The 54,997-nt window shown below is 73.2% G+C and carries 62 protein-coding genes; 37 read left to right on the forward strand and 25 right to left on the reverse strand.

The window, feature by feature from the left end; all coding sequences use genetic code 11:
- The coding region (locus AB1673_09315; GenBank protein ID MEW6154169.1) for a transketolase C-terminal domain-containing protein at positions 1-257 on the forward strand (257 nt) is incomplete at its 5' end.
- Between the two features lie 63 nt (positions 258-320).
- Here the strand turns inward: AB1673_09315 and AB1673_09320 are convergent.
- Positions 321-2,054 carry a hypothetical protein gene (locus AB1673_09320; protein ID MEW6154170.1) on the reverse strand — a complete coding sequence of 578 codons (1,734 nt, stop codon included), beginning with the start codon at positions 2,052-2,054 and terminating at the stop codon, positions 321-323.
- An 86-nt stretch (positions 2,055-2,140) separates the two neighbouring features.
- Positions 2,141-2,593, reverse strand: coding sequence for a hypothetical protein (locus AB1673_09325; protein MEW6154171.1), 453 nt, complete (start codon positions 2,591-2,593; stop codon positions 2,141-2,143).
- Positions 2,594-2,992: 399 nt separating this feature from the next.
- Between AB1673_09325 and AB1673_09330 the strand changes: the two genes are divergently transcribed.
- Entirely contained in the window at positions 2,993-3,508 is a 516-nt protein-coding gene (locus AB1673_09330; GenBank protein MEW6154172.1) for a pyridoxamine 5'-phosphate oxidase family protein, read from the forward strand.
- A 22-nt stretch (positions 3,509-3,530) separates the two neighbouring features.
- Here AB1673_09330 and AB1673_09335 read toward each other — a convergent pair whose 3' ends face one another.
- Together AB1673_09335 and AB1673_09340 are read right to left on the reverse strand one after the other, a co-directional pair.
- Positions 3,531-4,394, reverse strand: a complete 864-nt coding sequence (locus AB1673_09335) for an ABC transporter permease (GenBank protein MEW6154173.1) — start codon at positions 4,392-4,394, stop codon at positions 3,531-3,533.
- A complete protein-coding gene (locus AB1673_09340) occupies positions 4,391-5,371 on the reverse strand; it encodes an ATP-binding cassette domain-containing protein (protein MEW6154174.1) in 981 nt (326 codons plus the stop codon). Before AB1673_09340 ends, AB1673_09335 begins: the two co-directional genes overlap by 4 nt.
- Positions 5,372-5,454: 83 nt before the next feature.
- Between AB1673_09340 and AB1673_09345 the strand changes: the two genes are divergently transcribed.
- Positions 5,455-7,173: a DEAD/DEAH box helicase gene (locus tag AB1673_09345; GenBank protein MEW6154175.1), complete on the forward strand. Its 1,719-nt coding sequence runs from the start codon at positions 5,455-5,457 to the stop codon at positions 7,171-7,173.
- Between the two features lie 3 nt (positions 7,174-7,176).
- Positions 7,177-8,046: a DUF3097 family protein gene (locus AB1673_09350; GenBank protein MEW6154176.1), complete on the forward strand. Its 870-nt coding sequence runs from the start codon at positions 7,177-7,179 to the stop codon at positions 8,044-8,046.
- 20 nt (positions 8,047-8,066) lie between these two features.
- Here the strand turns inward: AB1673_09350 and AB1673_09355 are convergent, their stop codons facing one another.
- The 3 genes from AB1673_09355 to AB1673_09365 are packed head-to-tail and all read right to left on the reverse strand — an operon-like array spanning position 8,067 to position 11,037.
- Positions 8,067-9,083: an NAD-dependent epimerase/dehydratase family protein gene (locus AB1673_09355; GenBank protein MEW6154177.1), complete on the reverse strand. Its 1,017-nt coding sequence runs from the start codon at positions 9,081-9,083 to the stop codon at positions 8,067-8,069.
- A complete protein-coding gene (locus AB1673_09360) occupies positions 9,080-10,354 on the reverse strand; it encodes a HAMP domain-containing sensor histidine kinase (GenBank protein ID MEW6154178.1) in 1,275 nt (424 codons plus the stop codon). The genes AB1673_09355 and AB1673_09360 overlap by 4 nt, the downstream gene beginning before the upstream one ends.
- Positions 10,351-11,037 carry a response regulator transcription factor gene (locus tag AB1673_09365; GenBank protein MEW6154179.1) on the reverse strand — a complete coding sequence of 229 codons (687 nt, stop codon included), beginning with the start codon at positions 11,035-11,037 and terminating at the stop codon, positions 10,351-10,353. Before AB1673_09365 ends, AB1673_09360 begins: the two co-directional genes overlap by 4 nt.
- Positions 11,038-11,308: 271 nt before the next feature.
- Here AB1673_09365 and AB1673_09370 point away from each other — a divergent pair, with 271 nt between their 5' ends.
- Positions 11,309-11,671, forward strand: a complete 363-nt coding sequence (locus tag AB1673_09370; protein ID MEW6154180.1) for a DUF3467 domain-containing protein — start codon at positions 11,309-11,311, stop codon at positions 11,669-11,671.
- 13 nt (positions 11,672-11,684) lie between these two features.
- Here AB1673_09370 and AB1673_09375 read toward each other — a convergent pair whose 3' ends face one another.
- Both AB1673_09375 and AB1673_09380 read right to left on the reverse strand, forming a co-directional pair.
- Complete coding sequence (locus tag AB1673_09375) at positions 11,685-12,620, reverse strand: transglycosylase family protein (protein ID MEW6154181.1); 936 nt, start codon at positions 12,618-12,620, stop codon at positions 11,685-11,687.
- 152 nt (positions 12,621-12,772) lie between these two features.
- On the reverse strand, positions 12,773-12,976 hold the full coding sequence (locus AB1673_09380) for a cold-shock protein (GenBank protein MEW6154182.1): 204 nt from the start codon (positions 12,974-12,976) through the stop codon (positions 12,773-12,775).
- 142 nt (positions 12,977-13,118) lie between these two features.
- On the opposite strand from AB1673_09380, the gene pyrE reads away from it, so the two are divergent.
- The 4 genes from pyrE to AB1673_09400 all read left to right on the forward strand — a co-directional run bounded on the left by pyrE (position 13,119) and on the right by AB1673_09400 (position 18,041).
- Entirely contained in the window at positions 13,119-13,670 is a 552-nt protein-coding gene (gene pyrE / locus AB1673_09385; GenBank protein MEW6154183.1) for an orotate phosphoribosyltransferase, read from the forward strand.
- A 30-nt stretch (positions 13,671-13,700) separates the two neighbouring features.
- The gene (locus AB1673_09390; protein MEW6154184.1) at positions 13,701-14,057 is read left to right on the forward strand and encodes a metalloregulator ArsR/SmtB family transcription factor; all 357 of its coding nucleotides are present in this window, start codon (positions 13,701-13,703) and stop codon (positions 14,055-14,057) included.
- A gap of 180 nt (positions 14,058-14,237) precedes the next feature.
- A complete protein-coding gene (locus AB1673_09395; protein MEW6154185.1) occupies positions 14,238-15,668 on the forward strand; it encodes a tetratricopeptide repeat protein in 1,431 nt (476 codons plus the stop codon).
- 63 nt (positions 15,669-15,731) lie between these two features.
- Positions 15,732-18,041 carry an EAL domain-containing protein gene (locus AB1673_09400; protein MEW6154186.1) on the forward strand — a complete coding sequence of 770 codons (2,310 nt, stop codon included), beginning with the start codon at positions 15,732-15,734 and terminating at the stop codon, positions 18,039-18,041.
- Positions 18,042-18,060: 19 nt separating this feature from the next.
- Here the strand turns inward: AB1673_09400 and AB1673_09405 are convergent, their stop codons facing one another.
- Entirely contained in the window at positions 18,061-18,324 is a 264-nt protein-coding gene (locus AB1673_09405) for a NifU N-terminal domain-containing protein (protein ID MEW6154187.1), read from the reverse strand.
- Between the two features lie 51 nt (positions 18,325-18,375).
- On the opposite strand from AB1673_09405, the gene AB1673_09410 reads away from it, so the two are divergent.
- Positions 18,376-19,167, forward strand: a complete 792-nt coding sequence (locus tag AB1673_09410; GenBank protein ID MEW6154188.1) for a transglutaminase-like domain-containing protein — start codon at positions 18,376-18,378, stop codon at positions 19,165-19,167.
- 155 nt (positions 19,168-19,322) lie between these two features.
- On the opposite strand, the gene AB1673_09415 is transcribed toward AB1673_09410, so the two are convergent.
- Positions 19,323-19,634: a hypothetical protein gene (locus AB1673_09415; protein ID MEW6154189.1), complete on the reverse strand. Its 312-nt coding sequence runs from the start codon at positions 19,632-19,634 to the stop codon at positions 19,323-19,325.
- Positions 19,635-19,755: 121 nt separating this feature from the next.
- On the opposite strand from AB1673_09415, the gene AB1673_09420 reads away from it, so the two are divergent.
- Positions 19,756-20,430: a hypothetical protein gene (locus AB1673_09420; GenBank protein ID MEW6154190.1), complete on the forward strand. Its 675-nt coding sequence runs from the start codon at positions 19,756-19,758 to the stop codon at positions 20,428-20,430.
- Entirely contained in the window at positions 20,427-21,485 is a 1,059-nt protein-coding gene (locus tag AB1673_09425; GenBank protein MEW6154191.1) for an LCP family protein, read from the forward strand. The genes AB1673_09420 and AB1673_09425 overlap by 4 nt, the downstream gene beginning before the upstream one ends.
- A 23-nt stretch (positions 21,486-21,508) precedes the next feature.
- On the opposite strand, the gene AB1673_09430 is transcribed toward AB1673_09425, so the two are convergent.
- The gene (locus AB1673_09430) at positions 21,509-22,477 is read right to left on the reverse strand and encodes a glycoside hydrolase family 43 protein (GenBank protein MEW6154192.1); all 969 of its coding nucleotides are present in this window, start codon (positions 22,475-22,477) and stop codon (positions 21,509-21,511) included.
- Between the two features lie 183 nt (positions 22,478-22,660).
- The gene (locus AB1673_09435; protein MEW6154193.1) at positions 22,661-23,641 is read right to left on the reverse strand and encodes a hypothetical protein; all 981 of its coding nucleotides are present in this window, start codon (positions 23,639-23,641) and stop codon (positions 22,661-22,663) included.
- A gap of 319 nt (positions 23,642-23,960) precedes the next feature.
- On the opposite strand from AB1673_09435, the gene AB1673_09440 reads away from it, so the two are divergent.
- From AB1673_09440 to AB1673_09455, 4 genes are read left to right on the forward strand one after another with little or no spacing between them, the layout of a single operon-like run.
- On the forward strand, positions 23,961-24,332 hold the full coding sequence (locus tag AB1673_09440) for a cupin (protein MEW6154194.1): 372 nt from the start codon (positions 23,961-23,963) through the stop codon (positions 24,330-24,332).
- A 53-nt stretch (positions 24,333-24,385) separates the two neighbouring features.
- Complete coding sequence (gene menB / locus AB1673_09445; protein MEW6154195.1) at positions 24,386-25,231, forward strand: 1,4-dihydroxy-2-naphthoyl-CoA synthase; 846 nt, start codon at positions 24,386-24,388, stop codon at positions 25,229-25,231.
- 1 nt (position 25,232) lies between these two features.
- Positions 25,233-26,105: a 1,4-dihydroxy-2-naphthoate polyprenyltransferase gene (locus AB1673_09450; protein ID MEW6154196.1), complete on the forward strand. Its 873-nt coding sequence runs from the start codon at positions 25,233-25,235 to the stop codon at positions 26,103-26,105.
- On the forward strand, positions 26,093-26,953 hold the full coding sequence (locus tag AB1673_09455) for an enolase C-terminal domain-like protein (GenBank protein MEW6154197.1): 861 nt from the start codon (positions 26,093-26,095) through the stop codon (positions 26,951-26,953). The genes AB1673_09450 and AB1673_09455 overlap by 13 nt, the downstream gene beginning before the upstream one ends.
- Positions 26,954-27,075: 122 nt before the next feature.
- Here AB1673_09455 and AB1673_09460 read toward each other — a convergent pair whose 3' ends face one another.
- A complete protein-coding gene (locus tag AB1673_09460) occupies positions 27,076-27,861 on the reverse strand; it encodes an alpha/beta fold hydrolase (GenBank protein MEW6154198.1) in 786 nt (261 codons plus the stop codon).
- Positions 27,862-27,896: 35 nt separating this feature from the next.
- On the opposite strand from AB1673_09460, the gene menD reads away from it, so the two are divergent.
- Entirely contained in the window at positions 27,897-29,609 is a 1,713-nt protein-coding gene (gene menD / locus AB1673_09465) for a 2-succinyl-5-enolpyruvyl-6-hydroxy-3-cyclohexene-1-carboxylic-acid synthase (protein ID MEW6154199.1), read from the forward strand.
- A gap of 37 nt (positions 29,610-29,646) precedes the next feature.
- On the opposite strand, the gene AB1673_09470 is transcribed toward menD, so the two are convergent.
- The 3 genes from AB1673_09470 to AB1673_09480 are packed head-to-tail and all read right to left on the reverse strand — an operon-like array spanning position 29,647 to position 32,361.
- Positions 29,647-30,921, reverse strand: coding sequence for an isochorismate synthase (locus tag AB1673_09470; protein ID MEW6154200.1), 1,275 nt, complete (start codon positions 30,919-30,921; stop codon positions 29,647-29,649).
- A 4-nt stretch (positions 30,922-30,925) separates the two neighbouring features.
- Complete coding sequence (locus AB1673_09475) at positions 30,926-31,615, reverse strand: ubiquinone/menaquinone biosynthesis methyltransferase (GenBank protein MEW6154201.1); 690 nt, start codon at positions 31,613-31,615, stop codon at positions 30,926-30,928.
- Positions 31,612-32,361 carry a MerR family transcriptional regulator gene (locus tag AB1673_09480; protein MEW6154202.1) on the reverse strand — a complete coding sequence of 250 codons (750 nt, stop codon included), beginning with the start codon at positions 32,359-32,361 and terminating at the stop codon, positions 31,612-31,614. The genes AB1673_09475 and AB1673_09480 overlap by 4 nt, the downstream gene beginning before the upstream one ends.
- 60 nt (positions 32,362-32,421) lie before the next feature.
- Between AB1673_09480 and AB1673_09485 the strand changes: the two genes are divergently transcribed.
- From AB1673_09485 to AB1673_09495, 3 genes are all read left to right on the forward strand, one after another.
- Complete coding sequence (locus AB1673_09485; protein ID MEW6154203.1) at positions 32,422-33,039, forward strand: TetR/AcrR family transcriptional regulator; 618 nt, start codon at positions 32,422-32,424, stop codon at positions 33,037-33,039.
- Positions 33,040-33,046: 7 nt separating this feature from the next.
- Positions 33,047-33,622, forward strand: a complete 576-nt coding sequence (locus AB1673_09490; protein ID MEW6154204.1) for a YdeI/OmpD-associated family protein — start codon at positions 33,047-33,049, stop codon at positions 33,620-33,622.
- 64 nt (positions 33,623-33,686) lie between these two features.
- On the forward strand, positions 33,687-34,007 hold the full coding sequence (locus tag AB1673_09495; GenBank protein ID MEW6154205.1) for a DUF3817 domain-containing protein: 321 nt from the start codon (positions 33,687-33,689) through the stop codon (positions 34,005-34,007).
- A 12-nt stretch (positions 34,008-34,019) separates the two neighbouring features.
- Here AB1673_09495 and AB1673_09500 read toward each other — a convergent pair whose 3' ends face one another.
- On the reverse strand, positions 34,020-34,484 hold the full coding sequence (locus AB1673_09500) for a SufE family protein (protein ID MEW6154206.1): 465 nt from the start codon (positions 34,482-34,484) through the stop codon (positions 34,020-34,022).
- Between the two features lie 112 nt (positions 34,485-34,596).
- On the opposite strand from AB1673_09500, the gene AB1673_09505 reads away from it, so the two are divergent.
- Positions 34,597-35,481 carry a sulfurtransferase gene (locus tag AB1673_09505; protein ID MEW6154207.1) on the forward strand — a complete coding sequence of 295 codons (885 nt, stop codon included), beginning with the start codon at positions 34,597-34,599 and terminating at the stop codon, positions 35,479-35,481.
- 74 nt (positions 35,482-35,555) lie between these two features.
- A complete protein-coding gene (locus AB1673_09510; protein MEW6154208.1) occupies positions 35,556-35,948 on the forward strand; it encodes a hypothetical protein in 393 nt (130 codons plus the stop codon).
- Here AB1673_09510 and AB1673_09515 read toward each other — a convergent pair.
- On the reverse strand, positions 35,935-36,399 hold the full coding sequence (locus AB1673_09515; protein MEW6154209.1) for a DUF3291 domain-containing protein: 465 nt from the start codon (positions 36,397-36,399) through the stop codon (positions 35,935-35,937). The genes AB1673_09510 and AB1673_09515 overlap by 14 nt on opposite strands.
- A gap of 40 nt (positions 36,400-36,439) precedes the next feature.
- Positions 36,440-37,606 (reverse strand): hypothetical protein, encoded by a 1,167-nt coding sequence (locus tag AB1673_09520; GenBank protein MEW6154210.1) that lies wholly within the window; start codon positions 37,604-37,606, stop codon positions 36,440-36,442.
- Between the two features lie 1,060 nt (positions 37,607-38,666).
- Here AB1673_09520 and AB1673_09525 point away from each other — a divergent pair.
- The gene (locus tag AB1673_09525; GenBank protein ID MEW6154211.1) at positions 38,667-39,041 is read left to right on the forward strand and encodes a TnpV protein; all 375 of its coding nucleotides are present in this window, start codon (positions 38,667-38,669) and stop codon (positions 39,039-39,041) included.
- A gap of 1,077 nt (positions 39,042-40,118) precedes the next feature.
- On the opposite strand, the gene AB1673_09530 is transcribed toward AB1673_09525, so the two are convergent.
- From AB1673_09530 to AB1673_09550, 5 genes are all read right to left on the reverse strand, one after another.
- Positions 40,119-40,397 carry a hypothetical protein gene (locus AB1673_09530; protein MEW6154212.1) on the reverse strand — a complete coding sequence of 93 codons (279 nt, stop codon included), beginning with the start codon at positions 40,395-40,397 and terminating at the stop codon, positions 40,119-40,121.
- Positions 40,398-40,406: 9 nt separating this feature from the next.
- Positions 40,407-40,826 (reverse strand): hypothetical protein, encoded by a 420-nt coding sequence (locus AB1673_09535; protein ID MEW6154213.1) that lies wholly within the window; start codon positions 40,824-40,826, stop codon positions 40,407-40,409.
- Between the two features lie 442 nt (positions 40,827-41,268).
- Positions 41,269-41,571, reverse strand: a complete 303-nt coding sequence (locus AB1673_09540; GenBank protein MEW6154214.1) for a helix-turn-helix domain-containing protein — start codon at positions 41,569-41,571, stop codon at positions 41,269-41,271.
- 17 nt (positions 41,572-41,588) lie between these two features.
- Complete coding sequence (locus AB1673_09545; protein ID MEW6154215.1) at positions 41,589-42,566, reverse strand: lytic transglycosylase domain-containing protein; 978 nt, start codon at positions 42,564-42,566, stop codon at positions 41,589-41,591.
- The gene (locus AB1673_09550; GenBank protein MEW6154216.1) at positions 42,563-43,123 is read right to left on the reverse strand and encodes a hypothetical protein; all 561 of its coding nucleotides are present in this window, start codon (positions 43,121-43,123) and stop codon (positions 42,563-42,565) included. Before AB1673_09550 ends, AB1673_09545 begins: the two co-directional genes overlap by 4 nt.
- A gap of 235 nt (positions 43,124-43,358) precedes the next feature.
- On the opposite strand from AB1673_09550, the gene AB1673_09555 reads away from it, so the two are divergent.
- From AB1673_09555 to AB1673_09620, 14 genes are all read left to right on the forward strand, one after another.
- Positions 43,359-43,589, forward strand: coding sequence for a hypothetical protein (locus AB1673_09555; GenBank protein MEW6154217.1), 231 nt, complete (start codon positions 43,359-43,361; stop codon positions 43,587-43,589).
- Positions 43,590-43,726: 137 nt separating this feature from the next.
- On the forward strand, positions 43,727-44,365 hold the full coding sequence (locus tag AB1673_09560) for a hypothetical protein (GenBank protein ID MEW6154218.1): 639 nt from the start codon (positions 43,727-43,729) through the stop codon (positions 44,363-44,365).
- A 632-nt stretch (positions 44,366-44,997) separates the two neighbouring features.
- Complete coding sequence (locus AB1673_09565) at positions 44,998-45,297, forward strand: hypothetical protein (GenBank protein MEW6154219.1); 300 nt, start codon at positions 44,998-45,000, stop codon at positions 45,295-45,297.
- Positions 45,298-45,397: 100 nt separating this feature from the next.
- A complete protein-coding gene (locus AB1673_09570) occupies positions 45,398-46,033 on the forward strand; it encodes an SAF domain-containing protein (protein MEW6154220.1) in 636 nt (211 codons plus the stop codon).
- Complete coding sequence (locus AB1673_09575) at positions 46,030-46,839, forward strand: hypothetical protein (protein ID MEW6154221.1); 810 nt, start codon at positions 46,030-46,032, stop codon at positions 46,837-46,839. Before AB1673_09570 ends, AB1673_09575 begins: the two co-directional genes overlap by 4 nt.
- A complete protein-coding gene (locus AB1673_09580) occupies positions 46,830-48,197 on the forward strand; it encodes an ATPase, T2SS/T4P/T4SS family (protein MEW6154222.1) in 1,368 nt (455 codons plus the stop codon). Before AB1673_09575 ends, AB1673_09580 begins: the two co-directional genes overlap by 10 nt.
- On the forward strand, positions 48,194-49,093 hold the full coding sequence (locus tag AB1673_09585) for a type II secretion system F family protein (protein ID MEW6154223.1): 900 nt from the start codon (positions 48,194-48,196) through the stop codon (positions 49,091-49,093). Before AB1673_09580 ends, AB1673_09585 begins: the two co-directional genes overlap by 4 nt.
- On the forward strand, positions 49,090-49,998 hold the full coding sequence (locus tag AB1673_09590; GenBank protein MEW6154224.1) for a type II secretion system F family protein: 909 nt from the start codon (positions 49,090-49,092) through the stop codon (positions 49,996-49,998). The genes AB1673_09585 and AB1673_09590 overlap by 4 nt, the downstream gene beginning before the upstream one ends.
- A 79-nt stretch (positions 49,999-50,077) precedes the next feature.
- Entirely contained in the window at positions 50,078-50,281 is a 204-nt protein-coding gene (locus AB1673_09595; protein MEW6154225.1) for a hypothetical protein, read from the forward strand.
- Between the two features lie 15 nt (positions 50,282-50,296).
- A complete protein-coding gene (locus tag AB1673_09600) occupies positions 50,297-50,686 on the forward strand; it encodes a TadE/TadG family type IV pilus assembly protein (protein MEW6154226.1) in 390 nt (129 codons plus the stop codon).
- Positions 50,686-51,093 (forward strand): TadE/TadG family type IV pilus assembly protein, encoded by a 408-nt coding sequence (locus tag AB1673_09605; protein ID MEW6154227.1) that lies wholly within the window; start codon positions 50,686-50,688, stop codon positions 51,091-51,093. The genes AB1673_09600 and AB1673_09605 overlap by 1 nt, the downstream gene beginning before the upstream one ends.
- A complete protein-coding gene (locus AB1673_09610) occupies positions 51,090-51,506 on the forward strand; it encodes a pilus assembly protein TadG-related protein (GenBank protein ID MEW6154228.1) in 417 nt (138 codons plus the stop codon). The genes AB1673_09605 and AB1673_09610 overlap by 4 nt, the downstream gene beginning before the upstream one ends.
- Entirely contained in the window at positions 51,503-54,394 is a 2,892-nt protein-coding gene (locus AB1673_09615) for a hypothetical protein (GenBank protein MEW6154229.1), read from the forward strand. The genes AB1673_09610 and AB1673_09615 overlap by 4 nt, the downstream gene beginning before the upstream one ends.
- A gap of 59 nt (positions 54,395-54,453) precedes the next feature.
- Entirely contained in the window at positions 54,454-54,789 is a 336-nt protein-coding gene (locus AB1673_09620) for a hypothetical protein (GenBank protein ID MEW6154230.1), read from the forward strand.
- Positions 54,790-54,997: the final 208 nt, after the last annotated feature.

Raw genomic sequence — 54,997 nt, forward strand, 5'->3', positions numbered from 1 at the left:
CCGTCGACGCCGCCACCTTGGCCGAGGCCGCCCGGGACTGCGGGGGCCGGGTGGTGGTGGCCGAGGACCACTGGGCCGAGGGCGGCCTGGGCGACGCCGTGGCCCAGGCCCTGGCCGCAGCCACCGATGGCCCCCTGCACCTGCGGGCGCTGGCCGTGTCGGCCATGCCCACCTCGGGCAAGCCCGACGAGCTGGTGGCGGCCGCCGGCATCGACGCCACCGCCATCGCCGACGCCGCCCGCAAGCTGGTCGGATAGAGCCTCCTGGCGTCCTCGCGGGCTGGAGCACCATCAGGTGCTCCAGCCAGCCGAGGGCTCATCTCAGGGGTTGCAGCCGCCGAGGTTGGTGTCACCAGGATCGGACACACAGATGTCGCCCGTGGTGTGCGCCCCGCCGTGGAAGAAGTCGCCACCCACGCCGTTGACCGTGTCAAGGATGTCGTCACCGGCATCGCCGCTCAGGCGGTCGATCCCCGCCCCGCCCACCAGCAGGTCGTTCCCGGCACCCCCGGACAGGCGGTCGTTGCCGGGACCGCCGTAGAGCTGGTCGTCGCCCGCCCCACCCGATAGCTGGTCGTCGCCCTCGCCACCGCAGAGGATGTCGTTGCCGCCCATACCCGCGATCCGGTCGTTGCCCCCGAGCCCGAAGATGATGTCGTCACCGGCGGTGCCGATGAGGTCGTCGTCCCCGGCGGTGCCGATGATGGTGGGGACCAGCCCGGCCGGGCAGTCGAGAGCCGTGGGGCCGGCCAGTACGTCGAAGAAGACGTCGGGGTCGGGCCGGCCCGCCGGCCAGTTGGCGTTGGTGACCGTGTTGCGGTTGTCACCCCACATGTAGAAGAACAGCGAGCCCCACCCGTCGATGGCGATGTACTCGCCCATGTAGCACTGGGCTGCCCCGGGGTTGAAGTTGGGGTTTAGCTGGGGCACCCCGAAGGAGACGTCGGTCACCCTGACGATGGGCGCGAAGGTGGCGCCCCCGTCGGCCGAGAAGGCCGTGTACACGTCGATGAGCATGTTGTTGGCCGCGTCGTTGCGCCGGTCGTACCAGACCACGGCCACGTCGCCCGTGTCGTTGACCGCCACGTTGGGCTCGAACTGGTCAGTGGCGCCTCCGCCTCCTCCGATCTGGGTCATGGCGCTCCAGGTGGCGCCGTTGTCGGTCGACCGGCTGAAGAACACGTCGGAGTTGTCGGGGGTGCCCGCCGGGTCGCTGGCCCAGACGATGTAGAGGTTGCCGTCGTTGGGACCGCCGGTGGTGTCGGTCGCCATCCACGCCTGGTGGAGCATGCGGATGTTGCCCGTCAGGGTGGGACGGTTCCCGCCGCCGCAGGCCACGATCGTGTCGGTCCCGGGCTCGCGGGTGGCGGCCGAGTTGACCGTGACGGCCGCCGAGTAGGTAAGGCCCGCATCCACCGAGCGGGAGAACACGATGTCGTCGGTGTCGCGCCGGGCCCAGGTGACGTTTACCGCCCCGTCCGAGCCCACCTGGACGTTGCAGCCGAAGGGGGCCGTGCCGTCGGCGCCGATGACCATCTCGTTCTGGTAGGTGTTGCCGCCGTCGATCGAGCGCATGACCCGCAGCTCGCTCCCGCTGAAGAACCGGGTGAAGCACAGGTAGACGTTGCCGTCGTTGGGGCCACCGGTGTTGTCGACGGCGATCCAGGGCTTGTCGGCCAGGGACGTGTCCCCCAAGGCGACCGAGGCGTTCACCGCCGCCCCGAACGTCTGGCAGCCGTCGGTCGACCGGGCGACACGGATCTGGGTGGTGCCGAGGCTGGCGTAGAAGTAGGTGTCGCTGGCCTCGTGGTAGGCGAGGACGGGGTCACCCCGCTCGCTGATCCCCCCGAGGTCGGTCCAGGTGGCCCCGAGGTCGGTCGACCGGGCCAGGCCCGACAGGCCCTGGGGCCCGAAGTCGTTGAAGCCGGCACAGATCACGCCGTTGGCCCCCACCACCAGCGAGGTCTCGCTCTGGGTCGTGACGTCGTTGGCCACGTCGTCGGTCGTCGGGTCGTTGACCTGCACGTCGACCCCCGCGAAAGCAGACGCCGTCATCGCCAGGCTCACCAGGCCCGCTGCTGCGGCGGCCCCCGTCCGGCGCCTTCCCCCCCGTAGCTTCACTATCCGCTCCTTGTGCGTTGTCAGTCCGGAAGCGCCAGAGAAGCCAGGACCTGTGCGACCTCGGCCCGGCGCTGGGCTTCCAGCTCGGGAGAGGCAGTGACCGCGGTCCTGACCTGGTAGCGCCGTGATGAGGTGTCGACAAAGTAGGTCGATGACCCGCCGCTAGCGGCCACGAAGGCGGGCCGGCCCGCCAGCGTCGCCGCCTGGAACCCGCCGGTGCCACCGTAGGTGGCCGCCATGTAACCGTCGAGGCTGAGGCCTTCGGTGCCCTTCCAGCACAGCTGTACGAACGACTGCAGCACCTGGGCGCCGGGGCCGGAGGCGTCGGGCAGGGCGCGGTCGACCACCAGCGCCGAGGCACAATCGGCGCCCGCCGCGAACGCCGAGGAGATCACCGGCCCGGCCGGGCCCCAGCCGCTCGGGTAGGTAAGCGAGAAGTCACCCTCGACCGAAGACCGGGCCGCGGTGGTCACCGGCGGAGCGGTCGAAGGAGGGGGGTCGCCGCCGGACGGGGGCGCCAGCGTGGGGGTGGTCCCTGGTCCCGTCGGGCCCGTGGTCTCCACCGTCGGTGAGGGGCCCGAGGTCGGTCCCGGTCCGGGGGCGTCGGCTGGGAGGTCCAGGGCGTTCAAGGTAGGTGCCGGCTGCGTGGCTGTGGGCCCAGGCGCGGACGACGGGCTCCCTTCCCCGCCGCAGCTGGCCAGCCCGAACGCGACCACTGCGACGGACAATCTGACCCTCCAGCGTGGAACCGATGCCATGGCTGCACCTCAGCGCTCGGGAGCAGGGTAACCCACCCCCATCGTGTTACGCCGGAGAACGGTTCGGTGTCAAGAGCGCGACAGAACGGGCGCGTTGTGCTAACCCGGAAGGCCATGGGAACCAGCTCGGTGCCGGACCGTGACCGGCCTGTCATGCCCGAGGGTTACGGCGTCCCCGCCTCCAGCGACGGCCTTCTCGAGTGGCCGGCGGTCGAGGACCGGTTGGTGGCCTCGTCCCAGTACTGGATGGCGACCACCCGCCCCGACGGGCGCCCCCACGTGGTCCCCCGGTGGGGGGTGTGGGTCGACGGGCGGTTCTGGTACGACGGCGCGCCCACCACCGTCCACGCCCGCAACCTCACCCACAACCGCGCCTGCACCCTCCACCTGGAAGACGGGTGGAAGGCGGTGATCGTGGAAGGCACGTCCGGGCCGGCCTCACCTCCCGGGCCCGAGCTCGGTGCCCGGCTGTCCCAGGCCTTCGCCGCGAAGTACGCCGGCCGAGGCTACGAACCGGGGCCCGACGCCTGGGAGGGGGAAGGCGCGGGCGGCCTGTGCGTGCTCATGCCCTCCAAGGCCATGGCCTGGTTCGACTTCCCCAACGACGTCACCCGGTTCCGGTTCGGCTGACCGTGCCAGCTGGGGACCGAGGTCACCCGGTGTTCTCGGCCCGGCGGTAGAGGCGGGTGGTGAGGGGGGCGAAGACCGCGGTCAGGGCCAAGGCGACCAACAGGACCACGGTTATCTCGCCCGTCAGCACCTCGCCGTTCATAAGGCCCCGCACGGCCGTGGTGAGGATGGATATGGGGTTGACGTCGACGAACGCCTCCAGCCACCCGGGCAGGGTGGTGGGGTCCACGAACACGTTGGAGAGGAACGTGAAGGGGAAGATGCCCATGAACCCGGCGTTCATCACCGCGTTGGGGGCCCGCATGACCAGGCCGATGGTGGTGAACACCCACGAGAGGGCAAAGGCGAACAGCACGACCAGGCCCAGGGCGCTGACCACCCCGACCACGCCCGCATCCGGCCGGTAGCCGAGCAGCACGCCCACCAGCACGATCACGGTGCCGGCCAGCAGGTAGCGGGCGCTGTCGCCCAGCAACGAGCCCACCAGCGGAGCCGGCCTCCAGATGGGCAACGAGCGGAACCGGTCGACTACACCCTTGGTGAGGTCGGTGTTGAGGGCCACGCCCGAGTAGACGGTCGTGAACAGCACGGACATGACCAAGATGCCGGGCAGCAGGTAGTCGAGGTACTCCCGGGTCGACCCTGCGATGGCACCACCAAAGATGTACGTGAACATGAGCACGAACATGATCGGGGTGATGGTCACGTCGAGGAGTTGCTCGGGGACGTGCTTGACCTTCAGCATCCCCCGCCACCCAAAGGCCACGGCCGCCGCCGCGGGGCCGGGGCGAGGCGGCCGTGGCGCGGTAGAGATGGCCCGCCTGACAGCCTCGGCGTCCGCGGCCGCGGGAGGTGAGGCCTTGGGGGTCGCGGTCCCGTCGCTCATCGTGTCTCCTCTCCGGTCATCTCGGCGGCCCCGTCACCGTCGGCCTTATGGCCGGTGAGGGCCAGGAAGACCTCGTCCAGGCTGGGCTGGCCCAGCGCGAAGTCAGCCACTTCAACCCCGGCGGCCACCAGCGCGGCGATGACCTCGGCCGCCTCGCCAGGCCCCGGACAAGGGACCGACATACCCGCAGGGTCGCTGGCCAGGGTCACGGCGCCCAGAGCCCGTTCGAGTACGGCGGCCGCCTCCGGGCGTTGCGCGGGGTCGAGCAGCCGCACCCGCAGCGAGCCCGGCCCCACCGACTTCTTGAGCTGGGCGGGGGTGCCCTCGGCGATGACCCGCCCGTGGTCGATCACGGCGATGCCGTCGGCCAACTGGTCGGCCTCCTCGAGGTACTGGGTGCACAGCAGCACGGTGGTGCCCTCCGAGACCAGCACCCGCACGATGTCCCACACCTGGTTGCGGGACCGGGGGTCGAGACCGGTGGTGGGTTCGTCGAGGAACATGAGCTCGGGGGTGACCACCAAGCTGGCGGCGATGTCGAGCCGGCGCCGCATCCCCCCCGAGTAGGTGCCGACCAGCCGGCCGCCGTCGGCCGCCAGCCCGAAGGCCTCCAGCAGGTCGCCGGCCCGGGCCTTGGCCCCGGCCCAGGTCAGACCGAGCAGCCGGCCGAGCAGGACCAGGTTCTCCCGACCGGTGAGGTGCTCGTCGACCGAGGCCAACTGGCCCGTGAGGCTGATGGCCCCCCTGACCTGCTCGGCCTGCTCGACAACGTCGAAGCCCATGACCCGGGCCGTCCCGCCGTCTGGGCGCAGCAGGGTGGCCAGTATCCGGATGGTCGTGGTCTTGCCCGCACCGTTGGGCCCGAGCACGCCGTACACCGCGCCGCGCGGCACGGCCAGCTCGACGCCGTCGACGGCGCGCACCTTTCCGAACGTCTTCACCAGGCCGCTCGCCTCGATGGCCAGCGATCCGTTCATTGCGACCTCCCCGCGCCGGGTGGGCCCAGCCGCTCCGACCGTACCGCCGGGCGACCGGGAATGAGGGATAATTTCCGCTCCTCGTGACCTCTGGACCCGAAAACGCCGCGCCCTTTGCCGACCTGGGCCTGCGGGTCGAGCTGGTGGAGGCCCTCGCCGCTCTCGGCTACGAGGAGCCCACGCCCATCCAGCGCCAGGCCATCCCGCCCCTGGTGGAGGGCCGCGACCTACTGGGCCAGGCGGCCACGGGGACAGGCAAGACAGCCGCTTTCGCCCTGCCGCTGCTCGAACGCCTGGCCCCGGCCACCGAGCGCGACAGCCAGCCCGGGGCGCTGGTGCTCGTACCCACCCGGGAGCTGGCCGTCCAGGTCTCAGGGGCGGTCCACCGCTACGGGCGGGGCCTGGGGGTGAGGGTCGTGCCCATCTACGGCGGCCAGCCCATCGTCCGCCAACTCGGTGCCCTGGCCCGGGGCGTCGACATCGTGGTGGCCACGCCCGGCCGGGCCCTCGACCACATCGGCCGGGGGACGCTGGCCCTCGGGTCGCTGTCGGCCGTGGTGCTCGACGAGGCCGATGAGATGCTCGACATGGGCTTCGCCGAGGACATCGAGGCCATCCTCGGGGCCACCCCCGAGGGCCGCCAGACGGTCCTGTTCTCGGCCACCCTGCCGCCCCGGATCGACGGCATGGTGCGGCGCCACCTCCGAGACCCGGTGCGCATCCTGGTCGGCCAGGCGGCCGCCCCCGAGGGGGCCGCTCCCCTCGTGCGCCAGGTGGCCTACGTCGTGGCCCGCGCCCACAAGCCGGCCGCCCTGGGGCGGCTGCTCGACATCGAGTCGCCGGCCGCGGCCATCGTCTTCTGCCGTACCCGGGACGAGGTCGACGAGATCACCGAGCTGCTCAACGGCCGGGGCTACAGGGCCGAGGCCCTCCACGGGGGCATGGCCCAGGAACAGCGAGACCGGGTCATGGGCCGGTTGCGAGCGGGGACGGCCGACCTGGTGGTGGCCACCGACGTGGCCGCCCGGGGCCTCGACATCAGCCAGCTCAGCCACGTCGTCAACTACGAGGTGCCGCCTTCGCCCGACGCCTACGTCCACCGCATCGGCCGGGTGGGCCGGGCGGGGCGCGAAGGGGTGGCCATCACCCTGGCCGAACCACGCGAGCACCGGATGCTCAAGACCATCGAGCGGGCCACCCGCCAGCACATCTCGGTCGAGAAGGTGCCCAGCAGCGCCGACCTCCAGGCCCGCCGGCTCGAGCTCACGCGGGCCGCCTTGGAGGAGTCGATCCGCCAGGACGACCTCGACCGCTTCAGGGTGGTGGTGGAGACCCTGGCCGACCAGTTCGACGTCATGGAGGTGGCCATGGCGGCCGTGAAGCTGGCCCACGAGGCCTCGGGGCTGGTCGTCGACGACGAGGACATCCCCGAGGCGGTCGTGCGGCCCCCCAAGCCCCACGACCGGGCCGGGGCCGGCGGCCCGGGTGGCTCCGGCTGGGCCGGGGCGGGCGGGGCCGGGGCGGGCGGCCGCAAGGGCCGGCCGATGCGGGGCGGGGGGCGCAGCGCCCGGCTCTTCGTGGGCGCAGGCCGCACCTCCGGGCTGAGGCCCGGTGACCTGGTCGGGGCCATCGCGGGCGAGACCCGGCTGGCCGGGCGCGACATCGGGGCCATCGAGATCGCCGACCGGTTCTCGCTCGTCGAGGTGCCGGCCGACGCGGCCGACGAGGTGGTGGCCGCCCTGAAGGCCACGACCATCAAGGGGCGCAAGGTGACGGTGCGGCGGGCCCACGAGGACCGCTGAGCGGTGGGCGACGCGAGCCTGCCCCCAGGCGCGGCTCCTCCTCCCCGGCGCCGTGACCCGTGGGCCGGGATCCTGTCCGGGCCGGTCGACGGCCCCGCCCGGCTGGCGGCCACCTACCCCGACGTCGACGGCCGCCCTGGCCTGGCCGTGGTCCACCGGGGCAGTGCCTTCCGGGGCGTGATCGCCCGCTTCGAACGCGACGGCGTGGTCCTCAAGGGGGCCAGCGGGCTGGAGCGGGTCTTCCGGCTGACGCCCGGCGGGTTCTCCCTCGACGGCCGTTCGGTGACGCTCAAGCCACCCCGGCCCGCCCCCGCCGGGCCCGCCGGCCCGGCCCGCACCGCCTCCGGCTCTCTGGCCGTCGCCCCCCGACGCGCCCGAGTGGCCCGGGCCGGGCGCATCCTCGTCGAAGGGGTGCACGACGCCGAGCTGGTCGAGCAGGTCTGGGGTGACGACCTGCGGGCCGAAGCCGTCGTCGTGGAGCGCCTCGACGGCCTCGACAACCTGGCGGCTGTGGTGGCCGCCTTTCAGCCCGGGCCGGGTCGGCGCCTCGGGGCTCTGGTCGACCACCTCGTGCCGGGTACCAAGGAGGCCCGCCTGGCGGCGGCCGCCGTGCACCCCCACGTCCTGGTGACCGGCACTCCGTTCGTCGACATCTGGGAGGCGGTGAAGCCTTCGGTGGTGGGCATCGAGGCGTGGCCCGCCGTCCCCTACGGCGAGGACTGGAAGCAGGGCGTGTGCCGGCGCCTGGGGGTGGACAGCCCCTCCACCATGTGGCGGCGGGTGCTGGCCTCGGTCCGCTCCTACGCCGACCTCGACCCCGCCCTGGTGGGCGCCGTCGAACAGCTCATCGACTTCGTGACCGCCCCCGACTGACCGAACCGGGGCCAGTCCGTTCAGCCCCGTAGGCCCGCGACCAGGTCGGTGGCGGCGCGAAAGCCAAGGCGGCGAGCGGCCAGCTCGGGTGAGGCGAAGACGTGGCGGACATCACCCGCCCTCCACTCACCGGTCACGACCGGGCGCGACTCGGGGCGGCAACCGGCCGCCTCCCACAGGGCGCCGGCCAGTTGGCCCACCGTCCGGGGCGTGCCGCTGCAGACGTTGACAGCCAAGAAGCCCTCGTCCACCTGGGCGCCGGCGGCAGCCACGTTGGCCCGGGCCACGTCGGTCACGTGGACGAAATCGCGGGTCTGGCGGCCGTCCTCGTACACCCGGGGGGGCCGACCGGCGGCCAGCGAACTGGCGAACAGGCTGGCCACGCCCGCGTAGGGGGTGTCGCGTGGCATCCGGGGCCCGTAGACGTTGTGGTAGCGCAGGGCCACGGCCGTGGCCCCGCACTCGCGCACGTAGGCGGCCACCAGGTGCTCCTGGTGGACCTTGGTGGCGGCGTAGACGTTGCGGGGGTCGATCGGGGCGTCCTCGGTCACCGCCTCGGCCACCAGGTCGCCACCGCACCGGGGGCAGGGCGGCTCGAACTGCCGGGCGTCGAGGCGGGCCGGGGGGCGGGGGGCGGCCCGCACCGACCCGTGGGCCGCGCACCGGTACCGGCCCTCGCCGTAGACGACCATGCTGCTGGCCAGCACGACCCGGCCCCCGAACCCGGTCCGGTGCAGCCCGGCCACCATGGCGGCCGTGCCCATGTCGTTGTCGTCGGCGTAGCTGGTCACGTCCGCGAAGTCGGTCCCCAAGCCCACGCGAGCCGCCTGGTGGAAGACAGCGTCGAACGGGCGGGCCAGCGCGTCGTCCCACGTGGCCTGGTGGCGGACGTCAGCCCGCACGTAACTGGCCCCCTCATTGGCCCACCGAGGCCGGGGCGCCCGGTCGAGGACGGTCACCTGGTGGCCGGCCTCCACCAGCAGGTCGACCACGTGGGAGCCGACGAACCCGGCGCCGCCGGTGACCAGCGCCCTCACGCCCGCGGGGCCATGGGCAGGCGCACCGTGAACCGGCAGCCCGGCCCCTCGTTGGCCACCACGATCTGGCCGCGGTGGGCGTCGACCAGACCCTTGGCGATGGCCAGGCCCAGGCCGCCCCCGCTGCCGCCGCCGCGCCCGTCGGCGGGCGTGCGGGCGTCCTCGCCCCGGAAGGCGAGGTCGAAGACCCGGGGAAGGTGGGCGGGCTCGATGCCGCCACAGCCGTCAGCCACCGACACGTAGGCCGAACCCTGCTCGACGCCCGCCTCTACCCACACCGTCCCGTCGCTGGGCGTGTGGCGAATGGCGTTCTCCAGGAGGTTGCGCAGCACCCGCGACACCTCGGGGGCCGAGAGCAGGAGCGGCGGGGGCTCGTCGGTGAGCCGGCCCTCCAGGTGGACCCCCTTGGCCGACGCCACCGGACCGGCGGCCGACAGCGCGTCCGAGACGAGGTCGGTCAGCGAGGACCGTTCGAGCTGGAGGCGCAGAGCGCCGGCTTGGATCCGGCTTAGCTCGAACAGGTCGTCGACCAGCTCGGCCAGGCGGTCGGCCTCCTGGCGGAGCGTCCGGTGGTAGCGGGCCACCGTGGATGGTTGGTCGACGACCCCGTCCTCGAGGGCTTCGGTGATGGCCCGGATGGCGGCCAGGGGCGTCCGCAGGTCGTGGGAGACCCAGGCCACCAGCTCGCGCCTCGACGACTCCAGGGCCCGCTCGGCCGCCCGGGCCTCCTCGAGCCGGGCCGACATCTCGGCCAGCTCGGCCGCCAGCGAGGCCAGCTCCCCACCCGCGGGCTGGTGGGGCGCCGGCCGGCCCCCGGGCTGGCCGTCGCCGTCGCCGTCGCCGTCGCCTTCGCCGGTAGGTTCGCCGATGCGCCTGACCACGTCGAGCAGCGAACGGCTCCCGCGGGCCACCTGTTCGCCCAGCAGTAGGGCCACGACCACCCCGACGGTGCCGCCCGCGAGGATCACCACGGCCAGGGTGGGCAGGTCATGGGCCGCGAAGTACATGCCCCGGGCGGCCACCAGGGTGCCGGCAGCCACCGCCCCCACGGTCGTGAGGCTCACGACCACGAGTTGGACGGCGATCGACCGGTGGCGGGCCTTGGCCAACAAGGCGGCGCCCATCAGCCCGGCCATGGCGGCTGCCCCCACGGCCCACCCGGCCAGCCCGAGGGCTCCGGCTGGGCCGCGGCCCAGGGCCATCGACACCCCGACGGTGGCGACCGCCCCGACCACCCCGGCGGCGGCCGTGGCCCGCTGGATGGCGGTCACGGCTCGAACCGGTAGCCCACGCCCCACACGGTCTGTATGTGCTCGGGCTGCGACGGGTCGCTCTCGACCTTCTCCCGCAGCCGCCGCACGTGCACGGTGACCGTCGAGGTGTCGCCGAAGCTGTACCCCCAGACCTGTTCGAGCAGGGCCTGGCGGGTGAACGCCTGGCGAGGGTGGCGCAGCAGGAACACCAGCAGCTCGAACTCCCGCTGGGTGACGTTGACCACCGACCCCGCCACCCGGAGCTCACGGGCGAGCACGTCAGCCTCGATGGCCCCGGCTCTCAGGACCGCCGGACCGTGGCCCGGAGCGGCCAGCGGGGCCTGGGCCCGGCGGAGCACGGACTTGACCCGGGCGACCAGCTCCCGGGGCGAGAACGGCTTGGTCACGTAGTCGTCGGCCCCCAGGTCGAGGCCCATGACCCGGTCGCTCTCGTCGCCCCTGGCCGTGAGCATGATGACCGGTACGGGGGCCATCGCCCGCAGCCGCCGGCAGACCTCGAGGCCGTCGAGGCTGGGCAGCATCAGGTCGAGCACGACGAGGTCAGGGGGCTCGGCCACCGCCCTGGCCAAGGCCACCGAGCCGTCGGACACCGACTCGACGGCGAAGCCCTCCCGGGCCAGGTAACGGCCCACCACCTCCGAGACGGTGGCGTCGTCGTCCACGACCAGCACCCGGGTCATGGGCCCAGCGTAGGGACTACAAGCCGCCTCGGCGGCCGGCGGCGGTCGGGTTCCGCGAACCGTAAGGAGCCCGCCCTGGCTCATCACCGAGGAGTTGCTGGAAGAGCTCGGAAGGATGACCGTCTTCGGCTTCCGCTGAACCAGCCCCGCTGGGCGTGGGTTCCGAGGACGCCCCGTTCCGACGTGGCTGTTGGCCGCGAGTCGGCCAGAACCCAGGAAGGTAGGGCCAGAAGCGAGGCCACCTTGACCGTGGAGGCACTAGAACTGGGCCATGGCAGGCGAGATCGAGGACGACGAGGGGCCCCGGGGCGACCCGCCCACGCACTACGAGCTACGGGTGCCTCCCGAGCTGGACGGCGGGGTGTACGCCAACTTCCTGGGGGTCTGGCACACGGCCCACGAGTTCACCCTCGACTTCGCGGCCACGCTGCCTCCCGAGCCCCTCCAGACCCCCGACGGCCCGGCCATGCGGGTGCCCTGCCGGGTGACGGCCCGCGTCAAGGTGCCGCCCACTCTGGTCTTCGAGATGCTCCGGGCGCTGAACATCAACATGACCGGCTACGAAGAGCGCTTCGGGGAGATCCGACGGCCGGGGGAGACCGGTCCGGTACCGCCTCCCCCGCCCTCTTCCTGAGACCGGCGTAGGGTCAGTCGGGTCGGCCGCAGAGCGGGGCGACGGTCCACTGCGACCAGCCGGACCGCTCCTGGAGCTGGCGGGCGGCCGCGTCCTGCACGTCGGGGGGGTAGTCGCTGGCCGTCCCCGTGTAGCCGAGGGACTGCCACGTGCTGTCGAGGAACTGGTAGGCACCGCCGCCAGGCGAGGCGTAGTTGTTGCCCGACTCCAACTGGCGGATACAGGCCCACGTCTCGTCCTCAGGGCCTCCCGAGACGGCCGTGTCGGCGGGCGCGGGGCCGGCCGCCGTTGGCGCAGTAGCGGCCGCCCGCTGAGCGGTCTCGGCGTCACGCCGGGCCTGCTCGGCGGCCACCAGCGTGGCGATCTCGCCGTTCAACTGGGCCAGGAGCGCTCGCTGGCCCCTCACCGCCTTGTCGAGGGCTGAACGGTCGGCCTCGATGGCCTCGGCTCGGGCCTGGGCGCGTCGCTGGGCGACGCCCGCCCTGTCCCTGAGCGCCTCCAAGTCGTCTCGCACGGCCCGGAGGTCGCCGATCAGCTTGCGGTCGAGGCCTGAGACCACCCTCAGGTAGGCCCGGCGGGCGATGTCGTCGCCGGGGTTGGTGGCCACCAGGTACCGCAGGACCGAGACCGACCCACCCACCACGTAGGCGTCCTGGGCCTGGACCACCAGCGACTGCTTGAGCTCGTCCTGGCGCCTGGTGGCGGCCGCGATGTCGTTCTCGGTCTGGCGGACCACGGCCTCGGCGTCGCGCAGCTGGTCCTGGGCCTGCCGCAACGACACGTCGAGAGCCACGATCTCCCGGGCCTGGGCGCTGAGACGGTCGGCCAGGGCGGCCGCTTCAGCCCGCTTGGCGTCGACCTGGCCCGATGCCGCCGGCGGGCCGACCTGAAGGGTCAGCACGGCCACGATGGCCATCACGCCGATGCGATGTCGGGGCGGTGCGGACATTCGCCTCCTGCCGGCCGGCTTCCGCGGCCCTGCTCCCACCTGGCAGGACCGGCCGCCGGCGACCGCCAGCCGGGGCCCACCACGAGGACCGCGGTTGAAAGCCTACCGACCGGGGCTGGGCCTTGCCTATTCGCGCCCCCTCGGGGCGGGCCTCAGCGGATGGGCCGGACCTCGCTGGCCTGAAGGCCGCGGGGGCCGGTGGTGACCTCGAACTCGACCGCCTGGCCCTCCTCGAGGTTGCGGTAACCGTCCCCCTCGATGGCCGAGAAGTGGACGAAGACGTCGTCCCCGTCGGAACGGGAGATGAACCCGTAGCCCTTCTCGGCGCTGAACCACTTGACCGTGCCGCTTGCCATGGACCGTTCTCCTCCTTGAAGCCGTCGACACTAGAACGGGCAGTACCCAACAAGGGGGTCACCCCCAACCAGGGCCCGCACAGCCAGGGCCCGCACAGCCAGCACCGGCGGCCGGCCCCCGGCCTGTGGCACTCTTGGCGCCGTGACGCCCGAAGCCGTGGTGGCCCTGCTCCGCCAACGGGGGTACGTGCGCCGGGACGAGGCCTTCCAGCTGTCGTCTGGGGAGTGGAGCCACGACTACGTCGACGGCAAGCGGGCGCTGGCCGCCGGCGCGGACCTCCGCTTGGCGGCCGAGGCGGTCGTCGCCCTAGCCGAGCGGGAGGGGGCCGACTTCGATGCCGTCGGGGGGCTGACGATGGGGGCCGACCCCCTGTCCCACGCCGTGGCCGTCGTGTCCGGGGCCGCTTGGTTCTCGGTGCGCAAGGCGGCCAAGGGCCACGGCCGCCAGCAGCTCATCGAGGGTGCCGTGCTCGGCCCCGGCAACCGGGTGATGCTCGTCGAAGACGTGGTCAGCACCGGCGCCTCGGTGCTCCAGGCCCTCGACGCCGTGGAGGCCACCGGGGCCACCGTCGTGCTGGCCACCACCCTGCTCGACCGGGGTGAGCAGGCCGCCGCCCGGCTGGCCGGGCGGGGTGTGCACTACCGGCCGCTGGCGACCTACCACGACCTGGAAATCGCGCCGATCGGAGGCTGAACAGGGCCCGGGCTGGGTAAGGACGCCCTCATGCCCAGTGCCATCAACCGTGATGACGCAACCCGGCTGGCCGATGACCTCGCGGTACTGGCCGAGCCCCACCGGCTGCAGGTGCTTTGCGAGCTGCGGGGCGGGCCCCAGAGCGCCGGGGCGCTGGCTCGGGCCACCGGGATGGCGCCCTCGCTGGCCAGCCACCACCTCGCCGTCCTCCTCAAGGCCGGCCTCGTCTCGCGCTGGCGCGACGGGAGCTTCGTCTACTACAAGCTCGACCAGTCGCGCGCCGGAGAGATCCAGCAGTGGCTGGCTCGCGTCCTGCGGCCGCTGCCCGGGGGGCGGACGGGCCGCAACTCGTCGCACGCCCAGGCCGTCCCCAGCCGAGGCCCGTAGGGACGCCGGCGCCCCTCGGCCCCGGGACCGGCCATCTAGGAGGCTGGTGTCCATACCTCCATAGGCGGCCGACCGCCCAGCGCGGCGCGGGACAAGAGGCAAAGGTGCTGGTCAGGGACGGGTCGGCCGCTCGGCGCGAAGCGCCGATCGCGAAAGACACCAGCCACCTAGACTCGCCTGGTGCCCGAGCTCACGCCGGCCGACAGGGTCGTGGTGCTGCTGGAGTGGGGTGACGTGGCCGAGGCCGACGCAGCCATCGAAGAGGCGGGCACGTCGGTCCCGAGGTGGCAAACGGGCCTTTGGCGGGCCATGAGGGCGCTCATGGACGGGCGCTTCTCTACCGCCGAACGCACGGCCCTCGAGGCCGCGGCCGCCGCCGAGGACGAGGGGGTGCCCCACGGCGACCTGCTGGCCGCCGTGCTGTGCGCCGCCTCCCGGCGGGACCAGGGCCGGCTGGCCGAGGCCGAGGTGGTGCTGCGGACGGCTCTCGACCGCCACCCCACCGCCCCTGCGGGGGCACGGGCCCTGCTGGCCCTGGTGATCGGGGAGATGGGGCGCGACAACCTGGCCCGGCAGGAATTGGCCCGCCTGCTCCCCCGTGACACCGGCCCGGCCACCGGCCGCCTGGCGACCCTGTGCCTCCTGGCGGAACTGGCGGTGGTCGTCGGGGCTCACCCGGCCGAGCTCGACCTGCTGGCCCGCCGCCTGGCGCCACACTGGCGGGACTGCGCAGTCGAAGAGGGCGGGGCCGTGTTCTACTGCTCGGTGGCCCATGCCCTCGGTCGCCTGGCTGAGGCTCGGGGTCGCAACGACCAGGCGCTGGCCCACTGGGCCGACGCCGCCGACTGCTACCGGCGGGCGGGGGCACCACTGCTGCTGGCGCACGTCCAGCGGCAGATGGCCGCCACCCTCCGGGCCCGCGGCGGGCCCGACGACTGGCCGCTCTCGGTCCACCTGCTCGAGCAGGCGGCCCGCACCTACAGCCGGCTGGCCCTGGGTGAGGCCGCGGCGGCGGCCTACTCGGTGCTGGCCAAGTCCGACGACAGCGCCATGACGCCCACAACAGCCGTCTTCTGCCGCGACGGCGACGGTTGGCTGGTGGGCCCGAGTGACCAGCCGTCCAGGCTGGCCGACGCCCTGGGCCTGCACGACCTCGCTCGCCTGCTGGCGTCGGCTCGCTCCCCGGTCCACGTCTCGGGCCTGGTGGGGCCCCCCGGCCAGGCACCACCCGTGCTCGCCGGCCAACCGTGGTCCCCGGCCACTCAGGCCCGATGGACGAGCTCGCCGAGCCCTCCGGAGAGCCGGGCGCGCCAGGAGTACACCGCCCGGCTCGTCGACCTGGGGGCAGAGCTGGTCGAGGCCGAGAGGGCGGGTGACGCGGTGGCCGCCGCCCTGGCCAGGGCCGAGCGCGACCTGCTGGCTGAAGCTCTGTCCGACGGCCCGACCGACCCCCTCGACGTGGCCGCCCGGGCGGTCGCGGCCCGGGCGCGGCTGGCCATCGACAGGATCGAGGCCGCCCAGCCGGAGATCGGGCACCACCTGCGGTGCTCGGTACGCACGGGCACTTTCTGCTCGTACGAACCCGACCGCCCCGTCCAATGGCAGTTGTGACCGCAGCCTCGCCGGCCCGTCGCCCGGTCGGCGCAAGTTGGACGGTTGAGGCAAGCTGGGCCGATGGACCGGCCCTTCTCCGTGGCGGTTGACCAGCCGGTCGACGAACAGTTGGCCCACCTGCGACTGCTCGGGCGGGCGGCGGCCGCGGCCAACGACCTGCCGAGCCTCGAACAGGCTGCCCATCTCGTGCTCGAGGACGTGTGCCAGCACACCGGCTGGCCGGCCGGGCGCCTGTGGACCAGGTCGCGGCCCCTCCCGGCCGGGCCGGACAGCCCGGCTCTGGTGTGCACCTCGGTGACCTACCCGGACCACGCCTCCCGTGGGCCGGTCCGGCCGGGCGCAGTGGCGGTCCCACCGGTGACGGGCGCAGTGGCCGAGGCGGCTTCCTCCCGCCGGGTGGTCTGGGGAGCAAAGGCCGAGAGTTGGGGCCCTTCGACAGGCCAGCCGGACGCCGACGCCGGGCTGGCGTTCGCCTTCCCGGTCCCGGCCGGCGACGAGGTGGTTGCCGTCTTGGAGTTCTACGGCCACCAGCCCGGGGGTGCCGAGGAGGGGCTCACCGAGCTCATGGGGACGGTATGCCACCACCTGGGCCGCCTGGTCGAGCGCTTGGACGTGGAGGCCCAGTTGCGGCACTCAGAGCGGTGGCACCGGTTGGTCATGGGGTCGGCCCTTGACGCCATCATCACCTCCGACGCCCAGGGCGTAATCGTGGCGTTCAACGCCGGCGCGGAGCGGGCCTTCGGCTACACCGAGGCCGAGGCCGTGGGCCAGCCCCTCTCCTGCCTGATGCCGTCGCGCTTTCGTGAAGCCCATGCCGTCGGCCTGGCCAGAGCCAGCCGTGGGGCCAACGGCGACGGTGTCCTGGTGGGCCGGACCACGGAGCTGACCGCACTGCACCGTGACGGCGAGGAGTTCCAGATCGAGCTGGCCCTGTCGGAGTGGACGGTCGACGGCGAGCTCTTCTACACGGGCGTCGTGCGCGACATCACCGAGCGGCGCCAGGCCGAGGAGGACCGCTCCCGCTTCGACCACCAGCTCGCCAGCCGGTCGCTGCACGACGCGCTCACGTCTCTCCCCAACCGGGCCCTGCTCCTGGACAGGCTCGAACAGGCCCTGGCCCGAGCGGCCCGCGAAGGCACCGAGCTCGCCCTGCTGTCGGTCAACCTCGACCGGTTCAAGGCGGTGAACGACTCCTACGGGCACCACATCGGCGACGAGCTGCTGGTGACAGCAGCCAGGAGGCTGGAGGCGGCCGTGGCCGCGGGGACCACGATCGCTCGCATCGGGGGGGACGAGTTCGCTCTCCTGGTCGACCCCGGGGGGCCGGAGGAGGCCCGCCTCACGGCTGAGCAGGTGTCGGCGGCCATAGCCGAGCCTTTCGTGGTGGACGCCATGGAGCTGTTGGTGACCGCTTCGGTGGGTATGACGTCGGTCACCCCCGGCCAGGGCCGACCGTCCGCCGACCAGTTCCTACGCGACGCCGAGATCGCCCGGGAGCACTCGCGGCGGCGCGGTCCCGGGCTGACGGCCGTGTACGACAGCAACATGCGCGCCGGTGCCCGTGCCCGGCGAACGGCCGAGCACGAGCTCCGGGTGGCATTGCAGGAGGGCCAGCTCGTCCTGCACTACCAGCCCATCGTCGAGCTGGCCTCGGGCAGCATCGTGGGCGTCGAGGCCCTGGTGCGGTGGGAGCACCCCGAGCGCGGCCTGCTGCCCCCGCGTGACTTCGTCGGCCTGGCCGAGGAGACAGGGCTCATCGTCCCGCTGGGTCGCTGGGTCCTCGACGAGGCCTGCCGCCAGGGCGCGGCCTGGCAGCGCAACCCCACCTGCTCGGGCGGCCTGCGGGTGAGCGTGAACGTGTCCGCCCGCCAGTTCCAGCAACCGCAGTGGGTTGACGAGGTGGCGGCCTCATTGCTGGCATCAGGCTTCAACCCGGCGCTGCTCGTACTGGAGATCACCGAGAGCATCCTCATGGAGGACACCGAGACGACCAGCCACCGCCTCGTCGAGCTGCGCGAACTGGGGTCCCGGGTCGCCATCGACGACTTCGGCACGGGTTACTCGTCGTTGGGGTACCTGCGGCGCTTCCCGGTGGACATCCTCAAGGTCGACAAGTCGTTCATCGATGGGGTCGCCGAGGGCCCCCACGAGTCTGCCCTGGCCCGGGCGGTCATCAAGCTGGCCGCCACCCTCCACCTCGACGCCGTGGCCGAGGGCGTGACCACCCGCCGCCAGGTGGCCACCCTGCGCCGCCTACGGTGCCGCTTCGCCCAGGGTTACCACTTCGCCCGGCCCCAGCCGGTGGCCGACCTCGACGCCCTCCTGGCCCATCAGGCCGTCGACTTGGAGCTGAGCGACGCCACCGGCTGAGGCTCGCGCCCGTGGGCCCCTACAGGTGCTCGGCGGCGGCCGCCTGCACGCCCTCGATGATCGGCACCCAGTCGGCCCCCGGCCGGCGGGTCACCGTCACGAAGTCACCGTTGGCCACCCCGAACACCTGGACCACGCCGTCGAGGGCGAACACGGCCGCCGCGAACGGGTTGGAGGCCGCGTCCTCGGCGCTGCGCAGGTTCAGGGCCGAGCCCAGGCGGGTGTCGAGGGTGAACTTCTTGGCGTTGGGGTTGGGCGTATCGGACGGGGAAGCAGTGGCCATGAGAGGGGATCGTAGCGAGAGTGCCCGGGCGCCTGAGTACCCTCTGGGCCGATGGAGGGCAGCGGCGCCCGGTTCGCCGAACTGGTGCAGGGGCCGGAGAGCTCGGTTCCCCTCGACCGCGCCGCGCTGCTCATCGCCGACCACGCCTACCCGGGCGGGCTCGACGTCGAGGCCGAGCTGGCCCGAATAGACGAACTGGCCGGCGGCTGCCCGGAGCCGACCTTCGAGAGCTGGCGGCACCACATGTTCGACGTGCTCGGCTTTCGGGGCAGCGTGTCGGACTACTACGACCCGGCCAACTCGTTCCTCAACGAAGTCGTCACCCGGCGCCAGGGCCTTCCCATAACGCTGTCGGTCCTCGGGATGGAGGTGGGGCGGCGGCTGGGCGTGCCCCTGTTGGCCGTGGGCATGCCCGGCCACTTCCTGCTGCAGCACGCCGGACCCGGGCCCCGCCGGTGGGTCGACCCCTTCGCGGGCGGCCGGGTGCTCGACCGGGCGGGGTGCGAGGAGCGCTTCCGGGTGGTCAACGGCGCGAACACGCCGTTCCTCGAGGCCTACCTCGACCCCGTCGGGCCCCACGCGGTGCTGGGCCGCATGCTGGCCAACCTCAAGTCGATCTACACGGCCCGGGGCGACGTCGAGTCGCTGGCCTGGGTCGTCTCGTTACGCCTGGCCCTGCCCGGGACACCCCTGGCCGAACGGCGCGACCTGGCCCGGGTGCTGGGTTCGAAGGGCCAGTTCCGCGACGCCGCCGAGATACTCGAGGAGCTGGCTGGGGCCGTCCCCGACGACGCCCCCTCGTTGCGCCAGGAGTCCACCGCCTTGCGCGCCCGTATGAACTGAAGCCGCCTAACAGGCTGGTGCCTAAACCCTCCTCAGGTCAGGAGGCCGACCGCCCCGTTCGCGGCTCGGCTAGAAGGCCAGGGTGCTGGTCAGAGGTAGGTCGGCCGCCTCGGCGCGCCGCGCCGCACCGCGATCGACACCCGCGCCCTAGGACCTCAGGCGGCGTCGGAGCGGCTGTGGGCCGCGGGGTGGGCGGCCAGGCTGCGCGCCCGCTCGGCCCGGACCCACAGGGCGCCGGGGCCCTCGGGCACGGCCACGAGGACGTGGGGGGTGGCCCGGGGCCGGCGGTTGCTGCGAACGCTGAGAAAGGTGATGACCCCGGCGGCCCCGAAGGCCCCCGAAGTCTCGGGCGCACTCAGGCCCGACCCGGTGGCCACGGCCACACCCAGAGCGGCCGAGGTGCCGACGGCCAGGCCGACGGCCACCTTGTTGGTGTTGGAGAGGGTGCGGGCGATGCCAGTGCTCATAGGAACATTGTCGGCACGAACGGTCCCGGGGTAAACGGTGCTGGCTGGCCTTTTCATCAGTGGTGCTAACCCCACCAGGGTGCCGGATATGCCAGGCCAGGACCGGGCCTACGCTGGCCCGGTGGAGCGGTCGTGGTCCCCGGGGCTGGCGGCACCGGCCGACGGCCGCCCTCCGGCGGCCCCGGCCCTGGGCCTGGTACCAGCCGTGGTGCTCACCCTGGCCCTGGCCCTGGGAGGCTGCTCGGGCCCGGGACGGCCGGGGCCGGCCACCACCACCAGCGCCGCGCCTGCGCCCGCGCCCGCGCCGGTGTCGTTCACCATCGGGACGCTCGACGTGCAGGCGGTAAGGGCCGAGGCCCGGCTCCCCGACGACGTGCGGGCGGGTTTGAAGGCCACGTTGGACCTCTACCTCGACCGGGCCGTCCTCGGGCCGCTGCGATCGGGCCGGGGGGCCGGGGACCTCTCGGCCGTCTTCACCCTCGAGGCCCTGGAGCACCTGGCCGGCCCCGACCGGGAGGTCCTGGTGGACGAGGGGCTCGGGCCGGCCACCGGGGCCGAGGCTCGCGCCGCCACGGCCGACCTGACGGTGCTGATGGGGGCCGACGGCGCGGCGGCGGTGGTCGCGTCCGTTCACCTCAGGGTGGTGGGCACCACCGTCGGAGCCCCGCTGAGCGTCGAACGGGCCGGCGAGCTATTGCTGGTGGACGGCGAGGGCGGGTGGAAGGTGGGCGGGTACGACGTGACGGCCACTCGTGAGGTGGGCGGCGCGGTGACCACCACCACGGCCCGCCGGTGACGAGCCACGACCAGCGCCGGGGCCAGACGGGCAGCCGGGACCAGACGGGCAGACGCTACGCCTGGGGCCTCCGCGCCACCGGGGCCTCCCGGGGACCCGGGGCCTTCGGGGCCTCCGGGGCCACCGGGGCCGGGGGGAGGCGGCGGGCGGGCCTCTTGCGGGTCGTGTGCGCCCTGGCCTTGGCCGTCGTGGGCGGGGCCGCGGTCCTGGCGTCGGCCGCGTTAGGCGGCCCGGGGCCCCGCCTCGGGCCGCTCACCTTCCAGCTCCACCGGGTGGACGGGGCGCGTTTCGTGCCCACCGGGGAGGAGCCGGTGTTCGTCCTGGTCGTGGGCCACGACGCCCGGCCCGGCAACGAGTCACCCCGGGGCGACGCCCTGCACCTGATCGGGGTGAACCCCGGTACCGGTCAGGCCACCGTGCTCAACATCCCGCGCGACACCTACGTGACCACGTCCGGCCTGGGCAGCGACAAGATCAACGCGGCCTACGCCGTGGGTGGGCCCCAAGCCCAGGCCCGGGCCGTGAGCGAGCTGGTGGGCGTCGAGGTCCCGTTCGTCGTCAGCACCGGGTTCGACGGGTTCCAGACGATGGTCGACGAGCTCGGCGGGGTGAGCGTCGACATCCCCGTGGCCATGGCCGACGCCAACTCGGGGGCGTTCTTCGATGCCGGCCCCGCCCACCTCACGGGCGGGGAGGCCCTGGCCCTGGCCCGCAACCGGGCCTTCGCCGACGGGGACTTCACCCGGACCCGCCATCAAGGCCTGATCATCGTGTCCGCCCTGGCCCAGCTGCGTGACCGCCAACCCGGCCTGGCCGAGATGCTGCGGTGGACGGCCACCCTGCTGCGCCACGGGGAGCTCGGCGGTGGGGGCCTGGCCGACGCCTACCGCCTGGGCCGCCTGGCCCTGTCGATCGACCCCGCCAGCGTCCGTACCGTCACCGTGCCGGGCGTGATCGCCAACCTGCCGGTGGCCGGGTCGGTGGTTCTGGTGGGGGCAGAGGCCGAGGCCCTGTTCGCCGACTTCCGCGACGACGCCGTGCTCCAGGACCACTGATCGTGGCCGGCCGGCGGTGGCTCTCAACCGGAGACGACGGGCCGGCCCTGGGCGTCGAAGTCGACACAGGCGACGTGAAGGCGTCGGGCTCCCCCCTGGGCGTAGCCCACCCGATCGGGCGACCACCCGTGGAAGGCCATGCGCAGCCGGCCCTGGCCGTCGGTGAACAGCTCCTGGCCCCCGGGCCCGGCGGCCCCGTCGCCGCCCGCGAACCACGGCCCGGCAGTCGTGACCTTGGTGAACGGCCCGGTGGGGCCGGGGCCCACGGCGTAGCCCACGCCGTAGCGGGCCGACTCCCACCAGTTGGCCGAGTAGAAGAGGTAGCAGCGACCGTCGTGGCGCACCATGGCGGGGGCCTCGATCAGCGGACGTTCCCAGCGCTGGTCGTGGCGGAGCAGTTCCGCGGGCTCGCCCGTGAAGGCCAGGCCGTCGGGGGCCAGGGGCCGTGCCCACAGCCGGGACGGCCGGCCCAGGGCGTTGTCGTCGCTCTTCCACAGCAACCAGGCTGTGCCGTCGTCGTCCACGAACGGGCTGGGGTCGATCGACCCACCCAGCAGGCGCTGGAACACCAGGGGCTCGGCGCGGTCGTCGCGGAACGGCCCCGCCGGCCCCGGACCGGCGGCCGCCGAGATGCACTGGCGCCCCGACCGGGGCTCGCGAACCGTGTAGTACAGGACGTGGTGGCCCGCCCGCGGGAGCACCGCCGGCGCCCACGTGAACCCGGCTTGGGCCCAGGCCGGCAGGCGGGGCAGGACGTCGCCCACCGGCTCCCAGTGAGCCAGGTCGCCCGAGACCATGGCCGGCACGTTCTCGCCACCCCCGTTGGTGGCGTAGGCCGTGTAGCCCCCGGCGGTGGCCAGCACGAACGGGTCGGGGAAATCGCGTAGGTGCACAGCCCCGCCCTGGGCCCGGAACGGCTCGGGTGCGGCCCCGGGCTCCTCCGGGGGCCCGCCCAGGGCCCGCCGCCACCGTGCCCATGCGCCGGTGACCACTACCTCGGTCCCGGGCCCCGGCCCAGCACGGGCATCACGGGAGGCCCGGGTCCTGCTCGCCAGCCACCTCGTCGATCCTAGAGGCCGCTGCGCTGGGCAGGATCTAGACACCACCCTCCTAGCCAGCGGGGCGGCGTCGACTCTGCGAAGGGCGGATGACGGCGTACTGGCGGCCGGCCCTGTTCAGCGGCCGTACGGCGGCTGCCAGTTCCGGGCGATGCGCAGCCCGGTCGTCTGGTCGCGCAGCGACGCCGCCAGCAGGGGCCACCGGGCCAGCCCGGCCGCGGCTGTCCGAGCCGTGAACGCGCTGCCCACTTCGGTCCACAGCGATGCCGGCACCGAAGGCGCGCTGACCCGGGAACCGAGAGCGGGCTCGGCCGGAGGGACGGCCCCGACCTCGAAGGGGGCGAAGCTCGCCTGCACCTCGAGCACCAGGCCCACGGCGGCCCACCCCTTCCCGGACGCCCACACTTGCCCGGCTGCTTCGCGCCCCCACGGTCGAGCCAGGTCGCCGAGGTCGATCTCGACCGCGGCGAGAAGCACCGCCTCCATCCCGTGCGGCCAAAGCTCCACCCCGCACCGGACAGGGATCACGACGCCGTTAGCTGCGGAGATTGGCGCACCGATCACCCGGCGCTCCCGGCAGTGCCCGACATCGAGGTCGTCGAGGTCGAAGCCGGAGCGGGCACCGAGCAGAGCGCGCAAGTGGCCGCGCACTGGCGCGGCCCCCGCCATGGCCGCGGCCATGGCCTCCGGTGATGGCCGCCGCCCGTCGGTGTCTGTCCCCGGTGGCGCGGGGACGATCAAGTCTGCCCCGAGGGCGAGATAGGCCGCCCCGCCCTCGGCCTCGCCCAGCGCAGCTACCGCCCCCAGCCTGAGCCGGCGCCGGCCCAGCGTGCGGGTTGGTCCGCCGGCCTCGACGGTGAGCTCCCAACGCGGGCCGAACTGGTCCTCCTCGACCGGCGGGGGGCGCACCGGGCCGGTCCGCCGTAGATCCACGATCTCGGACGCGGGACGCCGAACGACCGGCATCGGCCAGGGGGGGACCTCGTCGGCACCGGCCGGTTGGCCGGGACGAAGAACGGCCCAGGCCTGGGTGTAGCGCTCGCCGGTCGCAGCCATGCGGGCCCGCACCCGGCGCTTGAAGTCTCTGTCCTTCGGCATGGGTCGCCTCCCCGCCGCGCCGGTGCGGTCCCCGGGACCGCACGGCACGGCGCAACGACCGATGTCCGGGCCCGGGGGTGTTCCCCCCTTCGCCCAGTGCCGCCCGGGGCCGGGCCACTGGGCTCGGCGTCGGGCCGCGCCAGACGTCAGCTTCCGCCTGGGGCCACTCGAAGTCAAGGGGCTGGCGCGCGGGGCCCGCCCCGTTCGCCACTGGGCCCACTGGCGGAGAAGCTGGGTAGGTCCGCCCAGACACCAACTTCCTAGGGTGGCCGCTACGACCGGGCAGACTGCTGGCAGTTGCCGATCGACAGGAGGCCCCATGGCGGACGTGAGAGTTACCGACGCGGTCGAAGTGATGGCCGCCGGGGAGCCCCCCAAGACCATCCGAGAGTTCGTCGGCCGGGTGGCCAACGGGGCCGAGGACCTGTCCATCGCCGTGATGGGGAGCCCGCCGGGCTGGGCCGAGCCGGCCCAGAAGCCTGAGTTCGACGAGCACACGATCGTCCTCTCGGGCACGCTCGTCGTCGAGCACCCAGGCGGGACCACCGAGGTCCACGCCGGCCAGGCCATCTCGATCCGGGCCGGCGTCCGGGCCCGCTACTCGACCCCTGACGGTGCCCAGTACGTCTCGATCTGCCTGCCCGCCTTCGCCTTCCACCTCGCCCACCGGGAGGACGACAGCCCGGTGTGAGTACTACTCTCGGCCTGTCATTGGGAGTGAACGTTCTAGGAGTGGTGACGCCCGTGGACCAGATCCAGCCGGCCGCCGACTGGCAGGGGGCAGGCGACTACAGCGACGTGCGCTACGAGACGGCCACGGGCGGCGAGGCGGGCATCGCCAAGATCACGATCTGCCGGCCCGAGGTGCGCAACGCCTTCCGGCCCCTCACCGTGCGTGAACTGGTCGACGCCTTCGACCGGGCCCGGGACGACCCCGAGGTGGGGGTGGTCATCCTCACCGGTGAAGGACCGCTGGCCTTCTGCTCGGGAGGGGACCAGAAGGTGCGGGGCGACGACGGCTACGTCGACGAGAAGGGGGTCGGGCGCCTCAACGTGCTCGACCTCCAGGTGCAGATCCGCCGGCTGCCCAAGCCGGTGATCGCCATGGTGGCCGGCTACGCCATCGGCGGCGGGCACGTGCTGCACCTGGTCTGCGACCTCACGATCGCGGCTGACAACGCCCGTTTCGGCCAGACCGGGCCCCGGGTGGGCTCGTTCGACGGCGGCTACGGCGCCGGCCTGCTGGCCCGCACGGTGGGGCTCAAGAAGGCCAAGGAGATCTGGTTCCTGTGCCGCCAGTACGGGGCGGCCGAGGCCCTGGAAATGGGCCTGGTCAACGCCGTCGTCCCCCTCGAACGTCTGGAGATCGAGACCGTCGACTGGTGCCGAACGATCATGGGCCACAGCCCCCTGGCCCTGCGCCTGATCAAGGCCGGCTTTGCGGCCGACACCGACGGTCTGGCCGGGGTGCAGCAACTGGCCGGGGACGCCACCCTGCTCTATTACCTGTCCGAGGAGGCCCAGGAGGGGCGCGACGCCTACGTGGGCAAGCGGCCCCCGGACTTCGGGCGCTTCCCCCGCCGGCCGTGACGTGACCGGGGCACGGCTCTGGTTCCAGGGGGCGAGGCCCAAGACCCTGGGCGCCGCCCTCTCCCCGGTACTGGTCGGCACGGCCGTGGCCTCCCGCTACGGCGAGCTCGTGTGGTGGCGGGCGGGGACGGCCCTAGCCGTGGCCGTCGCCCTCCAGGTGGGCGTGAACTACGCAAACGACTATTCCGACGGGGTGCGGGGGGTCGACACCGCCGCCCGCCGCGGCCCGGTGCGGCTGACGGCGTCGGGCCTGGCCACGCCGGCGGCCGTCAAGCGGGCGGCGGTGACGGCCTTGGCCGTGGCGGCCGTGCTGGGCATCGTGCTGGCGGTGGCCGTCGACTGGCGGCTGCTGGTGGTCGGGGCCGCCTCGGTGGCGGCCGCTGCCCTCTACAGCGGAGGGCCCAAGCCCTATGCCTCGGCCGGCCTGGGCGAGGTGATGGTGCTGGTGTTCTTCGGGTTCGTGGCCACGTGCGGGTCGGCCTTCGTCCACCTCGGGCGTGTCCCGTGGCTGGCGGTGGCTGCGGCCGTGCCCGTCGGGCTGGCGGCCACCGCCATCCTGCTGGTGAACAACTTGCGCGACGTGCCCACCGACGAGGCCGCCGGCAAGCGGACCCTGGCCGTGCGCATCGGCGCGCCCGCCACCCGCCGCCTGTACGGCGGGGCGGTCCTGGTGGCCGCCGCCTTCCCCGCCGCGCTGGTGGGGGTCACGCCCTTGGCCCTGGTCGCCCTGGTGGTGGCGCCCGCGGCGTGGTCGCTGGCCTGCACCGTGGCCCGAGCTGACGACGCCCCTACCCTGGTCGGGGCGCTGGTGGGCACGGCCCGTTTCCAGCTCGCCCAGTCCGTCCTGCTGGCCGGGGCGCTATGGGCCGGGTAGACGTCGAGCTCCCGCTACGGGCCGGGGGCACCCGCAAGGCCACCCTCGTCGAGGGCCCGGCCGGGTGGGGCGAGTACTCCCCGCTGCCCGGCTACCCGTGCCCGCACGAGGCGGCGTGGGCCGCGGCCGAGGAGGCGGCTGAGGTGGGCTGGCCCCCGCCCGTGCGGCCCTGGATCGAGGTCAACGCCCTTCTGGGGCCTGAGGCCGGGCCCGACGACGCCCGCCGGGCGGTGGCCGAGGGGCACCTCTGCCTCAAGCTCAAGGTGGGGGGGCCGGGGTCGGTGGAGCGGGTGGCGGCCGTACGCCGGGCGGTCGGGCCCTCGATTGCCCTGCGGGTCGACGCCAACGGGGCGTGGGACGTCGAGACGGCCGTGGCCGAGATGGCCCGCCTGGGCCGGCTGGGGGTGGACCTGGTGGAACAGCCGGTGGCCTCGATCGAGGACATGGCGGCCGTGCGCCGCCGCGCCCCCGAAGGCTTGGCCGTGGCCGCCGACGAGTGCGTGCGTACCGTCGACGACGCCCGCCGGCTGGCCCGCCTGGGCGCGGCCGACGCCGTGGTGCTGAAGGTGCAACCCCTGGGCGGGGTGCGGGCCGCCCTGGCTGTGGCCGAGGCCGCCCGGGTGCCGGCCCTGGTCACGTCGATGATGGAGACCTCGGTGGGCCTGTCCGCCGGACTGGCGCTGGCCGCCGCCCTACCCGAACTGGCTTTCGCCTGCGGCCTGGGCACGGCCACGATCTTCGAGCACGACGTGGTGGACGACCCCCTCCTGCCCGTGGGCGGGCGGCTCCAAGTACGCCGGCCCATGCCCGACCCCGACCGGCTGCGCCGGTTCGCGGTGCCCGCGTGAGGAGCAGGACGGCCGCGATCCTGGCGGGCCGGCGGAGGCGGCCGCGTGAGGAGCAGGACGGCCGCTGGCGGCCTCACTGGGCCGGGTCGCGGATGCCGTGTGATGCCCCGGTCGGGGCACCCTCAGGCCGGGCGGGCGGAGGCCGGCGTGGCGGAGGCCGCGCCGGCGATGAGGGCGGCGCACTCGCGGGGCCGGTCGAGGGGGACGGCGTGACCGGCGCCCTCCACCCAGGCGGTCGTGGCCCCCGGGCCGATGGCGGCCGCCATCTTCTCGGCGATGGCCCGGAACTTGGCGTCTTTCTCACCCGCCACCAGCAGCACAGGGCCTGCCAGTTCGCCCAGGCGGTGCCACAACGGCTCCTGGCTGCCCGTGCCCAGGTCCCGCAGGGCGGCGGCCAGGCCCTCGGGCGGGTTGGCCCGCCGGGCCGCCAGTTCCTCGGGGCGGGGCGTCGTCGCCTCGAACATGGGCTGGGCCAGCCAGGCCTTGAGGAACTCGCGAGTCTCGCCCCGTTCGAGGTCCCCGGCCAGCAGGGCGTCGGAGCGGCACCGCTCCTGGCGGGCTTCGTCGTCGGCGATCCCCGGCGAGGCCCCCACCAGCACCAGCGACTCGACCAGGTGGGGGTGGTCGAGGGCGAGGCGCAGGCACAGGCGCCCGCCCATCGAATAACCCACGTAGGTTGCGGGCCCACCCCCGGCCTCGGCCACGGCCGCGGCCGCGGCCTCGAACCCGAGACGCACACCGGCCGACCCCCCGTGGCCGGGCAGCTCCACCCTGACCACCTCGAAGCACCTGGCCAGGGCCTCGGCCACCTCGTCCCAGGAGCGGTGGGTCTGGGTGAAGCCGTGGACGAGGACCACCCGGGCAGACCCGGGACCGGTGGCCGGGGGCGACACCACACGGTTGAGCACGGGGACATCCTCGCGTGACAGACGCGGGCACAGCGATGGCGAGGGCCTTCGTCGACGAATGGGCGCGGGCGGGCGTCAGCGACGCGGTCGTGGCCCCGGGGTCGAGGTCGGCTCCCGTGGCCCTGGCCCTGGCCGCGGACGGGCGGCTGCGGCTGTCGGTGGTGCTCGACGAGCGGTCGGCGTCGTTCTTCGCCCTGGGGGCAGCCAAGGCCTCGGGCCGGCCCGTGGTGGTGCTGTGCACGTCGGGCACGGCGGCCGCCAACTTCCACCCCGCGGTCGTCGAGGCGTGGCACGCCCGGGTGCCGCTGATCGTGTGTACCGCCGACCGCCCACCCGAGCTGCGGGACACGGGCGCGGGGCAGGCCATCGACCAGTTGAAGCTCTACGGCGACGCCGTGCGCTGGTTCGCCGAGGTCGGGGCCCCCGAGGATCTCGCCGGCGCGCCCCGCTACTGGCGGTCGGTGGCTGCCAGGGCGTCGGCCGAGGCGCTCGGCCCACCGGCCGGGCCCGTCCACCTCAACCTCGCCTTCCGTGAACCGCTGGTGCCCGGCGAAGCCGACCTCGTTCCCGCTCCGGGACGGCCCGGCGACCAGCCGTGGGTCGCGTCCCGGCCCAACCCGGCTCAGCCCCACCCGGCCGACGTGGCCGCCGTAGCCCGGGCCGTGGACGCGGCCGAGCGGGGCGTGATCGTGTGCGGGTGGGGTGCGGGGGCCTCGCCCGCAGTGGTGGAACGGTTCGCCCGGGCCTCGGGCTGGCCGGTGATGGCCGACGCCGTCTCCGGGCTGCGCACCGGGCCCCACTCGGTGTCGACCTACGACCCCCTCCTGCGCTCGCCGGTGGTGGCCGAGGCCATGAAGCCCGACCTGGCCGTCCACATCGGCGCCCCCCTGACCAACCGGGCGGCGACCGCCTGGCTGGGCCCGTCGGTGCCCCACGTGCTGGTCGACCCCGGCGGTGCGTGGCTCGACCCGCACCGGGCCGCCAGCCGGCGGGTGGTGGCCAGCCCCGACGCCCTGCTCTCGGCCGTGGCCGAACGGGTCTGCTGGCGGGGGGCGGACAACTGGTGGTTGGCCCGGTGGGCCGCCCTGGAGGCCGCCGCCCGGGACGCCGTCGACAGCCTGTTGAACTCGTGGGACGAGCCCTTCGAGGGACGGGTGGTGCGCGACCTGGCCGCCGCCTTGCCCGGGGGTTCGACGGTGGTCGTGGGTTCGAGCATGCCCGTGCGCGACGCCGAGTCGTTCGTGGCCCCCCGGGCCGGCCTGCGCTGGCTGGCCAACCGGGGGGCCAACGGGATCGACGGCTTCGTGTCCACGGTGCTCGGGGTAAGCCGGGTGGCGGCACCGGCCTCGCCCGTGGTCGGGGTGCTCGGCGACCTGACGTTCCTCCACGACGCCGGTGGGCTCCTGCGGGCCGCAGAACGTACCGACCAGGCCGTGCTCGTCGTGCTCGACAACGACGGCGGCGGCATCTTCTCGTTCCTCCCCCAGGCGGCCCAGCCCGCCTTCGAGGAACTGTTCGGCACACCGCACGGCCTCGACCTGGCCGCCGTGGCCGCCTCCTACGGGGTACCCGCCCGCCGCGCCACCCGGGCCGCCGACGTCGTGCCCGCCGTCCTGGCCGCCGTGGCCGACGGCGGCGTGCAGGTCGTCATCGTCCCCACCGGCGACCGCTCCACCAACGTCGCCCGCCACCACAAAGCCTGGTCCGCCGTAGCCCAGGCCACCGCCACGACGCCGACGATTGAGTAAAAATGAACCTCTCCGGTACATTTTTGCTCACTGTCACTCAAACCCGGACTAGGGCGCGGAGCATGGGTTCGAGCTTGGCCTGGGTCTCGGCCCACTCGGCTTCGGGGGACGAGCCGGTGACGATGCCCGCGCCGGCCCACAGCGTGGCTCGGCGGCCGTCGAGCTGGGCGCAGCGCAGGGCCACGGCCCAGTCGCCGTCGCCCCGGCGGTCGACCCAGCCCACGGGCCCGGCGTAGAGGCCCCGGTCGAACGGTTCGAGGGCGGCCAGGGCGGCCAGGGCGGCCTCCCGGGGGGCGCCACCTACGGCCGGGGTGGGGTGGAGCAGGGCCACCAGGTCGAGGGCCGTGGGCGCGGGCGTGCCCAGCCGGGCCGTGACCGACGTGGCCAGGTGGGTGACCGAAGACAAGGCCACGACCTCGGGCCGCTTCACGAACACCTCGGGGCAGGCCCTCTCCAGCCGGGCCTTGACGTCTTCGACCACCAGGCGGTGCTCGTCACGCTCTTTGGGCGACGAACGCAGCGCCGACTCCCGGCGCCGGTCCTCGGCCCGGCCCCCGCCCCGCTCGACGGTTCCGGCCATGGGCCTCGACCACGCCCACCGGCCCCGCCGGCGCAGGAGCAGCTCGGGGCTGGCGCCCACGAAGCCGGCCGGAGTGGCGAAGGTGAAGCAACTGGGATGGGACCGGCGCAGCCTGTCAACCACGGCCGCCGCGGCGAACGGCTGGTCGCCCCACACGGTGACCCGCCGGGCCAGGACCACCTTCTCGATGCGGCCGGCGGCGATGGCGTCGAGAGCGCCCCGCACGCCCGCTGTCCACGCCATGCGCCCACCGGCCGACTCGACGGCAAAGCTGGTCGGCTCCAGGCCCGGCGGCCGGCCGGGGGTCGCGCCGCGGACCTGGGTGGGGGTCGCGCCGCGGGCTGGGCCGACGACCGCGCCGCGGGCGGAGGCCGGAGCGGGCCCGACCTCGGTGACCCAGGCCCGGCCGTCGGCGTCGCGGCCGACGACCCGAGCGGGCACGATCAGTTCGCTCTCCTGGCCGTCGTGGAACGCCAGCGCGCCCACGGCCAGAGGTCCGGTCCCGGCCAGCCCCAGCGGGTCGTCGACCTCGATAGCGCCCAGCAGGGTCGCGACCTCACCGGCTGCCTTCTCCAGCCGGCCCGGTCCGGTGGCCACCGCCACCCGGGCGGCCACCCCCGTACCCACCAGGGCGGTCCCCTCGTGGGACCACACGAACGAACCAGCCGCCAACCCGTCGAGGGGGTCGGTCCCGGCCGGCAGCTCACGGGTCACGGAGCGCAACGACCTCACCGGCTCACCTCCGGGTGCCGGTGAGCAACTGGGCGATGCCCGTCGACAGGGTGAGGCGCCGGGCGCTGTCGAACCCCGCCTCCCCCAGCAGGGCGACCAACCGTTCCTCCCCGGGCAGGTAGGCCACCGACTTGGGCAGGTAGCGGTAGGCGGCCCGGTCCGACAGCAGGCCGCCCACCAGGGGCACGACCTTGCCGAAGTAGACCGAGTGACCGGCCCGCAGCACGGGGTTGGCCGGCTCGGACACCTCCAGCAGCGACACTCGCCCGCCCGGGCGCAGCGCCCGGGCGCACTCGGCGAAGAACGGGGGGAGCGACTCGAAGTTGCGCAGGGCGAACCCGCACACGATCCCGTCCACCGACCCGTCGGGCACGGGCAGGCACAGGCCGTCCCCCCGGACCAGGGGGGCCGACGTACGGGCCGCGGCCAGCATGCCGAACGACCGGTCGACCCCCACGGCCCGGTAGCCCTGCTTATGGAGCTCCCGGCACAGGTCCCCGGTGCCACAGGCGACGTCGAGGGCCACGCTGGCGGGCGGTAGCCCGAGGGCGGCCACCGTGCGCTGGCGCCACCCCACGTCCATGCCGAACGTGAGCAGGCGGTTCATGAGGTCGTAGCGGGGGGCGATGCGGTCGAACATCGTCTCCACCGCCCTGACCTTCTCCTCCCCCTGGGGCAGGTCGGGCGCGCTCAAAGGGGCTCGCCCACGGGGTCGCCCACCGGGTCGAACACGGGCTCGAAGTGCTCCTGGGCCACCGCCAGCAGCACGCGCCGGAAGTGGTAGCTGGCCAGCTCGGTCACGGCCGGGAGCAGCGTCCGGAAGGCGGCCACCATGTGCTCGGCCTTCTCGGGCTCGGGCAGGTCGGTGTCGCGCAACGGCCGGCGGACATAGGTGTCGAACAGCTCGACGGCCTCCAGGGCGAACTCCCGGGTGGCGTCGTTGTGGCGCCGGGCCAGGGCCAATAGCTCGGGCAGGGGCAGACCGGTCTCCAGGACCGCCATCCCCCCGGTCACGATGTCCACGTCGGCCTGGGAGAAGCGGACCTCGCCGTCGTGGCGGCGCCCGACCAACAGCCCGTCGCGCACGAGGGCGTCGAGCATGGGCGCGGGGACCTGGGTGCGAGCCGCCAGTTCCGCTATGTCGAACAGCTCCTCGGCCACTCCGTCAGACCCCTGCCCGCCCGCTTCCGCCACGGCCGCGGCCAGGCGTTCGTCGGCGGGGTCGAGCTCGCCGGCCAGGAACCGCCCGATAACGGCCAGGCTGAAGCCCCGGCGCTGGAGGTCCTTGATGCGGGCCATGCGCTCGAGGTGCTCGCCCGTGTAGACCGCGTTGCGGCCGTCACGCTCGGGGGCGGGCAGCAACCGCTGCTTCTGGTAGTAGCGGACCGTGTCAACCGACACGTCGGCGGCCTTGGCCAGCTCCTCGACCCGTAACCGCATGAGCACCCATTCTAGGAGCGTCCACTCCCGAGGTCGCAACGCGGTGTTACCGTTCTCGTGATGGCCTCGCCCACGGCCCGCACCAACGCCGGCGACGAGACCCGCGCCCGCATCGTCGAGGCCGCCTTGCAGACGATCCGCGACGAGGGGGTGGTGGGCACCAGCGCCCGCGCCATCGCCCGGGCGGGCGGGTTCAACCAGGCCCTGATCTTCTACCACTTCGGCAGCGTGCAGCAGGTGCTGCTGGCCGCCGTGGAGAGCATCAGCGCCCAACGCATGGCCCGTTACCAGGAGCGGCTGGCGGGCGTCACGACGTTGGCCGAACTGGTTGCCGTCGGCGCCGAGTGCCACCGCGAGGACGTGGCCGAGGGCAACATCCGGGTGCTGTCGCAGATGCTGGCCGCCTCGGGGGCGTCCCCGGAGTTGGCCGCCCAGATGCAGGCCTTCTTCGACCCGTGGGTGCAGCTCGTCGAAGACGCCGCCACCCGGGTCATGGAGGGCACGCCCTACGCCCGCACCGTGCCCGCCCACGACGTGGCCATGGGCGTGGTCGCCCTGTTCATGGGGATCGAGCTGCTGAGCCAGGTGTACGACACCCAGCCGTCGGCCGCCGTGCTGTTCCAGGCCCTGGGCCAGCTCGCCACCGTCCTCGAAGGCCTGCTCGCCCCCCGCACCTGACCGTCTTATGGCCGCCGACCTGGCCGTCGAGCCGTTCGAGTCGCAGGCGGCTTGGGAGGCATGGCTGGCGGCCAACGGCGCGACGGCCCCGGGAGTGTGGCTGAAGTTCGCCCGCAAGGGGTCGGGCGTGCCCACCGTCACGTACGCCCAGGCCGTCGAGTCGGCGCTGTGCCACGGCTGGATCGACGGGCAGTCCAAGGGCCTGGACACCACCTGGTACCTCCAGCGGTTCACGCCCCGGAGAGCCCGCAGCCGGTGGTCGAAGATCAACCGGGACAAGGCCGAGGCCCTCATCGCGGCCGGGCGGATGCAGCCCGGTGGGCTGGCCGAGGTCGAGCGGGCCAGGGCTGACGGTCGCTGGGAGGCGGCCTACGACCCGCCCAGCAAGGCCACCGTGCCCGACGACCTACGGACCGCCCTCGACGCCGACCCAGTGGCGGCCGCCGCCTTCGCGGCCCTCGACGCCCAGAACCGTTACGCCGTGCTCCACCGGGTGGCCGAGGCCAAGCGGCCCGAGACCCGCGCCCGGCGCATCGCCGGCTTCGTGGCCATGTTGGCCGAAGGGCGCCGGCCCCACCCCTGACCCTCGGGGACGAGCCCGGCCGCCCGTCTGGCCTCGGCAGGGCGCCGGCAGCCATACTCGGGCCGTGGCCACGTCGCCGGATAGCTCGCAGCCCCAGGGACCGACGCGGGCGTTCGTGCTCGTCGCGTACGTCGAGGCGGTGACGTTCATCGTCCTGATGTCGGCGGTGGTGCTCTACCGGGTGTTCGACGGGCCCCGCTACATCAGCGTGCTGGGCCCCATCCACGGCATCGCCTGGTTCGCCTACTTCGTGCTCGTCCTGCGCCTGCGCGAGGAACTTGGGTGGAGCGGCGGCAAGGCGCTGCGGCTGCTGTTCATGTCGATCGTGCCCTTCGGAGGCTTCTGGGCCGGCCGCGAGGTCGCCGAGCCCGCCCCGGCCACCTGAGCGCAGCCCGGGTCAGTCCTCGGCGGTGGCGCCGGTGCCGTCACCGCGGACGGCGACCTGCTCGCGCACCTGACGCTTGAGGCGCCCGAGGATGGCGCTCATCCCCCGCAGGCGCAGCGACGAGATGGCCTCGCCCAGGCCCATCTTCAGGTAGAAGTCGTCGGGCGTGCCCAGCACCTCGTCGGCCGTCGTGCCGTCGAGGCCCTCGTGGAGGATGCCGGCGAACCCCCGGGTGGTGGGGGCCTCGGCCGGCACCTGGAAGTGGAGCCGCACCCGCTGGTCGGCGTCGAGCTCGGTGGCCAGGAAGAACGGGGTCTGGCACTCAGGCACCGCCTCCAGTAGCTCGGGATGGTCGGCGTAGCGCTCGGGCAGGGGCGGGACCTTGCGGGAGTACTCCAGCAGGGCCTGCACCCTCAGGTCCTTGGGGGCACCGGCGAACAGGTCGACGATCCGTTGCAGGGGCGGGGCGGTGGCCATGGCCCCAATGTTCCCAGCCCTTGGCTCGTTCAACAAATCCCGATCCCCAAGGTCGGGTTTTCGGCACTAGAGTGCCAGTGAGCGAACATCAGACCCGAGAAGGGGGACCAGGATGCCCGTACCGCACGACCCGGCACCCGAGCTTCAGCAGTACGCCCACCCCGAGCGCCTCGTCACCACCGCGTGGCTCGCCGACAACCTCGACAACCCCGACCTGGTCGTCGTGGAGTCCGACGAAGACGTGCTGCTCTACGACACCGGCCACATCCCCGGTTCGGTCAAGGTCGACTGGCACCTCGACCTGAACGACCCCGTGACCCGCGACTACGTCGACGGCGAGGGCTTCGCCCGCCTCAACTCCCGCAGCGGGATCGGGCGGGGCTCCACGATCGTGTTCTACGGCGACAACTTCAACTGGTGGGCGGCCTACGCGCTGTGGGTCTACACGCTGTTCGGCCACTCCGACGTCCGCCTGCTCAACGGCGGCCGGGCCAAGTGGGTCGAAGAGGGCCGGCCCATGACCACCGACGTTTCCAAGCGGGAGGGCACCGACTACCCGGTGGTGGAGCGCAACGACGCCCCCATCCGCGCCTTTCGCGACGACGTGCTGGCCCACCTCGGCCAGGGGCCGCTCATCGACGTGCGCTCGCCCCAGGAGTACTCGGGCGAGCTGCTGCACATGCCCGCGTACCCCCAGGAGGGGGCGCTGCGGGGCGGCCACATCCCCACGGCCAAGTCCAAGCCCTGGAAGACGGCGGCCAACGACGACGGCACGTTCAAGTCGGCCGACGACCTGCGGGCCATCTACCACGACGAGCTGGGCGTCGGCACCGACGACTCGACGGTCGTCTACTGCCGGATCGGCGAGCGGTCGAGCCACACCTGGTTCGTGCTGACCCACCTGCTGGGCCACTCCGACGTCCGCAACTACGACGGCTCGTGGACCGAGTGGGGCAACCTCGTGGGGGCACCCATCGAGAAGACGTTCACGCCGTAGCTCCCGAGAACGCAGATTGGGGCCCCTGGCCTTGGGGCCCCCCTCGGGCGTACAATGGGGTTGCCGTGTACGAGATGTCGATCGAGGTACTTGACGGGAAGTACCCCGCCCGCCTGTGGGTCGAGGCCCACGGCGACAGCCTCATCGAGGCTGCGATCTACCACGGCGCCACTGACTGGCGCTTCCACGACCTGCGCTGGGGAGTGGTCCTTGAGCTGGGGTTCGCCGACTCCGACCAGTGGGACGCGTTCCGGGCCGACGCGGGTGTCGAAGCCGCCCTCGATGCCGTTCCCAACCCCGACGGCCTGCTGATCTACCGGGGCTGGGGCGGCAGCTCGTGGCCACGAGAGCCCCGCCGGCCCCGGCCCCTGGCCGGCGCGGGGGCGGCCGCCCTGCCCATCCCCGAGGAGTGGACGGTGGTCGAGGCTCCGCCCGCCCCCCTGCCCCGGGTGCTCATCTCCCGCTGACGGGCGCCTCGTCGGGGCCCCACTGGCGACGCAACGAGAAGGCGAACGGCGACGGGCCGCGGTCCCGCAGGTGGCGTAGCCGTTCCAGGCCGTCGTCGACGGTCGGCTGGCTACCTTGGTCCACCCACCACATGGCCGTGGTGAAGCCACCGACGGGCACGAACCACCGGGCCCGGCGCTGCATGAACAGACCGTGGGCCGTGCGGTAGACGTAGCTCTGGAGGGCCGCGAAGTCGGTCCACGTGGACAGGGTGACCACCACCTCGGCGCCGTCGAGGTCGCCGTAGAGCAGGGGGCCGTCGTCGGGGCGTAGCCGCCACACGAACCCGGGGCTGCGTTCGGCCAGCCAGAACACGTCGTCGAGCGCCCGCACCAAGGAGGTCATCTCCGGGTCGTCGATCGGGGCCCGCAGGCGGGCCACGTTGACCTCGGCCAGCTGCGCCCCGCTCACCCGATCACGCCGATCACGCCGATCACGCCGATCACGCCGATCACGCCACCATGTCGAGGCGCCGGCGCAGGCTGGCCTCGAAGCGGCCGAGGTCGTCGACCCGGTAGGCCAGCACCCGCTGGCCGTCGAGCACCTGGCGCAGGCGGGAGGCGTCGGCACTGGGGTCGGCCAGCAGGGCCTGGAGGCGGTCGTGGCGGCCCACCAGGGCCCAATGGTCGCGCAGGGCCGGGCCCAGTTCGTCGAGCTCCCACAGCAGGCCGCCCGACACCTCGGACACGTCGATCAGCACGGTGTCGGTCAGGCCGGCCAGGCGGCGGACGACGTCCTGCCAGACCTCGTTGGCGCAGCGGACGACCGTCAGCCGGGGTGCGTAGATGCGGTTGGCCGCCCGCCGCACGGAGCGGGTGACCGCGTCGATCTGTCCCCGGCGGTCGACCACGACGGCCCGGCGGCGCTCGGCCCGGCGGATGGCTCGCCGGCCGCCGACCGAGAACAGCAGCAGCGAGCCGGCCAGGGCAGCGGGCACGAGGGCCACCATCATCATCATCACGCCCACCACGACTCCGACGATCAGCGCCGCGAAGAGGGCGCCGAAGATGCCGCTGATGGGGTCGTCGGCCTGCTCGAAGGCGTCACTGGCCGCACCCTCGATGGCCCGTTCCAGTTGGGCGTCGAACCACGGGGGCACGACCCACAGGAGAAGGACGGCGAGGCCGGCCGCCAGCAACCACGGCGTGACCCGGAACAGCCACTGCGTCCGCCCGCCCACACCGACGGGAGCCACCTTCTGGTCGTCGAGGGTGACGAGCCGCCAGCGCCGGCCCAGGCCCCTGGCCACGGCCGTGCTCAGGGCCTCGGTGGCGTCGGTGAAGCCGAACCTCCTCAGGAACAGGGCAGCGTGGCGCCGGCCCCGCACCAGGCGGGTGCCGACCCGGATGGCCACGTAGCCGGCCACCAACGAACCGGCCACCCACAACCACACCGACGGGTCCCCGCCGAAGTCCACGCTGCTGTTGAGCCGCAGCGACAGGACCACGGCGCCCATCACGAACATGGCCGGCAGCAGCAGGACCAACCCGGCCAGCACGACGACCACGCCCACCACCAGGGCCGGCCCCCGCAGCAGCCGCCGCGGCCGCCGGTCGCCGGGCCGGACCAGGTCCTCGACGATCACGAAACCTGCGCCATGGTTGCCCACCGCCGCCATTCTGCCCGCCTATCCTGCCGGGCGCGCGGCGAGGCTCAACCGGGCCCGGCGAGGGCGGCGATGGCGTCCTTCGCCTGCCCCCAGAGCGGGCCCATCTCGTCCCAGCCAGGTCGTCGGCGGCAACCCGGGAACGGGTCTCGAAAGGCCGGAAGTGAGAATTCCTGGGAGCCATTTCCGGTACCGAGCTCGTGCAGGTTGCCGTGCTGCCAGAGCTGACGTCGCCGACCACGACGGGTGAGCCGCCGAGCGGGTGGGAGAGGATGGGCGTCCGTGGGCTGGACGACGACGCCCTTACCGCGTTGTGGACGAGGTCGACGACGACACCACGACCGTGAGCGTGCTGCGGATCGACCACCGAGCGGGTGTGTTCGGTCTCGACGTACTCCGCAGCCGCGAGGCGTTCCTCCGCCTGTTGCTTCCGCTGAGCCCGCAGGGCTCGCACCCAGGCCGTCGTCCGGCTCGACGCTGCGCACCCCGTCCCGGCTCTTGCCGGGCGACACGACCAGATCGGGCCCAAGGACCACGACGAACTCGACGATATGGACTCGCCAGCGATCGAGGTCCACGTTCGCCCACCTCAACGAGACGAGCTCGCCGATACGCAACCCAGACCCCAATAGGAACGCCTAGACCGGGTACGTCCGGCTGCCCTCCATCAAGCCAAGGAGCTCCCGCGCCTGCTCGGGCGTCCCGTGGCGGGGGATCGACTCACCGCCCTCGACGCCCCGGCTCACGAGCGGCTGGGCCAGAGGCTCGACCACACTGGCCCCCGGCCGGTGCCCCGGCATGGGCCCGCGCCGGCACCCGCCGCCGACGGGCCAACCCCGTCCGCCCCCGAACTGGAGACCGGCCTTTGAGCCCGCGGACGCCGCGGTGCCCCGGCGGCCCCAGGGCGACAGGTGATCGGCAAAGCCACCGCTATGTCGTCGGCTCGCCCTAGCCTTGGGGCATGAGGCGAGGCCGGTGCCGCAGGGAAGAAGGCGCCCCGGTTGGGAGGGGCAGCAGCTCAGCTTCGAGGAGCTTCTTGCCGAGGCCGGTGCCAGCGACGACGATGGCCCCGATGGACGACGGGCCGCTGGGGCAGATGAGCCCCTACGGCGCCCGGGCGATGGCCTACGTGAGGGACCACTGCCCGAAGCGGTTCGCGCAGATCCCCGACCCGATCGGCTTCTTCACCGACCTGGGGGACCAGCTGAGGGACCGGGTGGAGGGGCTGGCCCCGGTCACGGGGGCGACGACCTCCGACCCCCAGGGCTGGCTGGAGGAGCTGGGGCGGGCCAACATGGGCCGCCTCATGGCCGAGGAAGTGGCGTTCTCGGAGCTCTACCAGGACTTCCCGCCGGAGGGCACCGAGGACGAGGACCTGGAGAAGGACTGGGAGCCGCTGATCCCGGACATGAGCGACCTCTGGTCGCCGGAGGTGGAGGAGACCTAAGCCTCCCGCCGCCGGTCTTCCGCCCTCACGGACAGGCCGACCTCGCCCCCTAAGGCCTGCGAGCCAATCTCGATGCCCTCGACGTGCGGGCGACGCTCGACCGCCAGCCCGGCCGGCCACCGCGCACGAGCAGGCCGTCCTGGCCCGGTGGTCGGGATGGGGGGGCGCTGCCCGGGACTTCGACGCCGAGGACGAGCGCTGGGCCACCGACCGGGCCGACCTGCGCGTCCGCCTGGACAAACCGAGTGGGACGCCGCCGCCCTTGCTCCGCGGTCTTCTAGCCAGCTAAAGGTTGGGGAACGACGTCGGGTCGGCGGGGCTGAGGCGCTCGGCGTCCAGCCGCCCTCCATCAAGCCGAGGAGCTCCCGCGCCTGCTCGGGTGTCCAGTAGCGGGGGATCGACCGCGGCGAACGAGGTGTCCGCGCCGATACCAGCCAGCCAGCCAGCCAGCGCGCTGGGAGGGATTCGAACCCCCAACCTTCTGATCCGTAGTTAACCCAGGGGGGTCCAGCGACCTGCGGCCGAGACGTAACAGTCCTGGTCAGGGCGTTCTCAGCTGCGCGCTGCTGCGCCCTCCAACACCCCTTTCGGCGCCAGGATGTGGACTCTTTGTGGACTCGGCGAGGGCTTCCGTAAATGGGAGAAATCCATGGGATTGACTGAATAGCGAGATCTTGGCCGCAAGTTCGATGACTATACTGCATCGGTCTATCCTGGAATGCCCTTGGCGGGCTCCTTCAAATGAACTACCCGATTCGCGGCGCGACGGATCATGCTGAACACCCCTCGGATCCACCGGGGAGCGAGCACTACGCGCCGGGCATCCTCCGAACCAGACGGGTTCGATCGTGCTCACTCTGAGTGGTCTTGCGGATCAGCGGCGAACGGCGCTGCTTGTCCAACGCTCCCCACGCGCCAGAGGTGCCGGTCGGTTGCACGTCCCACCAACCCCTCTCGCGCCCAAGGACTGACGCACGCCCATCAGGACCGCGTACCCGTCCGATCCGGTATTAGCCGCATGCGTGCCAGCCGACCCGCATCACAAGGTCGGGGGCCCTCACAAGCGCGCAGGCGGGCTCATCCAGCGCGGCCTCCGGGACCGGGCCTACGGGCAGGGGTAGCTGGGGCCCGGTTTCCGGGGGGGCGCAGGGGGTCGTGCCAGTGAGGGTCGAGGGCGTGGGCCACCCTGAGGATGTCAGCCTGGCCGCTGTGGTTGGTGACGACCTCGGCCCAAGCAGCTGCCAGGGCGGCCTCGAACGTGCGCACGTCCACCGTGGCCGGCAGGACGGCGCGCAACACGGCCCGTTCGACGACCACGATGGCCTGCTCAGAAGGAGATATCTGAGTTAGTTCCACAGCGTTACATTATAGATCGAAGTCTGGAGGCTCAAGCTCCGGCAGAGTGGGATAGACCGGCTCCGCGGGAGGGGCGGGCGCCCACTGAAGGTCGGCGGGGCTGAGGGGGCCATACACCCAGCCGATGGCTGCTCCCAGCTCCCCGCCCCAGATGTCCTCGGGGGCGAGGTTGAGGTGATCGGACAGCCGGCGCACGGTGCGGGCGTCGATCGTGGCCAACTCGCCGCTGATGACGGCGAGGGCATACCCCTTATCGAGCCCCAGGGCGCGAGCTGTCTCGACCACGTCGGCGCCATCGCGGACCATGTAGCTGGCCATCACCTGGCGGAGCGGCGCCGCTGGCAAGCCGGCCAGTGCGCCTTCGGGTACCTCGGTCGGTGGACGGTGCGCCGACTCGTACTCGGGCCACGGCTCGGGCCAGGTGCTCACCCGGCTCGCACCGCGGGCTCGCCGCTGCCACGTCGGAGCCATCTGCCGTCTGCCCGGCCTTCTTGCACCGCCCACCGGCGCGCCCACCGCGCCAGTCCCGCCGATCGTCGGGGACGGCAGGGCTGCGCCCTCCGTAACCCGTGGTCGGCGTGACAGGTCCGTAGGACCAGCCGGGCAGACGGTGGGCGCATGCGACCGAGCAGGGCCTGGCCCTGTGACTGCTGGCGTGGGGAGTTGGGCTCGAAGAGAGGCCTCGTACGCGTTCGGTTGCTCACCGAGCGATGTCCGGTCCCGTGGCCGACGCCCACCAACGAGCCCCTGCGGGAGCGGAGGACCTCGGTAGCGGCAGCATCGGCGGCCCCGGGTAGGAGCAACCTGGAGCCCGAACAGGTTCCGGATTCGAATGTGTCCAGGACGCGCGGGGGCAGGACAAGGACCATCCCTACCGTTTCCTCGCAGAAGACACCTTCGTCGTCAGCCCGGCCCGGCCACTTGTCCCCCGTCGGGTCGCGCCGGTCCGGGACGCGGACCTGAACTGGGCCCACGGCTGGACGGGGTCCTGGCGGCCGGATTCGACGAAGGCGTCGAGGTCCACCGGCCTAAAGCGGACGAACTTGCCGAGCTTGTAGTAGCGGAGGCGGCGTTCAAGGACGAGGCGGCGGATGAAGGCCTCGCTCACCTGCAGGTAGGCCGCCGCGCCGGCCACGTCGAGGAGGGTGCTGTCGTCAGCGCTCTGGTTGGCCATCCTGTCGTCCCCTGTACTCATTCCGGAGGGTTTGCCGACCAGCCGAAGTGGATGTGGCCTTGGTGGGCGTCGTCACTGAACACGCCGGGGCGGTCCGTCAGGTCGGGCCACGGGAGCCCGGTCTCGGTGGGGCGAGCGGGCGGGGACAGGTCGAGGGCGGCGATGGCGAAGGCTCGGGCGGCCCCCGACGAACGGCTGACGAGCTCGCCGGCGACGGCGTAGATGTCCACGCCCCGGCCTACCCAGTGATTGGAGACCCGGTTGGTACCGGCCACGTACTGGCTGTGGCCGGTCTTGAGCACGCTGACCGCGATCGTGTGGCGCTCCACGGCCCAGGCCAGCAGGTCGACGACGCGCTGGTCGATGATGCCGTCGAGCAGGTCCTGGCGGGCGCCGGGGGTGAGGGTCAGGTTCGGGTGGTCGACCAGTGCCCGGGCGTCACCGGGGGGGACGGAGCCAGCGGCCTCGTAGGTGGCGGCGATCTCCAGGACCTGGTCGACGTACCAGTCGGCGTGGTTGTAGTGCCAGAGCGCATTGCGCTCACGGCCGTCGCCGGCCCCGTTGGCGCACAGGTAGTTGGCCGCCCCCCAGATGGCGTCCACTGGGTTGTAGACGTCCCGGGCCCCGTCGCCGTCACCATCAACGCCGTAGGCCGCCCAGGTCGGTCCCAGGAACTGCATCGGGCCCATGGCGCCCGAGGAGTTGGCGCCGGAGTGGACCCCCGGCAACGTGGACCGCCCGTGGTCACTCTCCACGCTCCCTACCGCGGCGAGCACGGACCATCGCATCGCGCACGTCGACTCGGCTGCCTCCCGGTAGACCGGCAGCAGGTCGGCGGGGATGTCGGCCAGGGCTGCCTCCGAGGGCCCGGCCACCGGGCGGGCGTCGGCCTCGGCCTGGGCCCCGAGGATGAGCATCACCAGGAGAAGGGCGGCGAGGGCCGCTGCCATGAACCCGACGGCGGCGACCGCAACCGCGGCGAGGACCAGCGTCACGTGACCTCCACGTCGACGACGGCCCACCTCTCGGCCTCCTCGTCCAGCACCAGCCGCAGCACGTAGAACGACAGGCGCGCAGGTCCGCTCCCCTCCGTCGAGACGCTCCACCGGCGCACCGACGCGGCCACGGTCGCGGTCACCCGGCTCTTGTCCACGATGACCAGCCCGACAACCTCGCCAAAGAACTGCGTCCCGCTGGCCCGCAGGTCATCGACCGCAGCCCCGGCCGTCCCGCCCGCGCCAGCCATAGCAAGGTCCTCGGCCAGCCGCCGGCTCGTGTACAGAGCGCGTCGAGCCGTCACTGCGTCCGGTTCCTCGGCCACCGAGAAGTTGGTCTGGACCATGAGGAACCGGGCGGCCACGACCTGAGCGACGAGCCACTCGTCGGCCCCGAGCGGCGGGAGCTGCGACCCGTCGGCTGAGGTACCCAGGGGCGGGAGACCGAGACCGCGGCGTCGGTCGTCGTCGAGGGGGACGGTTGCCCCGGCAGCCCCTGAGGGCTCTTCGTGATCGCCGTGGTCGCTGTGGTCGCCGTGGCTAGGCGGGGCTTCCACGACGGCACGCTGAGACGAAGGCGCGATCGATGTCGGCCCGGCAGGGGGACCTGGGCGCGGTACACCGCACGCTCCTAGGGTTGCGAGAACGGCCGCTACGACGGCTGGACGGCGCATGCCACCAGAACTGGTGGGACCGGGAAGTACCGGTGGCCTCGCTGAAGACCCTGATTGTAAGACTTTACAACACGGGCGAATTGGCTTAGGGTCCCGGAACTGTGGCTACGGTGCCGGCGTGGGGCGGAGGGTGGATGTCGATCTCCTCGTGGACGCGCGCCGGATCACGGAGCTGCTCGAGCTCAAGCGCGTCCAGCTCGTGCACTACTACCTGCGCACCGACCCGGAGTTCCCTCAGCCCGTGTTCACGCCGTCAGCGACCACGGGCTCCTTCGTCTGGTACTGGCCGGATGTCCGGCGTTGGGCGGCCCGGCGGGGCCGGCTGCCGGCGGGCGGTCCGAAGCCCTAAGGACGACCAACCGGACCGTCGCCCCGCCACGGTGCACATTTCACCCTTGCCCGCTGAGCGGCCATCGTTCATTATGAGGCCACCTCTTTCGAAGGCGCGGAGAGGACGGCAGGAATGAGGACCGCGAAGGAAGGGCCGTGAGAACGGCCGTCAAGCCCGCCGGAGCTCAGCCGCTATCGCCCGCGCCCCGCCGCCGGCGGCGTATGAGCTTCGCGGCGGCAGCCCTCTCCATGATCGTGGCCGGTGCCGGCGTGACCGCGCTGGTGGTCCGAGGCAACGACCCGTCGCGGGCCGACCGGCTCGACGCCGGGACCGGTAGGGCGGCAGCGCCCATGACCGACGAGGAGCGCGTCGAAGAAGCCATCAGGGGGTTCTTCCGGGTCGACGCCGAGGCCTTGGCCGTTCCCGACCCCAACCACCCACTCTTCTCCACGTACCTGGCCGAGCCGCAGCTCTCCGCGAGCGTGCAGGTGGTCAGGACTCTGGCCGACCGCGGCCTGGCGGCGCGGCCCATCCCGAACTCGGTCGCCGAGCGGCGCATCACCGTGGGCGAGGTCAGTGGGGGAAGGGCCACCGCCGAGATCTGCTCGGTAGATGACGGCCAGGTCGTTAACGCTCGCACCGGCGCGCCGGCGTTCGACTACCCCTCGGGCCAAGCGAGCACGGTGCTCTTTTCCGCCGACCTGGTGGACGAGTTCGGTTCTTGGAAGATCACGACCCTGACACAGATGGAACGTTGGGAAGGCGTGGCGGGATGCGCGGTGGGCCGGCGGTAGCGGTATCCCTCGCCGCCACGATCGCCCTTGCGGGCGCGGCCTCTGTTGGCGCGCAGACCTCCACTTCGCCCGGCATCACAGTGCCCAACGTCCACGACCTGACCGGGGCGGCAAGGAAGACCGCCGACAGCATCAGCGCCTCAGTTGAGCGCCTCGGCTCCCCGCAACCACCCCAGCCCGCGCCGGCCGCCCCCGGCCCACCCGAGGGCGGGACCGGAGCTACCCCGGGCCCCAGCGGCACGGGCGGGGGCGGGGGGGGCGGAGGTGGCGGCAACTCAGGCTCGGACGGCGACAGCCCGCGCCCGCCGCTCTTTGAGGGGTCGCCCTCGCTCGACTGTCGCCACTGCGACCCCAACCTGTTCGAGAAGGGCGGCTTCGACGGTGCACCGCCTCCGGGCCCGGCCGCGCCTGCTGGGCCGCCGGGACCAGGGGCACCGCCCGGACCGGCCCCCCGCACGCCGGCGGAGATCGCCTACGAGGTCGGGCAACGCACCCCGTTGCCGCCGCCGGCAGTGACGACGAGCCCGCCGGCCGACGCCGATCAGCTCGTGAACCTGCCGACGTGGATGTGGGTCGCGAACTGGGGCCCCCAAACAGCATCGGCATCCGAGGGGGGGCTCACGGTCAACGTGGTGGCCACGCCCCGGTCGGTCACATGGCGGATGGGTGACGGCTCGGAACCGGTGGTGTGCGGGGCGGGGACGGCGTGGGACCCGGCCCTGCGGGAGGAGGAGCAGTCGTCGGACTGCGCCCACACCTACCGCCGCTCGTCGGCGGGCCAGCCGGGGCTCGCCTACTTCGCGTCGGCCACGGTGACCTGGGAGGCGACGTGGACCGCGAGCAACGGTGAGAGCGGAAGCCTGGGGACGGCCAGCCGCACCACGGAGTTCCGAATGCGCGTGGCGGAAGGGCAGGCGGTGGTAGTCCGCTGACAGCGCACAGCTGACGGCCGGAGGCGGCGGCACGAGGGAAGGAGACGGTGCAGTGGCGCTTGCTACGGCGCCCCGCAAAGGGGCGGGTACGGCGAGGACGGTGCAGGCCCCGGCACCGCCGGGAGCCAGGCGGCGGCGCCCGGTGCGGGCCATCGCCCTGGTGATGGTCGCCGCCCTCGGAGCTGCTGGCTCGGCCGCGCTCGTCGCCGACGCCGGGCAGCGGGAGCCGGTTCTGGTGTTGGCCCACACGGTGCCGGCGGGTGCCGTGATCACGAGCTCGGACTTGGCCGTCGCCGAGGTCGCCACCGGCTCGGGGCTGGAGGTGGTCCCGGCCGCCATGCGTCCTGAGGTCGTGGGGCGCACCGCGTCGGTGACCCTGGTGGCGGGCTCAGTTCTCGTGAGCGGGCATCTCGCCGAGCGTCTGGCCCCCGGCCCCGGGGAGTCGGTGCTGGCGGTCGTCCTCAAGGGGCCGCGTGTCCCCCCGGCCTCCTTGCGAGCAGGGGACCAGGTCCAGATCGTCTACACGGCGGGGAACGTCGAGGCTGCTCGCGGCGACGGCCCAGCTCAGCTGGCGACAGTCCTGGGCCAGGCTCGGGTCCTCTCCGTCGAGCACACCGCCGACTCCGCGTCCAGCGTGCACGTGTCCCTGTCGGTGGGTTCGGCCTTGGCTCCCGCCGTCGCCGGAGCGGCAGCCGCGGAACGGGTCAGCATGGTCGTGCTCCCGGGCCAGCCATGACCGTCGTCGCCATCTGGTCGGCGCGGGGCTCGCCCGGGGCGACGACCACCGCGCTCGCGCTGGCCGCGGCCTGGCCCCCGGGACGCAACGTCGTCGTCGTCGAGGCGGACGCGGCCGGCGGCGAGCTGGTGTGCCACATGGGCCTGTGGGCCGATCCGAGCCTGGTCACCCTCGCCGCCCAGAGCCGCTCCTCGGTCACCACGGAGGGGCTCTGGGCTCACGCCCAGCCACTGGGCGACACCGGGGTGCGGGCCGTGGCTGCTCCCCCCGACCCTCGCCGGGCGTCGGCCGCGCTCAGCTCTCTCGCCCAGGCGAGCCTGGTCCATCCCGACACGTCCACCGGCGACCTTGACGTGGTCATCGACCTCGGCCGTCTCGACCCCGCTGGCCCTGCCGCGTCGGTGGCCGCCAACGCCCAGTGGTCCCTGGTGGTGGCGAGGCCCAACCTGGTGGAGGCCGCCCACGTACGCGAGCGGGTCGGGACCCTGGGCCGGGAGGTGGGCCTGGTCGCGACCGGCACCGGGCCGTGGAGTGCCGACGAACTGGCCGAGTCTCTCGACCTGCGGCTGGTGGCCGCCCTCCCCTCTGACCCCCGAGCCGCCCGCGCCCTGGTGGGAGGCCGGTCCGGCCGTGGCTTGGCCAGGACGGCGCTGGTCCGCTCGGCCCAGGGCCTGGCCGCCGAGTTGGTGGCTGCCAGCCCATCGCCAGCCACGCCAACGTCCTCGGGCCCCTGCGGTCCTGCCCCGAACGACGCTCGTCCGTCCGTGGCCCAGTGGGTGCCGACAGGAGACCGGGCATGGCACTGAGCGACCGCGAGCTCGACGACGTGGTGCGCCGGGCGCACGCCGAGGTCTCCGACGCCCGGGCCGCCCGCCTGAGGGCCGACGCCGAGGGAGGTCGCCCGGCCATGGACGCTGACGACCTCCGACAGCTCACCCAGGCCCTGCTGGGAATGGTGTTCGACCGCCTCGCCCGCGAGCGCATCGAGCAAGGGCTGGGGCCCATCGAGGCGGCCGACGAACAGCGAGTGGGCGCGGCGGTGCAGTCGATGGGCCGGCTCGGCTGGGTGATCGAGGAGCTGATGGCCGACCCCGAGGTCGAGAACATCGACATCAATGGGCCGGACGTGTGCTTCGTCAGCCGGGCCGACGGGTCAAAGACGCGCCTTCCCCACCCGATCGCCCGCAACAACGACGAGCTCGAGCGCTGGGTGCGCAACGCCGCCGCCCGCGTAGGCCTCAGCGAGCGCCGCTTCGACGAGGGCCGGCCCCACCTCATCCTCCGCCTTCCCGACGGCAGCCGGCTCTTCGCCTGCATGAGCGTGACCCAGGACGTGCACATCTCGATCCGGGTCCACCGCCACCCCCGGGTGACCCTTGACGAGTTGGTCGAGGGCGGGATGATGAGCCCGGAGCTGGGCGAGTTCCACCGCGCCTTGGTCCTGGGCCGCTTCAACCTCATCGTCACCGGCGAGACCAACGCCGGCAAGACCACCCTGGTGCGGGCGCTGCTGAACGAGGCGCCGCCTGAGGAACGCCTCATCACCGTGGAGGACTCGTACGAGCTCGGCCTCGACCGCCTCGGTGACCGCCATCCCGACGTCGTCTCCCTCGAAGCGCGCGAAGCCAACGTCGAAGGGGCGGGGGAGATCACCATGGCCGATCTGGTGCGCATGGGCCTGCGGATGAACCCGACCAGGGTCATTGTCGGCGAGGTCAGAGGCCCTGAGCTGGTCCCAATGCTCCAGGCGATGACCCAGGGCTCAGACGGCTCGATGGCGACTGTCCACTCAGATTCTTCGGGCGGCGCCTTTCAGCGATTGGCCATGTACGCCATCTGCGCCCCCGAGCACCTCGAGCCGCCGCACACCGCGCTCCTGGTGGCCCAGGCCGTCGACTTCATCATCCACATCAGCCACGTGCGGGAGCGCCGGGGCAACCGCCGGTTCATCTCGTCGGTCCGGGAGGTGACCGGCGCCCACGAACGGGGCATCGAGACCAACGAGGTCTTCGCCCCCGGGCCCGACGGCATCGCCTCGTCCGCTGGTGCCCATCCCCTGTCCCAGCGGTCCCTCGACCGTCTGGCCCGCGTCGGCTGGCACCTTCCGACCGCTGAACCATCGTTGCGCCCTGTCCGGGCCGCGGGAAGACGGAGCGCCCGGTGAGCCCGGCCGTCCTGGGCGCCGCCCTCACGGGCATGGTGGCGGCCGTAGCCGCGGTGGGTGCGGTGTGGGCCTTGCAGCCGGCGGGGTCCCGGCCTTCCCTCCCGGTCGGGCCGCCTCGGCGCCTCCCCGACCGCTTGGGCACGCGGGTGGGCCTGGGGCTCGCAGCAGCCCTCTTGGTGCTCCTTGCCACCCGCTGGCCGGTGGCCACTGCCCTGGCCGCTGCCGGTGGGTTCGCGGCACCCGGGGCTGCCCGTGGGACCCGTCGGCGGCGCAGCTCGCTGGCCCGCATCGACGCCGTGGCCACCTGGACCGAGATGCTTCGTGACGTCCTGGGCTCAGGGAGCGGCCTGGCTCAGGCCGTGCTCATCACCGCCGAGGTGGCGCCACATGCGATCGAAGACGAGCTGCGTCGGCTCGCAGCCCGAGCCGGCCGGGGGGAGGACATGGTGGCGTCCCTACGCTCGTTCGCGGCGGAGCTGGACGACCCAGTGGCCGACAAGGTGGTCGCCGCCCTCATCCTCGCCAGCCGGCGCAGCGCCGGCGAGTTGGGTGACCTCCTCTCGACGCTCGCGGAGGTGAGCCGCGACAACGCCGCCATGCTGCGCAAGGTCGATGCCGGGCGCGCCCGGGTGCGGTCGTCGATGCGGCTCATCACCGGGTTCACAGTGGCCTTCTCGCTCGTGTTCGTGTTGGCGGACCGCGACTACGTCGAGGCCTACCAAAGCTTCACCGGCCAGCTCGTACTGTGCGCGGTCGCCGGCCTCTTCGTGGCCGCGCACACCTGGACCCTGCGCGCCACCGGCGAACGTCAACCCGATGGGCTGCTGGGAGGCGTCGACCCCGATGCCGCTGCCGCCCACCACGCCGAGCCGCCGTGGTGGGGAGGCCGCCAATGAGCCCGCTCCTGTGGGCCCTGGGGGCCGGCGGGTTGGCCGGGTTGGCCCTGGTGGGGGCGTGGCGGTCGGCGTTCCCTCGCCCCGTCGCCCTCGCCGACGCCCTGGATGCCGTGGGCCGGGTGCCACCACCAGCGGAGCCCGAACCCCCCGCCGGGCTCACCGGGCTCTGGGCGGCGCGCCTGGGCCGTGCCCTGCGCGGGACGGCCGGCTCCCTTGGCCTCGACCCAGTCCGGCTGGCACCTGACCTCGGCGTGGTGGGCCGTCCCCTCGAGCACCACCTCGGGGCCAAGGCGGTGGCGGCCATCGTGGGCTTCGCCCTCCCTGTCTTGTGGGTGTGGGCCATGGCCCGGATGGGCGTTGTGGCCCTTGGTCCGGGCCTAGCCCTCACCGCGGGGCTCGGGCTCGGGGCAGCAGGCTGGTTGTTGCCCGACCTCCTCCTGCGCAGCGAGGCCGCTGAGCGCCGCAGGGCATTCGTGTCGGCATTCAGCACCTACCTGGACATGGTGGCGGTGTCATTGGCTGGCGGGGTCGGCGTGGAGGGGGCGCTTGCCGATGCGGCACGGATCGGTCGGGGCCGCGAAGCGGCCGTGCTGCGTGCCGCCCTCGAGGAGGCGAGGCGCTCGGGGAGAAGCCAGTGGGACGAGATGCGGGCCCTGGGGGCCGAGTTGGGCGTGGACGACCTCGTCGAGGTGGCGGCCACGGTCTCGCTCGCGGGTACTGAGGGGGCAAGGGTCCGCCGGTCCCTGGAGGCCAAGGCCCGCTCCATGAGAGCCCGGGAGCTGGCCGACGCCCAGGCCAAGGCCGAGGCCGCGACCGAGCGCATGGCGATCCCCACCGCACTGCTGATGCTCGGCTTCCTCCTTCTAGTCGGCTACCCCGCGCTCATGGCCGTGCTGGGGACCTGACCGAGCAAGAGGCTCACGACCACATCCGCAAGAAGGAAGGCGATCCCCGAAACAGCACCCGAGAGAAAGGCAAGTGAGAATGACCGAGCTGACGTTCCTCTGGGCGTTCATACAGGCCCACGCCGCCGAGCTGCGCCGGATCCGGCGCGACGAGCGGGGGGCGGTGACTCTCGAGCAGGTGGTGATGAGCGCCATCCTCGTTGCCGCCGCCCTTGCAGCTGGGACGATCATCTACAACCTGGCCGTCAACAAGGCCGGCGGCATCAGCACCGACACCCCCTAAGTGCTCGCCAGCTCTGTGCGCGCGTGCCGTTGGTACAGGGCGGAGGAGGGGACGGCAACTCTGCCGCTGGTGCTCGCCGTCCCGGCCATGCTGGCGCTTGTCCTGGGTGGAGTGCAGTTGGCGCTATGGCTCCACCTCCAGCACGTGGTCACCGCCGCCGCCCAGGAGGGCCTCGTCGCGGCCAGGGTGGAGACCGGCACGGCCGTAGCGGGAGAGGAGCGGGCGTGGCTGTTCCTGGAGCAGTTGGCACCGCCGCTGCTCAAGGATCCGTCGGTCGTCGCCACCGCCGGCCCCGAGGTGGCCCGGGTAGTGGTCCGGGCCCGGGTGGCCGAGGTCGTGCCCGGGCTGCGCCTCGAGGTCCGGGCCACGGCCGAAGGCGTACGGGAGCGGTTCCGGGGGCCGTGATGAACGCGGAGCGCGGCAACGCAACGCTCGAGCTGGTGACGATCACCGTGCCGTTCCTCGCCGTGGTCATGTTCGTCGTGCTGGCCGGGCGGATGGTCGCGGCCCAGGGCACGCTCGACGGCGCGGCTCGCGCCGGCGCCCGGGCCGCAGCCGCGGCGCGCGCTGGTACGGAAGCGGATGAGGCGGCTCGGCGAGCCGTGGCGGCCGACGTGGAGGGCTCCAAGGTGGGCTGCGAGCGGTTGGAGGTCGACGTCGACACTTCTGACTTCCGCGCTGGCGGCACCGTCCGCGTGGCGCTTACCTGCGACCTGGCCGTCGCCGACCTTTCGCCGCTACCCCTACCGGGGACACGCACCGTCACCTCCCGTTCGATCGCGGTGGTCGACGTCCATCGAGGTATGCAATGAGGCGGCGGTCCGAGGCCGGCACGGTCACGCTCTTCATGGTGCTGATGGTGCCGGTCCTGCTGATCGGCCTCGGCGGGCTCGTGTTCGACGGCGGCCGCGTCCTGGTGGCCAAGCGAGAAGCCCTGAACGCTGCCCAGCAGGCAGCTCGGGCCGGCGCCCAGGGGGTGGCCACCGAGGACCTTCGTGCTGGCGCCACCGGTCCCCAGCGGCTCGACCCGGGCCGGGCGCGTGCCCGTGCTTTGGCCCACCTCGACCAGCTCGGCCACGTCGGCAGCGTGGACGTCGATGGCGAGGTGGTGAGGGTGACAGTCACGGTTAGGCGCACCGCCCGGCTCCTGCCCTTGGGGACCACCGAGGTCAGCGCCACGGCCGAGGCCCGGAACGTGCGCGGCGTCCTGGGGGCCGAGACATGAGGGCGAACGTGGCGTTGCGGGCCGCATGGGCCGTGCTGGCGCTGGCCGCCCTGTTGGTCGGCGTCCCGGTACTCCTGTGGTTGGTCGCGGGCTGGCCGCTTCCCCGACGCGTCCCCTCGTGGTCGGAGGTCAGCGGCGCCATCTCCGAGGGCTACGTGCCGAGCCGGTTCTGGGTGGGCGCGGCGGCGACCGTGAGCTGGCTGGCGTGGGCCCAGCTCACGACCGCGGTCGTCGTCGAGACGGTGGCGACCGTCGCCCGGCGCGACACGCCTCGTCTGCTGGGGGTGATCGGGCCGGCCCGTGATGCCGCCCGGCGCCTGGTGGGCTCCGTTGCTTTGATCGGCATGCTGTCCGCTCCCCGGCTGGCGGGGGCCCACCAGTTACCCCCGCCACTACCCGGCCCCAGCGTGGCGGCCCTCGTCGTCGGGGGGCCGACGACGCCAGCAGCGGGACCAGCGGCTAACGCCGCTCCGCGCTACGTCGTCCAGCCCTGGGAGCAGACCCGTGACTGCCTGTGGAACATCGCCGAGCGCCACCTGGGCGACGGGATGCGCTGGCGGGAGGTGTTCGAGATGAACCGCGGCCGGCCTCAGCCCGGCGGCGGTGCGCTCGTCGACCCTCAGCTCATCAGGCCGGGCTGGGTATTGGTCCTGCCAGCCGATGCCTCCGGGCTCGATGGCCAGGAGGCGGATTCCTCGTCGGATGCTTCTCCACTGCTGGCGCCCGAGCCCGAACCGCAGGCCCAGCCCGCGACCACCACGACCGCGCCCTCATCGTCGACCTCCACGCCGACCTCGACCTCGACGACGAGCTCGACGACGAGCACCGTCGCCCCGGTCCCGGCGACACCGCCCCTGGCGTCTTCGCCGCCGTCAGGGAGTGTCGTCCCATCGTCGGCTGGGCCGGGCGCAAACCCAGGTTCCTCGGGCCCCCGGCCGGGCGCTGACAACCACACGGCCACGCCGGCGGCTGCCGCCTTGATGGTGGGCCTGCCGGTGTTCGCAATCGGAGGGCTGGTCGCCGCCCTCAACCGCCGCCGCCGCCGCCAACTGGCCCGGCACCGCCCCGGGCGTGGGGTGGTGCGGCCCGACCCGAGGTTGGAGCCACTGGAACGCCGGCTTCGGGCCATCGGTGAGGACGAGGCCTCGGCGTGGGTCGACGCCAGCCTCCGGGCCTTGACCGCGGCCTTGCGTGCCGCCCCGCACCTAGCCCGCCCCGATGTGGTGTGCCTGCGAGCCGGGTCCATGGGCCTAGAGCTGCTCCTGGGCTCCCCGGCTCCCGTGGCGCCCGATGGGTTCGAGGTCTCGGACAACGGCTACCTGTGGCGGCTGGCCCCGGGCACTGACCTGGCCGAGCTGAAGGCACAGGGGAAGGGCTGCCCGCCGGCGGCACCGGCGCTGGTGAGCCTCGGAACGTCCCCGGAGGGCCCGGTCCTCGTCAACCTTGAGGAATTGGGCGTCCTGAGCGTCGAGGGCGACCACCGGCGGGTTGGGACGTTCCTCGCCGGGGTGGCCCTGGAACTGGCCAGCGCCTCGTGGGCGGAGGGCGTCGACCTAGCGGTGGTGGGCGTGGCCGAGGCGCTTGGGGGCACCGAGGACGTCCGGGTGAGCGAGGACGCCGGGGCTCTGGTCGCCGAGCTCGGCTCCCAAGCGGCGGCCACCCGGCGCGACCTGGGCGACGGGGGCTCGGTGTTCGAGGTGCGCACCGCCGCCGGCGCCAGCGAGTGGGCCCTGCCCACGGTGGCGGTGATGACGAGCGGAGGGGACGCCGCAGGCGCGCTGGGGGGCAAGGCGATCGGTGCCGCTGGGGTGGCCGTCGTGGCCCGAGGCCCGGTGCCCGGTGCCCGGTGGCGCCTCAGCGTGCTGTCCGACGGCACGGCTCGCCTGGAGCCGCTGGGCCTCGACGTGGTGGCCACGGGGATCGAGCAGGGTGTCGACGTCGACCTGGGCGACCTGGACGGCGAGGCCATCGAGGGTGCCACCGACCTGCTGGCGGCGGCGTCCGACGAGAGCGACGTGGCACCCCTCGTGGAGCTCGCCACTAGGGCGCGACCGGGCCCGCTGAGGGTGGTCTCCGACGACCATCCGCGGGTGTGGGTTGCGGTGCTCGGCGCGGTCGAGGTCACCGGCTGGGAGCGCCCGATCCACGACCGGCGCAAGTTCGCCGAGGTCGTTGCGTACCTGGCCCTGCACCCCGGGCGGGTGTCGGGCGAGCGGGTCCGGGCCGCCGTGTGGGGCGACCAGGAGGTGACCGACCAGAGCTTCACCCAGGCGATGTCCCGCCTGCGCCGCCACCTGGGCAGCGACGCCGACGGCAAGCGCCACCTTCCCGAGGCGGTCAATCGGGCCTACGGCCTCGGCCCGGGCGTGGGCTGCGACTGGTCCCGCTTCTGCGCCCTGGTCGCGGCGGCCGAGGCGGCGTCGGGGCCCGGGCAGATCACCCTGTACCGCGAGGCGCTGGCCCTGGTGCGAGGCGAGCCGTTCTCCGACGTGGTGAGCGGCACCTACGTGTGGGCCTACAGCGAGGGCCTGGTCTACGAGATGCAGGTGGCCATCACCCGGGCGGAGGACACCTTGGCGGCTAAGGCCCTGGCCGCCGGGGACGCCACCACCGCCGAGTGGGCCACCCGCCAGGGCCGGCTCGGCACCCCGGCCCAACTGGCCTTGTTCGACTGGGACATGCGGGCCGCCCACCAGCGCCGGGACCCGGAGGGCTTGCAGCAGGCATTCCAGGCCCGCTGCCAGGCCGAACAGGCTCTCGACCCTATGGCCGGTGTTGACCCCGACGCCGCCGCGCTCTACGACGAGCTGCTGGCCGACCTTGGCCGCCGGCGCCGTCCGGCCCCAGAGGGTGAACGGGCGGCCGCCGGAGGACGAAGGGACGGCTGATGCGACCGAAACCCGGCCGACGTCCGTGGACGGGTTGGCCCGGGCAGGATGGGGAGGTCATGCTGCCTCCGGGCTGCGTACCCGACGACTGGATCAGCCCGGTCGTCCGGGACTGGTTCCCCGGCGAGGTCTGGGGCCCGCTCAGCCCCTACTTCGAGCGCACCGACTGCCAGGTCTTCGTCGAGGCCCAGCGCTACCCCGACCTTGTCGAACGCTTTCCCGACGAGGCACCGCTCTACGAGCAGGGCTACGTCTGGACCATCTCCTACGGCCCCAACTGCATCGCCGGCGAGCGCGGCCACCACCACCTGAGCGTCCTACGCGCCATGAGCCCCCAACGCTTCCACGCCGCTCGCACTGCGGGCTGCGACCGTGACGATCACGCCGGTGCCTGACGTCCGGCGACTGCGGTGGCCGGTCGCCTCCGTGAGGGCAACGTGAGGGCACCAACCCGGCGAACGTTATCGAGCGACCGAGCCGCCCGGGTTCGCCGGCTCTAGCGCGGGGTGCTTCCCACGAGTTAGCTACTACGCCCTTTCAGATTCCAAACGCAATCCTTTCCGTGACATTCAGATCCTTGGCATCGGCTCACCCAAGGCGGTT

The sequence above is a fragment of the Actinomycetota bacterium genome, assembly GCA_040754375.1.
Lineage (GTDB): Bacteria > Actinomycetota > Acidimicrobiia > Acidimicrobiales > AC-14 > JBFMCT01.

Excerpts from the sequence above, each read along its gene's own strand:
- AB1673_09320 (MEW6154170.1), bottom strand. The coding sequence starts at position 2,054 with ATGACGGCGTCTGCTTTCGCGGGGGTCGACGTGCAGGTCAACGACCCG.
- AB1673_09330 (MEW6154172.1), top strand. The coding sequence starts at position 2,993 with ATGGGAACCAGCTCGGTGCCGGACCGTGACCGGCCTGTCATGCCCGAG.
- AB1673_09335 (MEW6154173.1), bottom strand. The coding sequence starts at position 4,394 with ATGAGCGACGGGACCGCGACCCCCAAGGCCTCACCTCCCGCGGCCGCG.
- AB1673_09340 (MEW6154174.1), bottom strand. The coding sequence starts at position 5,371 with ATGAACGGATCGCTGGCCATCGAGGCGAGCGGCCTGGTGAAGACGTTC.
- AB1673_09365 (MEW6154179.1), bottom strand. The coding sequence starts at position 11,037 with ATGACCCGGGTGCTGGTCGTGGACGACGACGCCACCGTCTCGGAGGTG.
- AB1673_09370 (MEW6154180.1), top strand. The coding sequence starts at position 11,309 with ATGGCAGGCGAGATCGAGGACGACGAGGGGCCCCGGGGCGACCCGCCC.
- AB1673_09375 (MEW6154181.1), bottom strand. The coding sequence starts at position 12,620 with ATGTCCGCACCGCCCCGACATCGCATCGGCGTGATGGCCATCGTGGCC.
- AB1673_09380 (MEW6154182.1), bottom strand. The coding sequence starts at position 12,976 with ATGGCAAGCGGCACGGTCAAGTGGTTCAGCGCCGAGAAGGGCTACGGG.
- AB1673_09390 (MEW6154184.1), top strand. The coding sequence starts at position 13,701 with ATGCCCAGTGCCATCAACCGTGATGACGCAACCCGGCTGGCCGATGAC.
- AB1673_09400 (MEW6154186.1), top strand. The coding sequence starts at position 15,732 with ATGGACCGGCCCTTCTCCGTGGCGGTTGACCAGCCGGTCGACGAACAG.
- AB1673_09405 (MEW6154187.1), bottom strand. The coding sequence starts at position 18,324 with ATGGCCACTGCTTCCCCGTCCGATACGCCCAACCCCAACGCCAAGAAG.
- AB1673_09410 (MEW6154188.1), top strand. The coding sequence starts at position 18,376 with ATGGAGGGCAGCGGCGCCCGGTTCGCCGAACTGGTGCAGGGGCCGGAG.
- AB1673_09415 (MEW6154189.1), bottom strand. The coding sequence starts at position 19,634 with ATGAGCACTGGCATCGCCCGCACCCTCTCCAACACCAACAAGGTGGCC.
- AB1673_09435 (MEW6154193.1), bottom strand. The coding sequence starts at position 23,641 with ATGCCGAAGGACAGAGACTTCAAGCGCCGGGTGCGGGCCCGCATGGCT.
- AB1673_09440 (MEW6154194.1), top strand. The coding sequence starts at position 23,961 with ATGGCGGACGTGAGAGTTACCGACGCGGTCGAAGTGATGGCCGCCGGG.
- AB1673_09455 (MEW6154197.1), top strand. The coding sequence starts at position 26,093 with ATGGGCCGGGTAGACGTCGAGCTCCCGCTACGGGCCGGGGGCACCCGC.
- menD (MEW6154199.1), top strand. The coding sequence starts at position 27,897 with ATGGCGAGGGCCTTCGTCGACGAATGGGCGCGGGCGGGCGTCAGCGAC.
- AB1673_09480 (MEW6154202.1), bottom strand. The coding sequence starts at position 32,361 with ATGCGGTTACGGGTCGAGGAGCTGGCCAAGGCCGCCGACGTGTCGGTT.
- AB1673_09485 (MEW6154203.1), top strand. The coding sequence starts at position 32,422 with ATGGCCTCGCCCACGGCCCGCACCAACGCCGGCGACGAGACCCGCGCC.
- AB1673_09490 (MEW6154204.1), top strand. The coding sequence starts at position 33,047 with ATGGCCGCCGACCTGGCCGTCGAGCCGTTCGAGTCGCAGGCGGCTTGG.
- AB1673_09500 (MEW6154206.1), bottom strand. The coding sequence starts at position 34,484 with ATGGCCACCGCCCCGCCCCTGCAACGGATCGTCGACCTGTTCGCCGGT.
- AB1673_09505 (MEW6154207.1), top strand. The coding sequence starts at position 34,597 with ATGCCCGTACCGCACGACCCGGCACCCGAGCTTCAGCAGTACGCCCAC.
- AB1673_09510 (MEW6154208.1), top strand. The coding sequence starts at position 35,556 with ATGTCGATCGAGGTACTTGACGGGAAGTACCCCGCCCGCCTGTGGGTC.
- AB1673_09520 (MEW6154210.1), bottom strand. The coding sequence starts at position 37,606 with ATGGCGGCGGTGGGCAACCATGGCGCAGGTTTCGTGATCGTCGAGGAC.
- AB1673_09525 (MEW6154211.1), top strand. The coding sequence starts at position 38,667 with ATGGACGACGGGCCGCTGGGGCAGATGAGCCCCTACGGCGCCCGGGCG.
- AB1673_09540 (MEW6154214.1), bottom strand. The coding sequence starts at position 41,571 with ATGGCCAACCAGAGCGCTGACGACAGCACCCTCCTCGACGTGGCCGGC.
- AB1673_09575 (MEW6154221.1), top strand. The coding sequence starts at position 46,030 with ATGACCGTCGTCGCCATCTGGTCGGCGCGGGGCTCGCCCGGGGCGACG.
- AB1673_09580 (MEW6154222.1), top strand. The coding sequence starts at position 46,830 with ATGGCACTGAGCGACCGCGAGCTCGACGACGTGGTGCGCCGGGCGCAC.
- AB1673_09590 (MEW6154224.1), top strand. The coding sequence starts at position 49,090 with ATGAGCCCGCTCCTGTGGGCCCTGGGGGCCGGCGGGTTGGCCGGGTTG.
- AB1673_09595 (MEW6154225.1), top strand. The coding sequence starts at position 50,078 with ATGACCGAGCTGACGTTCCTCTGGGCGTTCATACAGGCCCACGCCGCC.
- AB1673_09605 (MEW6154227.1), top strand. The coding sequence starts at position 50,686 with ATGAACGCGGAGCGCGGCAACGCAACGCTCGAGCTGGTGACGATCACC.
- AB1673_09610 (MEW6154228.1), top strand. The coding sequence starts at position 51,090 with ATGAGGCGGCGGTCCGAGGCCGGCACGGTCACGCTCTTCATGGTGCTG.
- AB1673_09615 (MEW6154229.1), top strand. The coding sequence starts at position 51,503 with ATGAGGGCGAACGTGGCGTTGCGGGCCGCATGGGCCGTGCTGGCGCTG.
- AB1673_09620 (MEW6154230.1), top strand. The coding sequence starts at position 54,454 with ATGCTGCCTCCGGGCTGCGTACCCGACGACTGGATCAGCCCGGTCGTC.